We start from the raw sequence: 57,671 nt of genomic DNA on the forward strand, positions 1-57,671 counted from the left end.
TAGGCAAGGTGTGTAAGCGTTGTGAGGCGTTGAGCTAACTTGTACTAATGACTCGTAAGGCTTAACCATACAACCCTGATGGGTTTTATGAGATTGATGTTTTTTACATCATCAAAATTAGAATAAACACTTAATGTGTGTTTGAACTCAATAATAATTTCAGTATTTAGACGATAAATCGTCTGAAAACACAGCTTTCTAAAATTTTTTACCTTTAGTTTTTTTAAAACTGAAAGTAATACAGAATTTGTCTGGAAACCATAGAGTTGTGGCACCACCTGAATCCATTCCGAACTCAGAAGTGAAACGCAATATCGCCGATGGTAGTGTGGGGTCTCCCCATGTGAGAGTAGGTCATTTCCAGGCGCCAAATACACGAAAAAGCCCTAGCAGAAAACGCTAGGGCTTTTTTCGTATATACACTGCGTGAAAAGAGCTACTCCCGATGTCGACCCGCCGCTAAGCGGGATCCCCAGCTTGCAGCAAAGCTGCTACGCGCTACAAGATTGCAATGTACTTCGTACATAAAACGCAACCTCTCCGCCCCCATGTGTTCGCTGCGCGAACTACGAGAGTAGGTCATTTCCAGGCGCCACTTTTATTTCACTTTCGTAAAAGTGAAGACAAAACAGTATTCTCGAAAGAGAAGCGATAAAGCCCGTTGCTAACGCAACGGGCTTTTTTCGTATAGTCACTGACCTAAATTGTTCCTGACAATTTTAGGCACTTCCTATATCCATATAGGTCGCGTGAAAAGAGCGACTCCCGATGTCGAGTAGATTATTGCTCCTGCATAATCGACATTTCCGCCATCTGATATTTAGGATTAACAAATGCCTTGGTGGCATGGATGCCCAGGAAAGGCCTTGGCGGTCACCACTGCTACGCGCTACAAGATTGCAATGTACTTCGTACATAAAGCGCAACCTCTCCGCCCCCATGTGTTCGCTGCGCGAACCGATTCGGCCATTTCCAGGCGCCACTTTTATTTTCACTTTTGTAAAAGTGAAGACAAAACCGTATTCTCGTAAGAGAAGCGATAAAGCCCGTTGCTCACGCAACGGGCTTTTTTACGTCTGTAATTTGTTGAAATTACGGACTTATCAAATGAATAATGCCTTGTGTGAGATGATATGCCACTAAGTCAGCAGGTATTTTAAAGCGCTATTTTAGGACTAGGCAATGTGCTATCCCTACTGCACAAGGCAGTCGATGGCAGCGAATCTCTTTATTCATCTTGAAAGTGAAAATAATCTCTAATGATATTGCTATTACTGCTTAGCTTTCATAGTTTAGCTGTAGTGAAGTCGCTAATAGCTCAACTATAGAGCTCTGGCTATAGGATACGTAAAGGATTATCGAATGAAGCTGGAAATGATTTGTACTGGTGAAGAGGTGTTGGCAGGGCAGATAGTCGATACTAATGCTGCATGGTTTGCTAGTGCTATGATGGAACATGGGATTGAATGTCAGCGTCGAGTAACCGTTGGTGATCGTTTAGAAGATTTAGTCTCTGTATTTAGAGAGCGTAGCTTGGAAGCCGATATTATTCTGGTCAATGGTGGCTTAGGCCCTACTAGTGATGATCTATCAACTCAGGCGATGGCTTTAGCAAAAGGTGAGCCGCTGTGTGAGAATAGTATTTGGCGTGAACGTCTAGAAGGTTGGTTTACTCGAAGCGGTCGTGTGATGGCTGAGAGTAACCTTAAGCAAGCATTGCTGCCAGAGTCGGCCATTATGATAGATAACCCTGTGGGAACTGCTTGTGGCTTTGCTATAAAACTTAATCGAGCATGGCTTTTTTTCACACCTGGCGTGCCATTCGAGTTTAAACAGATGGTTAATGAGCAATTTATTCCGTTTATTAAGCAGCGTTTCGATATCGGCGGAGCTGTTGCTTTAAGAAAATACCTTACTCTTGGTCAGGGGGAGTCTTCGCTTGCGGATGCGTTAGAGAAGATAGAGTTACCTGATGGCATTACTATCGGCTATCGCTCTTTTATGCCGCATATTGAAATTAAGCTTTTTGCTCGAGGGATTAGTGCTATTGAGCAGCTAGATAAAATAGAAGCGCAAATCCGATTTTTGTTAGGTAATGCAATTGTTGCTGATGACAAGAAGAGTTTAGCTGAAGAGATCCATAGATTGTTAGTCGACTCAGGAAAAAGCCTAAGTGTGGCGGAATCTTGTACTGGCGGTATGATCGCCAGTCAGTTAATCAGCTTTTCTGGTAGTTCCTCTTATTTTGACCAAGGTCTAGTGACGTATAGCAATGAATCTAAAGTGAAAATTTTGGGTGTTAAACCTGAAACTTTAGATGACTACGGTGCAGTTTCTATCGCGACGGTAGAGGAGATGGCGATAGGAGTCAGGGCGATATTGGATAGTGATTTTGCATTAGCGACTAGCGGTATTGCAGGCCCTACTGGGGGCACTGATGACAAACCTGTTGGCACTGTTGCCATTGCGCTAGCAACAAAAGGCGGCGTTTATAGTCAGATGATTAAATTACCAAGACGTTCTCGAGATTTAGTGCGTAGCTTAAGTACTGCGGTGGCGTTTGATATGTTACGCAGAGAGTTATTGGGTGAAGCGGTGATTATTGATTACGGCTCGATAGGCCGCTTTAAAAAATAGATACTTCTTATACTGATTGGTATTAGTATCTGCCAAAGAATAAAAAGCAGTATCAAATGATACTGCTTTTTGCTTTTAACTACCCAGTTAGAGGCGTTAGCTACTCATCGAATACAAGCACAAGTTTACCGGGTTTGACTTCAATTCGTTTAGTCATATCGGCAATGAGTGCTTGGCTGGATTCTTTGGTATCTAACACGTATACCGGTTGGGTTTCTAAAAACTGAGTTAAAAATCCCATTAGCTGCGGAGCGATAGAGCCTATAGCTTTTTCAATATCCTTCGGCTTAGATTCCACTTTAATCAGCTGCAGGTTACGCAAGTAAACACTGTGGTTACTTGCGTCATACCATGGCTCAGCTTCAAACTGTGTCACTAGGTTTGCCCTTATTGGCATCAAAGGGTTGCGAACGTTAACTATCGTCGTCGCAGATACGGCCATAGTGTCAGGTTTATTGCCTAGGCTGACATTAATGTCATTTACCCGCAGATCAATACCAAAAATCTGATTGCCCTGTTTTATCTCAAAGTGCATCTCATCGTTGAGATAACCTTCCAGCTCTTTCTCTGTGATGTTGTATTGACTGACACAGCCAGTTAATAGCAAAACAGCACTAGCTAACGCTACTTTTAATAACTTCATTAACCTGTATTTCTCATCCCAGCTGCAACGCCCGCAATGGTTAACATCAAGGCGAGTTCTACATTTTGAGAAGATTGTTCCTCTCTACGTGTTCTCGCAAGCAGTTCGGCTTGTAAGAAGTTTAATGGGTCGATGTAAGGGTTTCTTAGTTCTACCGACTGTCGGTTCCATGGAGTATGTGCCATTAATGTTTCTGCTTGTGTTAGCTCGAGAACCGCATCGACTCCAATTGCTAAACGTTCCCTCAGTTGCACCCCAAGGTGATGTAGCTCTTTTGGCACCAAGCTTGTTTCATAGAACTTAGACAAGTTAGGCTCCGCTTTAGCGTAGACCATTTCTAGCATAGAGATCCTCGTCTTGAAGAATGGCCAATGCTTTTCCATCTCTTGTAAAAGCGGTAAATCACCTCGCTCTGACGCAGCCTTTAAAGCCTCTCCTGCACCTAACCATGCTGGAAGCATTAAACGGTTCTGCGACCAAGCAAAGATCCAAGGGATAGCGCGTAAGCTTTCAATACCACCATCAACACGACGTTTAGCTGGTCGACTACCTAATGGTAGCTTTCCTAGCTCTACCTCCGGGGTCGCTGCACGGAAGTAAGATACAAAGTCAGGCTCTTCTCGTACGATAGCGCGATAGGCAAGTACCGATTCATTAGCGAGTTGCTGCATACACTGACGCCACTCTGGCTTAGGCTCTGGCGGTGGTAGTAATGTCGCTTCCATTACCGCAGAGGTATATAGCGCCAGACTTTGTACCGCAAGTTTAGGCAGGCCAAACTTGAAGCGGATCATCTCACCTTGTTCTGTCACTCGAATACGACCGTCTACCGAACCTGGTGGTTGCGACAGAATGGCTTCATGTGCCGGTCCGCCGCCACGGCCAATAGTGCCGCCACGACCATGGAACAGGGTTAGTTTGATATTGGCTTCTTGGCTTATGGCAACGAGCTTTTCTTGAGCGCTATATTGTGCCCAAGCAGCGGCCATAACACCGGCATCTTTAGCTGAGTCAGAATAACCAATCATGACTTCTTGAATGCCTTTGGTGTAACCTCGGTACCAATCGATACTAAACAGTGCTGACATACAAGCCGATGCATTATTTAAGTCATCTAAGGTCTCAAATAGTGGTACAACCCGCATAGGGTGCGGACAGCCTGTTTCTTTTAGCAGTAATAATACTGCTAAAACATCTGATGGCTTACTTGCCATTGAAATAACGTAGGAACCCATGGCTCTAGCCGGTTGGCTGGCGATAAGTCGGCAGGTCTTTACGACTTCCTCCACGTCTGGCGATGCTTGCCAATTTGCAGGGATCAAAGGTCGTTTGCTGCTTAGCTCACGTAGTAAGAAAGATTGCTTTTCACTTTCGTCCCAATGACTGTAGTCGCCCATACCAAGGTAACGTGTCAGCTCGGCAATGACATCGGCATGGCGCTCAGCATCTTGGCGTACATCGAGTCTTAGCATATGAATGCCAAAACAGGCGATACGACGTAGCATATCGAGTAGCAAACCATTGGCGATTAGGCTCATGCCTTGATCGCAAAGGCTGTGATATAGCATCATTAAAGGATCTTTGAGATCGCTTTCATGCCAAATGATATCACTTGGATTAACATCTGGATGATGGCCTTCTAGTTTGCCATTTAGATAATCAATAGTGTTTCTAAGTTTTTGCCGCAGTGTTCTAAGCACATCTCTATAAGGCTCGTTGCTGTTATTGGTGTAAGCCTGCAACGCTTCGTTTGCGCCTTCCATCGATAGTTCGTTTACCAATAACACTACATCTTTGAGATATAACCGCGCCGCGGTATGACGATTGCGATCAAGTACCTCTTGGGTCACGATAGAGGTGACAAAAGGATTACCGTCACGGTCTCCACCCATCCAACTTGAGAATCTTACTGGCGCGATATCGATAGGTAGCTGGGTATTAGTGCGTTCTTCGACTTGCTGATTTAACTGTCTAAGAAAATCTGGAATGGCTTGCCATAAAGAGGCTTCAATAGTGCTTAGCCCCCAGCGTGCTTCATCGACGGGCGTTGGGCGTTCGTTGCGAATTTCGTTAGTATGCCAGATCTGTGCAATCAGTTGACGCAAACGAAGATGGTGCTGTTTTTTTTCTTGTTCAGTGAGTTGAGTATTTTCTAGCGCCGCGAGTGAATCAATAACCGAAGAATACTTCTGGATCAGTGTGCGACGAGATATTTCTGTCGGATGCGCGGTAAGTACCAGATCGATATCGAGTGTTTTTAAGCAGGCTAAAACTTTTTCTTGATCGATCTTACCGCCAAGCATACGCCCTAGCAGTTGCTCTACCGGGTCCGGTACGCAGACTAGTTCGTCACAATTACGACTAATGGTGTGGAACTGCTCAGCGATATTCGCGAGATTTAAAAATTGGTTAAAAGCTTTAGCAAAAGGAACGAGCTCATCATCGCTTAGAGAAGAGAGTAATGTCAGCATCTCTTCGCGAGCGGCGTCATCACCTTGGCGTGAGCTTTTTGCTAGATGACGGATTTGTTCAATTTTATCTAAGAAAGCGTCATCCAGATCGGTGCGGATTGTGTCACCTAAAATCTGCCCTAAGGTCCCAACGTTAGACCTTAGCGAGGCATACATGTCTACCATACGTGCTCCATATCGGTAAGCTAATCGATCACAATACCTAGCAGTGCAGTGCTAGGCAATGATCCAGATTAAAATATCGTGCTTGAATGTGTTTTGCATCACTTTTCAGGTGTAGCCTTGTAAGGCTTGGTTATACTTTGAGCTGTAAAGTGGGTGAATAATTGAAATTACTTTATACATGCATGATAAATCAGTTTTTTTAATAGCTCTTTCGTGCGCTCAATATAGGTAAGATCTAAAAATTCATCCGGTTGATGCGCTTGCTCGATACTGCCTGGGCCGAGTACTAAAGTTTGGCAACCTAGCTTGCTGATGTAAGGCGCTTCAGTTGCGTAGTTCACCACTTCAGGCTGACTTGCACTGAGCTGGGCGACCAGTTGCGTCCAACTGCCATCTTTTTTATCTGCAAACGGCTCAGAGCCGGGGTATAAAGGAGCAACCCTAATACAGCCAGGATATTGACTGCATACTGGCTCAAGATAGTTAGCGACCATTAATTCTAAATCTTCTAGAGCAAGGCCAGGAATGGGCCGGAGATCGATATGTAGATCGCAGCAGCCACAGATCCTATTCGCCGCGTCTCCGCCATGGATATGGCCAAAGTTCATGGTTGGGTAAGGCACGCTAAAGGCATCTTCTCGATAGTTATCGGCTAAATGTTGTTTTAGCTTGAGTAATTGCCCGGTAACGAGATACATCACTTCGATAGCATTGAGTCCTTTAGCGGGATCGGACGAGTGACCGCTTCGACCCGTTACTCGTATGCCTTGGGTAAAATGTCCTTTATGCATATACACCGGCTTTAAGCTGGTGGGCTCACCGATAATTGCATAATCAGGTGAAATTGATTTAGCTGCTGCGAATGCCTTAGCTCCGTTCATGGTTGTTTCTTCGTCGGCACTGGCTAAGATGTGTAACGGCCGCTTAAATTTATCCATAGGTAGTTCTTGTAAGGCAGCAAGCACTAGTGCAAAAAAACCTTTCATGTCGCAAGTCCCTAAGCCATACCAGCGATCGTTCTTTTCGACTAAAGAAAAAGGGTTCTGGCTCCAACGTCCTTCATCAAAAGGTACTGTGTCAGTATGACCTGCCAAGAGTAATCCCCCCTGACCTTGGCCAAAAGATGCGACTAAATTGTGTTTATTACGTGTATTGGCAACGGGAACTGACTGGCATTGCATACCGAGTTCACTAAACCAAGTATGCAATAGTTCTATGACAGCTATATTGCTTATATCTTGCTCTGCTTCTAGAGCACTGATTGACGGCGCTGCAATCAATTGACTAAAACTACTTTTAATATTAGGCAGTGTTTTCATTAAAAAGTACTCAAATATATATTCAAATATATTGCATAATTAATTTCTCGTGTTAGTCTATCAAACAGCTGAGGTAACTACCACAATTCGATGGTCTGTTTAATGAGAGTATATATGTTCAATCTGGTTAAATTAATAGTAGTTAAGGTTAATCATACCCACTTCCTGCGACGATAATCTTGTCATTAATGGTGTTCAGCCAGGGCTTAAGTTGTGCCCATTCTTTTTTTTGTTTTGTCATCTAAAGTAAAGATTAAGGTTTTAAAGTCATAGACTATGAAAAATATAGCCATTATTGGCGCTAGTGGTTACACCGGCGCACAGATTACTACTCTTATAAATGCCGAATCTATGATGTCGATTCAAGGCCTTTATGTATCTGAAAACAGCCTAGATAAGGGTAAGTCTTTATCTGAACTTTACCCTGTCTATAGTCATATCTCATTATGTTTAAATCCACTCACAGAGAATGCTAAACAGGCTATCGTTGCGACCGCTGATGCCGTGGTTCTTGCGACAGATCATGCTGTCAGTTTGCACTTGGCCGCTTGGTTTTATAATCAAGGATTAGTTGTATTTGATTTAAGTGGAGCATATCGTTTTGCGGATGTAGCGCAATATCCTAAGTGGTATGGTTTTACTCATGAATACCCGCAAGTACTTGCAGATGCTGTGTATGGATTAGCTGAGTGGAATGCACAGCAAATCGTGACAAGTAAGATTATTGCTGTGCCCGGTTGTTATCCTACAGCCTCACTTACCGCGCTTAAGCCCATTGCGCATTTACTTACCGATATGTTGCCTGTGATTAATGCGGTAAGTGGCGTGACGGGTGCAGGCAGAAAAGCGCAGCTACAGACCAGCTTTTGTGAAGTAAGTTTGACCCCTTATGGGGTGCTTGGCCATAGGCATCAACCTGAGATTGCAACTCAACTAGGGCAAGAAGTCATCTTCACCCCCCACCTAGGTAACTTTAAACGCGGCATACTTGCAACCATCACGGTTCAATTAGCTGCAGGCACAACTATCAGTGATATTGAAAAAGCCTACCAATGTTACGACTCAGCCGATCTTGTCACAGTAAAACAGAATCAATTCCCTAAGGTCGATGATGTGGTGCAAACCCCTAATTGTCATTTAGGTTGGAAGTTTGATGAGGGTAGCGGTTATCTCGTGGTTGTTAGCGCCATTGATAACTTAATGAAGGGGGCTGCGAGTCAAGCCCTTCAGTGCATAAAGATTCATTTTGATGCACCGGTAACGACGTAGGTTGGGAGAATTAAAATGAATACGAGTAAATTGACAACGACACCAACTAAGCCGGTTATGGTACTCAAAGTTGGCGGTGCATTACTGCAGTGTGAAATGGGCATGGCTCGGTTAATGGAAGCCGCTGCAAGCATGATTGCTAATGGGCAAGCTTTGATTATGGTACACGGCGGTGGATGTCTAGTTGATGAACAACTTAAAGCCAATGGTATGACAACGACAAAGTTAGATGGATTAAGAGTGACACCACAAGAGCAGATCCCTGTTGTAGTCGGTGCCTTAGCTGGCACGTCTAATAAAACCCTGCAAGCAGCAGCGATTAAAGCGGGTGTTACCAGTTTGGGTATGAGCCTTGCCGATGCAGGCATGATGACTGCAAGCATTAAAGATCCACGGTTAGGGCTGGTGGGTGAGGTTGAGCCAAAAGATGCCTGCTACCTTGAGTTTGTATTATCCAAGGGGTGGATGCCAATAGTGAGCTCAATCGCGATTAGTGAAGGCGGCGAGATGCTTAATGTCAATGCTGATCAGGCGGCAACGGCTTTAGCAAAGTTGGTTTCGGGCTCATTGGTTTTGCTATCTGACGTTTCAGGTGTACTCGATGGCAAAGGCCAGTTAATTAGTAGTTTAAATAGAGCTCAAGTGAATGAGTTAACCAAGATTGGCGTTATCGAGAAAGGAATGAAGGTCAAGGTAGAAGCTGCGTTAGATGTTGCTGAGTCCATGGGCCAAACCGTACAGATCGCTTCTTGGCGTCATGCAAAGCAATTAATCGCATTAAGTAAGGGCGAGACCGTTGGCACACAGATCCAGCCACAAATTCAGTAATAGGAGAGTAGTTCTATGCAACATTTACTATCAATTAAAGATTTAAGCCAGCAAGAGTTACTCGACCTATTAGCATTGGCAAAAACAATTAAGGCTAATCCTGCTGAATATAAGCATGCCCTAGAGGGTAAAAGCGTCGTCATGCTATTTGAAAAGCCATCACTGAGAACGCGGGTAAGCTTTGATATTGGCATTAATAAGTTAGGTGGCCATTGTTTGTATCTCGACCAGCAAAATGGTGCACTGGGTAAACGTGAGCCAGTATCTGATTTTGCCGCCAATATCTCTTGCTGGGCTGATGCAATTGTAGCGAGGACTTTCTTGCACTCGACAATTGAACAACTTGCTGAACATGGCACAGTGCCTGTGATTAATGCCTTGTCTGACCTTTACCACCCTTGTCAGGGCTTAGCAGACTTTCTTACCTTAACTGAGCAATATGGCGATGTGAGTAAGGTGAAGCTGGCTTATGTAGGTGATGGAAACAATGTGACTCATTCATTAATGTTTGGTGCGGCCATTTTAGGGGCGCAGCTAACCGTAATTTGTCCGCCTGGCCACTTTCCTGATGGCAAGGTCGTGTGTGAAGCACAAGAACTCGCGGCTAAACACGGCGGTAAATTGGTTTTGAGCTCAGACATTGCGGCAATCGAAGATCATGACGCCATCTATACCGATACTTGGATCTCTATGGGCGACTCAGCATCGATGCAAGAGATTGAAGCTAAATTTAAGCCCTACCAAGTGAATGCACAGCTAATGCAAAAGGCTGGTGCCAAACACTTTATGCATTGTTTACCCGCGTACCGCGAAGTCGAAGTGACTGCTGAAGTTGTCGATGGTGAAGGTTCACTTATTTTACACCAAGCTGAAAACCGCATGCATGCGCAAAATGCCGTGTTAGTGACTCTTTTAAGCTAATTCTTTTAAAAATAATCAGTCTCAATTGGCATTAGCGAATTGGATATAAAAATTAAGCAGTAGGAAATAACAATGTCTAATAAAAACTCAGTGGTTGCTCAGCAAGCGGATATTAAGAAAGTGGTTCTGGCTTATTCTGGCGGCTTAGATACATCAGCGATTATTCCGTGGCTAAAAGAAACCTATAACGACTGTGAGATTGTGGCTTTTTGTGCCGATGTCGGTCAAGGCGAGGCAGAGCTAGAGGGCTTGTACGAGAAGGCAATCGCCTCAGGTGCTTCAGAGTGTTACATCGTCGATTTGAAAGAAGAGCTGGTGGCTGATTATATCTACCCAACAATTGCGACGGGTGCCATTTATGAGGGAACTTATTTATTGGGTACTTCTATGGCGAGACCGATTATTGCAAAGGCGCAGGTTGAAATCGCACGTAAAGTGGGCGCAGATGCGGTATGCCATGGCTGTACGGGTAAAGGTAATGATCAGGTACGTTTCGAAGGTTGCTTTGCCGCATTAGCACCAGATTTAACCGTAATTGCGCCTTGGCGTGAGTGGGAAATGGTGAGCCGTGAAGACCTGCTTGATTACCTAGCAGAGCGTAATATTACTACGTCTGCTTCAGCCACTAAGATCTATAGCCGTGATGCTAATGCTTGGCATATTTCTCATGAAGGCGGCGAGTTAGAAGATCCATGGAACGAGCCATCAAATGGCGTGTGGACCATGACAGTTGCTCCAGAAGATGCGCCTAATGAACCTGAATATGTGGCGCTAGAGCTTGAACAAGGCAAGATCACTAAAGTAAATGGTGAAGCGTTTACACCCTATAAAGCGTTAATGGTATTAAACGAAGTTGCTGGCGCTCACGGTGTTGGCAGAATCGATATTACCGAGAATAGACTCGTTGGCATGAAGTCTCGTGGTTGCTACGAAACTCCAGGTGGCACGGTAATGTTTGCAGCACTGCGTGCGATTGAGGAGCTAGTGCTGGATAAAACCAGCCGTGAGTGGCGTGAACAAGTGGGCGCACAGATGGCACACCTAGTGTATGACGGTCGTTGGTTTACCCCATTATGTGAGTCACTGCTTGGCGCATCCAAGCCACTAGCCGATTTAGTGAATGGTGAAGTGGTGGTTAAGCTTTATAAGGGTCAAGCCAGCGTTGTGAAAAAGCGTTCACCGAATAGCTTGTATTCGGAAGAATTTGCGACTTTTGGCGCCGATGACGTTTATAACCAAAAAGATGCCGAAGGCTTTATCCGTTTATATTCGTTATCAAGCCGGATCAGAGCGCTGCATAACCAAAAGTAAGCAGTTATTTAGCTGAAGTTAGTGAGCGCTAACAAAACTAGGTTAGCGCAAAATAAACAATAAGATAAAAGACGGGTATTGTCCCGTCTAGCATTAAAGAGGAAGTCAAAATGGCATTATGGGGCGGCAGATTTAGCCAAGAGAGCAGCGCACTGTTTAAACTTTTTAACGACTCATTACCGGTAGACTTCCGCCTTATTGAGCAAGACATAGCGGGCTCGATTGCTTGGGCTAGCGCGATAACTCAAGTGGGTATTCTTACCGAGCAAGAGTGCGTCGAGTTACATCAAGCACTGAATGAATTGCTTGCGGAAACGATCGATAATCCACAACGTATCATCGAATCAGCTGCCGAAGATATTCACAGCTTTGTCGAGCAATCGCTGATCGCTAAGGTCGGAGATTTAGGCAAAAAACTGCATACGGGTCGGTCGCGTAACGATCAAGTGGCTACGGATCTCAAACTTTGGTGTAAGCAAGAGGGTGAGCAACTATTAGCTTTACTGGCAAACTTAAGAGCGGCACTGATTGAGCTTGCTGAGCGTGAACTCGATGCCGTTATGCCAGGTTATACTCATCTTCAAAGAGCGCAACCAGTCTTATTTGGCCATTGGTGCCTTGCTTATGTTGAGATGTTTGAGCGTGACATTAGCCGTCTTCAAGATGCATTAAAGCGTGCCGATACTTGCCCGTTAGGTACTGGGGCGCTCGCAGGCACGGCTTATCCGATGGATAGAGTAAAGCTTGCGCAGTCTCTGGGTTTTGCATCGCCGACGCTTAATAGCTTAGACACAGTATCGGACAGAGATCATGTGATTGAAATTTGCAGTGATGCCTCTATTAGCATGATGCATTTAAGCCGTATGGCAGAAGATTTAATCTTCTTTAATAGTGGTGAGGCGGGCTTTATCGATCTCGATGATGAAGTGACTTCTGGCTCTTCTTTAATGCCACAAAAGAAAAACCCAGATGCACTTGAGCTAATCAGAGGTAAGACGGGTCGTGTATATGGCAGTTTGATGGGCATTTTAACCACTATGAAGGCGCTGCCGCTTGCGTATAACAAAGATATGCAAGAAGACAAAGAAGGTTTATTCGATGTGATGGATAGCTGGTCTATTTGCCTAGAGATGGCAGCATTAGTCTTGAGTGGTTTAACGGTAAATCGTGAGAAAACCCTAAGTGCTGCTAAGCAAGGTTATGCTAATTCAACCGAACTTGCCGATTATCTTGTATCTAAAGGTATTCCTTTTAGAGAGGCGCATCATGTAGTGGGCGAAGCGGTTGTCAGTGCCATTACCAAGCAAATGCCATTAGAAGATTTAACGTTAGAAGAGTTGCAAGCATTCAGCGGTGTGATTGAAGCTGATGTGTACGAATGCTTAACCATTGAGTCGTGTTTAGCTAAACGTGAGGCTTTAGGTGGTACGTCATTACCACAGGTAAAGAGTGCGCTAGCAATAAAGCAAGCTGGCTAGCCATACCATTGCGGGCATAAAAAATGCGGGAATTGTTAAAACAATACCCGCATTTTTGTATCGGTAAGTTGAGCTAGCGATAGCTTCTTATTGGAATAAATCTTCTTCAGATTTATCGATAAAGATATCAGTATTATCTTCTTGATCTGTCACATATTCAGTTGGTTCAGTGCCAGCAATAAAGTACTCAAACTTACTGGTGTAGTCTGTTTTACGAGTGAGTTTACCCGTAGCCAAATCAATTCTTGCAGAGACAATGCCTTCAGGAGGAGACATAGGTACCTCTGGTGTGCCAGTGAGTGCATCCTTCATAAACTCATTCCAGCCTGGACCTGCGGTTTTTGCGCCTGCTTCTGCAAGTGAAATTTGATCTTTAGCACCGTTGGCATTCCAGCTAGTACGGCCTAGCTCTTGGCTGTGGTCGTCGAAACCTACCCATACGGTTGTAGCCAGTTTTGGATTAAATCCACTAAACCAAGTATCGCGAGATTCGTTAGTTGTACCTGTCTTACCTGCAATATCACGACGATTAACCACTCTCGAGGCGCGCCATGCAGTACCGTTCCAGCCTGTACCTTTACTCCAATTACCACCACCCCAAATAACGCTCTTTAGTGCTTCAGTAATTAAGAACGCAGTTTGCTCAGAAATAATCTGCGGAGCATATCGAGAACCAGGGCCACCACATTGTAATGTTTCATCTACTGGAGGCAGGTTTTCTAGCGGCGTAGTGCTTGCTTGAAGCTCGTGGGCCATCGCAGCGAACGGATCTTCAGCAATAGCTTGCTCTGCGATAGGGGGTTTGCACGCAAGAGTCGGGTTTGCTTGCTCAACAATATCACCATTTGCGGTTTCGACTCGCTCAATAAAGTAGGGCTCAACTAAGAAACCGCCATTAGCAAACACCGAGAATGCAGTAACGACTTGTAGCGGCGTCACAGAAGGTGAACCCAAAGCTATCGATTCATTACGAGGTAGATCTGCCGGATTAAAACCAAACTTAACTAATTCAGCAATAGTGGCGTCAAGCCCTGCATGACGCATGGCTCTTACTGACATAACGTTAATAGATTGTGCTAAACCAACGCGTAAACGGGTAGGACCGCCGTAAACATCGGGTGAGTTCTTAGGGCGCCAAGCTGTACCTTGTCGAGTATCTGGCTCATTAATGGGTGCATTATTAATAAGGGTGGCGAGTGTGTAGCCTTTTTCGAGTGCCGCACTGTAAATAAATGGCTTAATGTTAGAGCCTAACTGACGTTTAGCTTGAGTCACACGGTTATATTGGCTGGTGTAAAAACTAAAGCCACCAACAAGAGTACGAACTGCACCATCATGTGGATCGAGGGACACTAGCGCGCTCGCAACCAAAGGAACCTGACTTAACTGCCAGAAATTACCATTGTTGCGGATCCAAACCTGCTCGCCGGGCTTGAGTACATCAGATGCTAGCTTCGGCGCCTTACCTTGACGGCTGTTGGTGATAAACTTACGCGCCCATTTAATACCATCCCAAGGTAGTTCAATGATCTCGCCTTTAGTATTCATCACGCTGGCTGTTTGTTCATTAACAGACAGTACCGCAGCTGGGAGCATACCTTGGAAGGCGCCTGTTTGCTTAAGCTTAGCGGTTATTTCTTCAGGCTCTAATGGGGTTGTTGTCCATAGATCTTTGACTCGGCCGCGATAGCCATGACGTTCATCATAAGAGTATACGTTGTTACGTAATGCTTTTTGCGCGTCCAACTGCAGCTTAGAATCTACGGTTGTATAGATATCATAGCCACCGGTATAGGCTTCTTCTTCGCCATACTGTTCAACTAAGTAATCGCGAGCCATTTCTGAAATATAAGGTGCATATAGATCAATGACAGCGCCATGATATTTTGCAGTAATAGGGCTATCTAAGGCTGCTTGATATTCAGCGCTATTGATGTAGCCGACTTGGTTCATTCGCATTAGCACTATATTACGACGCGCTTTTGCTCGGGTTTTTGAGGTAATAGGGTTTAGTGTTGATGGCGCTTTAGGTAAGCCGGCAATGACAGCCATTTCTGGCAAGGTTAACTCGCCGATCTCTTTGCCATAATAAACCTGTGCTGCTGCACCGACACCGTAGGCGCGTTGGCCTAAGTAGATACGGTTTACATATAGCTCAAGTATTTCATCTTTAGTGAGTAGTTGTTCGATATGAATCGAGATAAAAATTTCTTTTACTTTACGGATAATGGTTTTATCGCGAGTCAAAAAGAAGTTACGTGCCACCTGCATGGTAATTGTACTGGCACCCTGTTTCTTTTCACCCGTAGCCAACATTACCGAGGCTGCACGTAATATGCCTATGGGGTCGATACCTTTATGTTCGTAAAAACGGGCATCTTCGGTGGCGATAAAAGCCTGTAACAGCGGTTTAGGTATCTGCTCCAACTTTAATGGAATACGGCGCTTCTCACCAAACTGAGAGATCAGTTTTCCGTCACTACTATAAATACGAAGTGGTGTTTGTAGTTTAACTGTCTTTAGTGTCGTAACGTCAGGTAGATCTGGCAACACATAAAAATAAGCTGCAACAATTGCAGCGATGCCAAGTAAACCTAGGCTAAAGAAAGCTATAAAAAGTCGTTTTAACCACTTCACCGCAATATTCCAAGAATTAAAAATAAGAACAACAGTATATAAGCCATGGCCGAAATGGTGAAGTCTTGTCACCCGATTAGCTTGAGCTTTTTTCTTGAACATCTATTTTCGGAAGCATTTTCTGTAGGTATTTTATCGAAAAAATATAGCATCCAAAAATTTAATCTAAACATTTTTAAAGAATTGGCACAGTTTTTATGACTAATGCTCGATATTTTTTTAGTTTATATCTCTACCTTAGAGAGTAAAGTAGCGATTATGTTGAAAATGTAATCAAGATCTGAGTGCCACGCGCCCGAGTTACATGTAAGTGAGTGTTTAGGGTCAAAAAAATAGCAATTGTAAAGTTGAGAAACATTTTGTACAAATAGCTATAACGAGTTGATTTTGTGCTAATCTACTTTGGATACAATAACTATAAAAGTGACCTTGGACTATGCTTTCTAATTTTTGGAAGCGTCAGGCTCCGCAGATGGTTGGGATAGATGTGGGATCCCATGAAGTAAAAGCGATTCTGCTGGGTAAGACTGCTGATGGGTATAAAATATTAAGTCATGCTGCTGTTCCTTTAAAAAAAGGAGCCGTTAATGATCATGAGATCCGTGATAGCGAAGCCGTTGTTGACGCATTAAAACAAATAAAGCGAGTATTACCCAAGTCCACTAAGTTTGCTGCTGTCGCTGTTTCTGGTTCTGCAGTTATGACTAAAGTTATTTATATGGATTCGGCTTTAAGCGAAGAGGAGATGGAAGCTCAAATTGAAATTGAAGCTGACAACCTTATTCCTTATTCGCTCGATGAAGTGAATATTGATTTTGAAACCTTAAGTACTAACCGTACCGATCCCAGCAAAGTTGATGTGCTACTCAGTGCTTGTCGCTCAGAAAATATCGATAGTTTAAGCGATTCACTCGATGCGGTGAATCTAGAAGCCAAAGTGGTTGATGTTGAAGGTTATGCGTTAGGTCGCTCTTTTGACATTATTGCGGGTCAATTACCTGATGACGTTAGCGACAAAGTCGTCGCGCTGGTGGACATTGGTGCCAACATCACTACATTCTCCGTCGTTGAACATGGTGAGACGACATTTGTACGAGAGCAAGCCTTCGGTGGTGAACAGTTTACCCAGTCCATTTTATCTTTTTATGGCATGACCTATGAGCAAGCTGAAAAAGCCAAGATTGAAGGCGACTTGCCACGCAATTATGTATTTGAGGTTTTATCTCCCTTTCAGACCCAGTTATTGCAACAGATCAAGAGAACGCTACAAATTTACTGTACTTCAAGTGGGCGCGATAAAATCGACCATATTGTTCTGTGTGGCGGAACATCAACGCTTGAAGGTATGGCTAACTTAATGGTTAATGAGTTAGGTGTTCATACGATAATTGCCGATCCGTTCCAAGGTTGCTTACATGCTGATGAGGCAATAAAGAACCATCTACAGCCCCAAATTAGCAAATATATGTTGGCCTGTGGATTGGCACTAAGGAGCTACTCAGAATGGCGAACATAAACTTATTACCTTGGCGTGAAGAAGCCAGAGAAAAGCAGAAGCGTGATTTCACTGGCATCTTAGCGTTGGTGTTTTTAGTTTCTGGTTTAGTGGTTTATTTGTCGCTGATGACAATCGATATGTTTATTGATGACCAAAAAAGTCGTAATGCCTATCTAAAGTCTGAGATCCAACTTCTTGAGTCTCAGATTTCTGAAATTACTAAGATCCGCACTCGTAAAAAAGATATCGAAAGACGCACTGAAATTATTCTGGGATTGCAGCAATCGAGAAACTTACCGACTCATGTACTAGATGAATTAGTGCGGGTTCTCCCCCCTGGGATTTATCTTTCTAGCATTGAAAAGAAAGGCAGCATGTTATGGATTGAAGGGCGCAGTGAGTCTAATAATAACGTCGCCAATATGATGCGAAAAATTGAAGCATCGGCCTGGTTGCAAGATCCTAATATGCAATCGATAGTCGCCCAAAATGAAGAATTAAGACTGTTGCAGCGTTTCACATTAAGAGTGACCATAGTTAATGGTGAACTGCTATCTGCAAGCACTGTGCAGGGAGCGAGTAAATGAACTTAGACTTAGACCAATTTAAAGATATTGATTTTGAAAATATCGGCGCTTGGCCGCAACTGGTAAAAATGGTATTTGCTGCAATGCTGGCTGTATGTGTGTTTGTCGGTGGCTATTTTCTCTTTGTTTCAGATGCTCTGGATACGTTAAATGCCGAAGAAACGAAAGAGCAGCAATTGAAAACAGACTTTAAGTCTAAATATCAATTAGCGGCGAATTTAAAGTTATACCGTGAACAGTTAGCCATTATGGAAGTGCAGTTTGCTGAATTACTAAAGATGCTGCCTTCGAAGAATGAAATGCCGGGTTTGCTTGACGATATAACCTTTGTTGCCACAGATTCAGGACTCAGTATTAAGAGCTTGGATTGGGAGTCTGAAATAGCGCGTGATTTCTATATTGAGTTTCCAATCAAGATTGTTGTTGGTGGTGATTACCATGAATTAGGTCATTTAGTGGGGGGAGTTGCAAAATTACCGCGTATTGTCAGCCTACATGATTTTGTGATTAAGCGTAATGATAGCGGTGAACTAGGCATGGATATCTTGGCTAAAACATACCGCTTTAAAGAGGGCGCGGAATTACCTTCGAAGGGCAAGAAGGGGGCGGCAAAATGATGAAAGTGCTACCGCTTTTAATTGTGAGTGCCTTGCTGACAGCTTGTATCGGTGACTCGAGCGATCTCGAGCTATTTGTTACAACGACTAAAGCTCAGCATGTAGCCCATATTCCACCATTAAAAGAAACACCAAAATTTGAGCATTTTACCTATCAAGCAGATTTAATGAGAAGCCCTTACGTGCCGCCTTCAAGGGAGTTAACTGAAGAGATTATCGACACGACTAAGGACTGTTTACAACCCGACCTTAAACGACGTAAAGGGCGATTAGAAACCTACGCATTAGACAATTTAAGAATGCGAGGTACCTTGAGTGAGCAAGATGAAATTTGGGCTCTACTTGAGACCACCGATGGTAGTGTTTACCGTTTAGGTGTAGGCCAATATTTAGGTCTTTATCATGGTCAAATTGCTCAAGTAACGTCGCAAACGGTCGAAATAATAGAATTAATACCAGATGGATCTGGCTGCTGGACGGAACGTAACAGTAGTATGGAATTGACTGGAGAATAATAAGAGATGACTGAGGGAATAATGAGATCTTCAACCACGCCAAAAGCCAGTTTTAAGTTAGTGCCTTTATTTAAGGCCGTTATTGGTTTCGCATTAATTCTTGGTATGACTCAGCATTCATATGCCGTTAACCGACTGATTGATGTTAAATATCATGCCGTAGTGGATCACCAGCTCGAACTACAATTAATTTTCGAGAATGATATTCAAGAACCCGATATCGATTTAAAGGCATCTCCTGCGCAGATTATATTGGGATTCGATGACAGTATTTCCGCACTAGAAAAACAAACATTACCGATTAAAACTGTTGGTGTGGAAACCGTAAGCACTGTACCAAATGGTAATAATCTTCAAGTCTTTATTGGTTTAACGCAAGTAAAGCCGTATCAGGGAAAAGTAGTTGGTAATACCTATCGTTTAACCATTAACGATGAAGTGGCAAGTCAAAATACAGCGGGGGAAAGCCCGTTCGTTAATAACATTGAGAATATTGATTTTCGCCGTACAGCTGATGGTGGTGGAGAGTTATTAGTTAAGCTAAATAATAGCTCTGTGGCGGCTAACGTTGAACAAGTTGGCGCTAAGCTTGAATTAAAACTTTATAACACTGATATTAGTAGTGATTTCTTGTATGTCATGGACGTGTATGACTTTGCTACTCCAGTTAAAAGCTTTGAAACCTTTAAAGAAGAGTTGACTGCGCGTTTTCTTATTGATGTTGATGGTGATTATGAATACAACTACCAGCAGGATGGTAGCTTGTTCAAGTTAACGATGAAGAAAACAGAGCGCATGAATATCGTTAAGGAAGAGATAAAATATGATGGACGCTCACTGTCATTAAACTTCCAGAATATTTCAGTTAGAACTGTGCTGCAGATTATTGCCGATTACAATAACTTTAACTTGGTAACAAGTGACACGGTTGAGGGGGATATCACTTTACGCTTAGACGATGTGCCTTGGGATCAAGCACTAGACTTGATTTTGCAAGCTAAAGGATTAGATAAGCGTATTGAAGGCAATATCTTGATGGTTGCACCTATTGAAGAGATAGCCATTCGCGAAAGCCAAGAATTAAAGAATCGTCAAGAAGTTAAAGAGTTAGCACCACTATATTCTGAGTATTTGCAGATTAATTATGCCAAGGCTAAAGATATCGCGGCATTGTTAAAAGGTGATGATTCTAGTTTATTAACATCTCGTGGCAGTGTTGCCGTCGACGAACGTACTAACACCCTGCTAGTTAAAGATACTGAAGAGACACTAGAAAGCATACATCGCCTGATAGAAGTGCTGGATATTCCAATCAAGCAGGTGTTGATTGAAGCCCGTATGGTAACGGTAAAAGACGATGTTTCAGAAGATCTTGGTGTACGTTGGGGAGTAACCGATCAGCAAGGTAATAAAGGCACATCAGGTAGTCTTGAAGGGGCGGGGGATATCGCAAACGGTGTGGTTCCAAGCTTAAGTGATCGCTTAAACGTTAACCTTCCTGCCGCTGTGGCTAATCCAACAAGTATTGCTTTCCATGTGGCAAAGCTTGCTGATGGAACGGTTCTTGATCTTGAACTCAGTGCGCTTGAGCAGGAAAATAAGGGTGAGATTATCGCCAGCCCACGTATTACAACCTCTAACCAGAAAGCTGCCTATATCGAGCAAGGTGTGGAGATCCCATACGTAGAGGCAAGTTCTAGTGGTGCAACAACGGTAACCTTTAAAAAGGCAGTTCTATCACTACGTGTGACACCGCAAATTACGCCAGATAACCGGGTGATTTTAGATCTTGAAATTACGCAAGACTCGCAAGGTAAAACAGTCGATACTCCGACAGGGCAGGCAGTGTCGATCGATACTCAACGTATAGGTACTCAAGTGCTGGTGGACCATGGCGAGACGATTGTACTGGGCGGAATCTATCAACAACAGCTGATTAGCCGAGTGAGTAAAGTGCCAATATTGGGCGATATCCCTTATTTAGGCTTTATGTTCAGAAATAGCTCAGATAAAAATGAACGCCAAGAATTGCTGATCTTCGTTACACCGAAGATTGTTTCCGAAGCGCTATAAATTGTTTAGCCATATAAAGCCAGCGTAATATGCTGGCTTTGACATGTTGGTCGATACATTTTCGATAGAAATGCATTCCACGCTTGCCATAGATAGCACTTAGCTGAGATAATCAGCGGTCAAGTCTCAATAGAGCAAGGTAAGATTAAAGGTCAACTCCGTTTATTTGAGTTGATGTAGGCAAACTTAAATAAGATTCAGACGTATAAATCAATGGCCGAAAAACGTAATATTTTCCTAGTAGGCCCTATGGGGGCTGGTAAAAGCACTATAGGCCGTCATCTGGCACAGATGCTGCACTTAGAGTTCCACGATTCAGATCAAGAAATTGAAAGCCGCACTGGTGCGGATATCGCTTGGGTTTTTGATGTTGAAGGTGAAGAGGGCTTCCGTATCCGCGAAACGCAGGTTGTCGCTGATCTAACCGAAAAGCAAGGTATTGTCTTAGCAACCGGCGGTGGCTCGATTCAAAGCAAAGAGATCCGAAATAATCTTTCTGCGCGCGGCATCGTTGTTTACTTAGAAACAACTATCGACAAGCAAGTTGCACGTACGCAAAGAGACAAGCGTCGTCCATTACTTCAAGTTGATGACCCAAGAGAAGTGCTAGAAAACCTAGCTGAGGTACGTAATCCTCTATATGAAGAGATTGCTGACGTCATCGTAAAAACTGACGAACAAAGTGCCAAAGTTGTTGCAAACCAAATTATTGAACAGTTAGGTTTTTAAAGTATGGCTAAACAAGTTCTGGTACAGCTCGGAGAGCGCAGTTATCCAATTGAAATTGGCCAGAATTTGTTTAGTAGTAGCGAGCTTTTGGCTCGCTATCTTCAACATAAAAACGTTCTAATCGTTACTAACGAAACGATAGCGCCTCTCTATCTTCAACAGGTAGAAGCGATGCTGTCGGATTTCGCGTGCGTCACGCCCGTGATTTTGCCAGATGGTGAGCAATATAAAACCCTCGAGCAGATGAATGCGATATTCACTTCATTACTGGAGCAAAACTTAGGCCGTGATACGGTTTTAGTGGCGTTAGGTGGTGGTGTGATTGGCGATATGACGGGTTTTGCTGCTGCGAGTTATCAACGAGGTGTGGATTTTATTCAAATCCCTACAACGCTGTTATCTCAGGTGGACTCATCTGTTGGTGGCAAAACAGCAGTTAATCACCCGTTAGGCAAAAATATGATAGGAGCCTTCTATCAGCCTAAGTGTGTATTAATTGACACCGATTGTTTAAGCACTCTACCTAAACGTGAATTTGCAGCGGGTATGGCAGAAGTCATTAAGTATGGTGTGATTTGGGATGCAGAGTTTTTCCAATGGCTTGAGGACAACGTTGAAGCGTTGAAATCATTGGATACACCAGCGCTTGAGTATGCAATTTGTCGCTGCTGTGAGATTAAAGCCGAAGTGGTTGAGAAGGATGAAACTGAACAAGCTGTGCGTGCGCTGCTTAATCTAGGTCATACTTTTGGTCACGCTATCGAAGCTGAAATGGGCTACGGTGTTTGGTTGCATGGTGAGGCAGTTTCAGCTGGCACAGTCCTTGCTGCAATCACTGCAAATAAGCTCGGGTTAGTTGATGAGTCAATTGTTTGTCGTATAACTGCGTTATTAGCGGCATTCGATTTACCGGTAACGGCACCCGAATCAATGGATTTCGAACAATTCATTAAGCATATGCGCCGAGACAAGAAGGTGCTCAAAGGTCAGTTACGACTCATTTTACCTGAAGGCATTGGTCAAGCAGGTATCTATAGTGATGTTACTGATGAGCTACTGGAAGAGGTTATCAACTGCGCATAGATGATGTTGCAGGTGATCGGTGAACGCTAAATTCAGTTTTAATAAACATAACTTTGGTTATTTTTCCCAAGCTATAGAACTTCGCTATAGTTTTGGCTTTGTGCTGCTTAACATTCCCGTTAAGGCTTTATGGGCACCGCTGTATTGGAGGCGGATGTAGATGGCATTTTCTGAATCAACTTTGCTGCCAAGTCAGGATGCGTTACTGCATCGCCTATTGCATATTAGCTTGTATGGCGAGCAATTAATGGTGTTGACTGGTGAAGATGGCGCGGGGAAAACCACCTTGGCCACAGCATTGCTAAATGAGTTAGAGCACCATAGTTCTGCATGGGTGATTTGTCCAAAGCATTGCGATAGCGCCGAAATTAGACGCAAAATATTGGTTCAGCTACTAAGCGATCCCGTATTCGATGATGAAACCCCTTTACCGGAATGCCTTCTTAGCGTCGTAGACTCTTTGCCTGCCAAGAGTTGTATTGTGTTAGATGATGCTCACCTTTTACCCCTCGATATTTGGGCCGAGTGTATCGTGCTTAGTCAGATATCATTGCCTGGAAAGTCGATTAAGATCTTAATGACTGCACCGGTTGCGTTTTTTAACGAAGTTGCAGCTCAGCTTCCAGAGTCACTGCTAGATCAAGTACTCCCTATCTATATTGAGCCATTAGAACAAGCAGAGCGAGAAGGACTTTATTACACACTGCTAAGCCGCAGTGAACAGCAACCGTTCACCCCAAGGGATATCGTTAAAAATCGTTTGGAGATGCAACTTGGTACGCCAAAAGAAGTGGTCGGTCTGCTTGAACTTGCGCTTAATGGGGAACAAGAGGTACCACAGCAAAAGTCGAGACTTACACTGATCATAGCCGTCTCACTCGTGTGCATTATTGCATTACTAGCAAGTTGGTTGCTGATTGATGGTAATGAAGACACTCCCAATGTGAAGGCCAATAGAGTCGAGTTTGCGATAAATACAGCCGAGCGATTTGGCTTAGATGACCGCTTTCTGATTGAGTATGCCGAGCGTGTACTGCTGGACTATTGCCCCTATTCTTGCTCAAGCATATCGAGTTCATTCGCATCTAGCTTGCAGGTCGAAAATCAGGCTTCTGTTGATATCGCAAAATCTGGTGCGCTTAACTTGACAGACGTTACAGCATTAACCGAGTTAAATAGTGCAACGCCAGAATCTGTGACTACTTATAAAGCCAAGCAAATATCTACATTTGTTACTGAGCAGCAAGAGCAAACACAGGCTATCGAGCAATTACAAGAAACCTCAGCTAAATCGATTGAAGGGGTAGGTAAGGCTACAGATAAGCTGCCAGAATCTAGAGCTGAGTCCTCAGAATCAATCGGGCAATCAGCTAAAATCGGTAAGCCTATCGAAGGTTATACTTTGCAGTTAGCAAGTGTAAAACGTTTAGATTCTTTACATAATACACTGTCAAAGCTCAACGATATTCCTCAAGTGAAAGTGGCGCGTTATCAGCAGCGCTGGGTCGTATTGTTAGGAGAGTACAGCAGCCGAAAAGTTGCCCAGCAGCAATCGGCATTATTAATGGCAAAAACGGGGATTTCAGCCCCCTGGATCCGTGCTTGGCAAAATCTTAATGAATATGAGCTACAAGATGTACTTCCAACTCGTGAAATTCAATAATAAACAGAGTACAATCATCAGCTCTCTTTTTTCACAGTGTTCAATCAATTTAAATGATTAAAAAACAAAGAGCCTTTTTAAAGTGGGCTGGCGGAAAATTTAAACTGATTGAAGCCTTGTCAAAACATCTACCTGAAGGTGACCGCTTGGTCGAACCTTTTGTCGGTGCAGGCTCAGTATTCCTCAATACCAATTATAGTCACTATCTATTGTGCGATATTAATCATGATCTGATTAACTTGTACAAGATTGTGCAAAAAGAGCCTGAAAGATATATCGAAGCTGCGAAGGCGCTTTTCGTTCCAGAAATGAATGAGAAGGAAGCCTACTATACAATTCGTACGGCTTTTAATGCGACGAATGACCCTTTTAAGCGCTCAGTCTATTTTCTTTATATGAACCGCCACGGCTTTAATGGCTTATGCCGTTATAACCGAAAAGGTGGCTTTAACGTGCCATTTGGTTCATATAAAAAGCCATATTTTCCTGAAAAGGAGATTTGGGCCTTTTCAGAAAAGGCTCAAAATGCCGAATTCCAGTGCATCGGTTATGAGCAAGCGATCGATATGACTCAAACAGGGGATGTGGTGTATTGCGATCCGCCTTATGCGCCCTTGTCATCGACAGCGAGCTTTACCACTTATGTGGGGAGTGGCTTTTCATTGGATGATCAGGCACTACTGGCTAGGCAGGCGCGCCATACCGCAATTGAACGTGGCATTCCTGTGCTTATTAGCAATCATGACATTCCGTTAACGCGTGAGTTATACCATGGTGCTCGTTTCGACACGATTCAAGTTCAGCGTAATATAAGTCAAAAGGGCAGTGGTCGTAAGAAGGTCGATGAACTGATGGCGCTGTACGATGATTCATACCATAGCGACAACGATTAAGCCTCTATTCTCGTTAGACTAGAGGCTGTCAGTATTATGCTAATACCTGCCTAACAATAAACAGCAGCGCAGACACAAACATAATCGCTAATATTATCCCCATGATAATAAAGGGTATTGGTGAGGATGTTTGGAAGTCTCTAACGCGATTTTGCTCGGTTTGCACCCCAAAAAATGCCGCTATGGTACTAGAGAATATTTGCCAGAAGCGGCGTAGCATGTCGTTGATTACTTGCTACTAAGTGGAGAATTCTTGCTGATAGGGGCACTTTCATGGCCATATAGCAGTTCAAACAGATCAATAAAATGCAGTTGGTTGGTTTGGCTCTTGCCAGATAACCAGCTTTTCCAACTAAGATTATCTGTTTGATTTGCGCAGCGGTTACTCGGATGACTAGCAGGTAAGCTTGGATTGTACTGACTTGCTGTATCACAAACACAGGCTGCATTAGCCGCTGTTTCAGTTCGATTTGAAGACAGGGTAAAACTGGTCAAAGTTGTACAGGCAAGCGCAAGAATTGCAGCGGATTTTATCATTGCTGTATTCTGGATAAGTCCTTTCATCATGCCTCCTTCTTCAACTCAGTTGCAATAGTATAACAAGTTCGCTCATATTTTAAACATATTTTGTGTGTAAATTCTATTTAGCTGATTAAGTGAATTATTTTATCTGGCAATTTAACTTAAATGGGCGCTCAGGTGTAGAGGGCTATGGCTACAGCAGGTAGAATAGCGTACTTCTTAAACATTAAAGTGAGTTCGTTATGCGTCCATTTTTGATTGCTCCTTCTATTTTATCTGCCGATTTTGCGCGTCTAGGTGAAGATGTCGATGCCGTATTAAACGCGGGGGCTGATGTAGTTCATTTTGATGTCATGGATAATCATTATGTGCCAAATTTAACCATTGGCCCTATGGTGTGTGAGGCTCTACGTAAATATGGTGTGACAGCGGACATTGACGTGCATCTCATGGTGAAGCCTGTTGATCGCATCATCCCTGACTTTGCTAAAGCAGGTGCTTCGATTATTACTTTTCACCCAGAAGCCTCTGAGCATGTGGACCGTACCCTGCAGTTAATCAAAGAATCTGGCTGTAAAGCCGGTCTAGTATTTAATCCTGCAACGCCACTGCATTATCTAGATCACGTGATGGACAGGCTTGATGTCATTCTATTGATGTCGGTTAACCCAGGCTTTGGTGGCCAATCATTTATTCCATCGACTTTAGATAAGTTGCGTCAAGTGCGTAAGTTGATTGATGACAGCGGTTATGATATTCGCTTGCAAGTCGATGGCGGCGTTAAAGTCGACAACATTGCTGAAATCGCAGCGGCAGGTGCAGACATGTTTGTGGCGGGTTCTGCCATTTTCAATAAGCCTGACTATAAAGCGGTAATCGATGAGATGCGTGCAGAATTGGCTAGCGTTGAGGCCTAAGCAATGAATACCTTTAGTCAAATTAAGGCGATAGCATTTGACTTAGATGGAACGCTAATCGATAGCGTTCCAGATCTCGCTGCCGCTACCCGTGCAACCCTTGCTGAGTTGAACCTGCCGCTGTGTAGTGATGACTTAGTGCGTAGTTGGGTTGGTAATGGCGCCGAAATGCTGATGCGCAGAGCGCTGTCTTTCGCGCTTGATAGCGCGGTAAGTGAGCAGCAGTTACAAAATACCATGCCACGCTTTATGCATTTTTATAAGCTTAACTTGCAGCAGCATAGCGTGTTATACCCTGGGGTTGAATCTGCTCTAGAGCAGTTGCAACAAGCGGGCTATCCCATGGCTATTGTCACCAATAAGCCGTACGAGTTTACCATCCCGTTACTTAAAGCATTTAATATCGATAAGTACTTTAGTATTGTGCTCGGTGGCGACTCTTTAGCTAAGATGAAACCCGATCCATTGCCACTGCAGCACATTTTGCACGAGTGGCAACTGCAAACTGAGCAATTATTGATGGTCGGCGACTCAAAGAACGATATATTAGCGGCAAAAGCGGCTAAGCTTGCCTCTGTAGGCTTGACCTACGGCTACAACTACGGTGAAGATATTGGGCTAAGCGGCCCAGACGCCGTATGTGAACAATTTAGTGAAATAACCGCGCTACTTAAACTGCGCGATAAAGCAACGGAGCAATAAACAAAATGACGAACCCTCTAACGAAACCCGTAGTTCTAAGCGGAGCGCAGCCATCAGGCGAGCTGACCATCGGCAACTATATGGGCGCGTTACGTCAGTGGGTTGCCATGCAAGATAGTCATGATTGCCTTTATTGCGTCGTTGACTTGCATGCGATTACTGTTAGACAAGATCCCGCTAAATTGCGTGAAGCGTGTCTCGATACGCTAGCACTGTATTTGGCTTGTGGTGTCGACCCTAAAAAGAGCACGGTATTTATTCAGTCTCAGGTTCCACAGCACACACAGCTTGGCTGGGCGCTAAACTGCTACACCCAGATGGGTGAGCTAAACCGCATGACGCAGTTTAAAGATAAGTCGCAGAAGCATGCTAATAACATTAACGTAGGCCTCTTTGCTTACCCAGTGTTAATGGCGGCAGATATCTTGCTTTATCAGGCAAACGAAATTCCAGTAGGTCAAGATCAGAAGCAGCACTTAGAGTTAACGCGTGATATTGCCACACGCTTTAACAATGCTTATGGTGAGACTTTCGTGATCCCTGAACCATTCATCCCTGAGCATGGCGCTAAGGTGATGTCGCTGCAAGATCCGCTTAAGAAGATGTCTAAGTCTGATGATAACCGTAATAACGTTATTGGCTTGCTTGAAGATCCTAAGGCGATCATGAAGAAGATCAAAAAGGCGATGACCGATGGTCAAGAGCCACCAGTAGTCCGTTTTGATGTTGCCGAAAAGCCGGGTGTTTCTAACTTGCTAAGCTTAATGTCAGGTTGTACTGGTCAGTCGATTGCTAGCCTTGAAGCCGAGTTCGAAGGCAAGATGTATGGTCATTTGAAAGTGGCAACCGGTGACGCGGTGGTTGGTATGCTTGAACCGCTGCAGCAGCGCTTTAAAGAATACCGTGCAGACCAAGACTTCTTGAATCAAGTCATGAGAGACGGTGCTGAAAAGGCGCAGGCTCGCGCTGAAGTGACCATTAAGAAGGTTTACGAAAAGATCGGTCTTATCGTTTAATTCGATACGATTAATGAAAAGCCAGCGATCGTCGCTGGCTTTTTTATTGCTTACGCTTTTTTGCTTCAGTTTACTCGCATTATTGTTGGTTTAACCAAGTTGCAAACGCTGCTATAGCAGGCTCTTTCAAGCGGCGCTGCTTACAGCTGAAATAGAACTCAAATCCAGTCAAAATATCAGGCAACTCAAGCTCGACCAATAATCCTTTTTCAATATCAGCCTGCACCATAAAGTCCGATGCGAGCGCAATTCCTTGGCCTGCTATGGCAGCCTCAATAGCCATTAACACATGACTAAAAATATGCTGTTGTTGCTCTGGGGGCAGAGTTAAGTTGTTAGCCACAAACCATCTATCCCAATCTAGTCCCAGTGGGCCTTCGTCAACCGTCAGCAGTGGCTGTTTAGCCAATTCATCCAGTGCAATGCTATCGGGATCCAGTAAGCTTGGACTTATAACCGGAATTAAGCGCTCTTTATGTAATAAGTGATGATGGTAGCCTAATTGGCCACTTTGGCCCGTGATAAACATATCAGCCACGCTGTCACTTAGCTCTGGATCATCAGCAATCATATCAAGGCGGATTTTTATCTGTGGATGTTGGCGTCTAAAGCCACTGAGTCTGGGGATCAACCACTTGATCGCAAATGAGCTATAAACCGCAAGGCGCAGTTGATCATTACTGTCGCCACTTATCTGCATACTTAAATCACTCAGTTCATTAAAGATCCGCTCTAACTCTTTATATAGCAACTCACCCTTGCTCGTAAGCCGTAGCTGTCGCCCCTCTCGTTTAAATAAACGTTCGCCGTAATACTCTTCAAGTAGCTTAACCTGATGCGATACCGCACTTTGCGTGATGCACAACTCGGTTGCAGCGCGGGAGAAGTGAGACTGCCTGGCAGCAGCTTCAAAAACCTGCAAGGCTCTTAATGGCGGGAGTTTACGCATAGTGATTCGCTCAAAGTATGAATTTAATAGGTGATCTCCATCATGGTATTAATTTAATTCATGATTGAAGAAAAAACATCATTTTAGTTTGCCTTTTGCGGGCTATATCATGCGCGCATATTCAGTTGTACTGTGGAAAAGCAGATGAAATCCAATGTCATGATTGCCATGGCAATCCTCGTTTTTGGCAACCTTTTTAGCGCACTTTATGATGTCTCCATTAAATGGATGCCAGAGGGGAGTAACGCCGCGACTTTTTTGTTGATACGACAAATACTATCGGTATTGATGTTGCTGCCTTTGTGGTTTTACGCCAAGAGGCCGACGACTCAGCACCTAAAAGTTCATTTCTTTCGCTCTAACACCGGCGCATTAGGCGCGGTATGCTTGATCATGGGTTTGATGTCTTTACCTATCGCGACGGTGAGCTCGTTATTCTTTTCTGCCCCCTTGATGATCGTGCTGATGGGGTCGATTTTTCTCAAAGAGAAAGTGACATCGACTCAGTGGTTAGCCACCATTTTGGGTTTTATTGGTATTTTAATCTTACTGCGTCCAAGTGAGATTAACTGGTTTGGTGTCGCGGTACTGATCTCGGCCTTTACCTTTGCCATTAATCAATTGGCCCTACGTAAACTACCTGATAGCGAGGATCCAAGTGTGACACTGATGCTATATAACATGCTCAGTATCCCGCTCACATTGGTGATGGTGTCAGTACAGGGCTTCGAAGGCGTAAGCTGGGGGCTTATCGGCATAGCAGCGCTCAGTAATAGCTTCTTACTCGCGTATCACTGGTTATGCGTATTGGCTTACCGTAAAGCTCAGGCGAGCCAAATAGCCATTGCCGAGTATACGGGCTTACTATTTTGCGTATTTTTTGGCTGGTTGCTGTTTGACGAATGGTTAGACGGTTTAAGTTGGGTTGGCGCAGGCTTTATTGTGCTGCCATCGCTCGTTATTCCTTGGGTCGCGGCGCGTATGGCTTTAAAACCAAAAAAAATCATCGAGCAAAAAGCTGGATGATTCTTCTAGGCGTTGGGCATGGTGATTAAGAGTCAGTGTATTCAAACACCTTAATCACTTTACGCACGCCAGCAGTATTGCGGGCCACTTCCACGGCTAAGTCGGCTTGAGCACGCTCAACATAACCGATTAAGAACACTTCGCCATTTTCGGTGACGACCTTAATATTGGTTACATCTAAGCCTTTCTCATTGAGCATACGACCCTTTACCTTGGTGGTGATCCAGGTGTCATTGCTACGGGTGGTAAAAGAGGTTGGGTTACCAATACGAATTTGGTTATGGATCTTGCCGCCAATCTTTAACTCTTTAACAGTACGAATCGCTTTATCTCGCAGCATTGAGTTTGGCGCTTGGCCAATCATCAATACATTAGCGTTCATGACAATGCCGCTAATATTCGCCTGATTCTTTAAGTCATCATGAGAAGCCAACGCGCTGGAGATATTAAAGTCGGCGTTGGTATCATCAATTTGAGTCTTAAAGCTGCGCTCGTCATTAACCATCATTGCGCCGCCAACTGCGCCGACCATAACGGCACCGGCACAGCCTTGTAGCATTAACACAATAGCAATTAATGGGAGCAGGGCTCTCATGCTGGTTCGTCCTGCGGAAATAGTGTGTGGTCGATGTTGTCACACAAGCAATGAATCGCTAGCAGGTGAACTTCTTGAATACGGGCGGTGACATTAGACGGTACACGGATCTCTACGTCGTTAACGCTAAGTAGTCCTGCCATTGCGCCGCCATCTTTGCCGGTTAACGAGACAATCGTCATATCACGGCTTAGTGCAGCTTCCATCGCCTTGATAACGTTACCTGAGTTACCGCTGGTTGAAATCGCTAACAAAATATCGCCAGGCTGGCCTAGTGCCATAATCTGCTTAGAGAAGATTTCATCGTAGCTGTAATCGTTAGCAATGGCGGTGATGGTAGACGTATCACAGCTCAATGCAATTGCAGGTAGTGGTGGACGCTCAATTTCATAGCGGTTTAACAGCTCAGCAGAAAAGTGCTGCGCATCGCCCGCGCTACCGCCGTTACCACAGGCCAAGATTTTGTTGCCACTAAGTAGGCAGTGCACCATCATCTCAGCGGCTTTTGCAATTGATTCTGGCAGTGCTTCAGAGGCATCAATTTTAGTTTGGATTGATTCGGTAAAGCTGTCTTTTATGCGTTCTAACATGGATAAACCTTATGTTTATTTATGCACCATATTGCGGCATCTTACCGCATTGAGCATATGAAAATTAAACTATTTAAAAGGCATCGCGGATCCACTGGATCCCTTGAGGGGTGGCCGCGATAACATCGAAGCGACAGATAGCGTCGATTCGATTTAACTGTATGTAATGGCTTGCTGCTTTTCTAATGCGCTTTGCTTGCGCAATGCTCAACGCATTGACCGCTCCACCGTATTGAGATGGAGAACGGTATTTTACCTCAACAAACACCCAATCGCCGCCGTCTTTCATCACAATGTCTATTTCGCCAAAACGGTATCGCACGTTTTGTTCGACAAAGGTTAGCCCGCGTTGCTGCAAATATTGTCGCGCTGCATGTTCAGCAATCTGACCTTGGTTTGGGTTATCTTTCATCAAATTCGCTCATCCTTGTCGCGTCAATTTGAATATATCTTAAAGCGTTCGCCGAGACTATTTGTCTCGGCGTCTAAAACGGTAAAGTGTATTAAAATAGGCTTGAATCCGGCTTCTATAGCGGACGTAAGTTACCTCTTTGATAGCGGCCCCAGCTGAGTTGGCGGTTCAAGGTTCCGTCTGGCTGCACCGATAGCATCCCACTACGTCCAGCAAACTGGTAGCCAGGTAAGGCGCGCATTTGCGCCAGTTTACCGACTAAATCGAGCGCATCATAGCCCATAATAAATAGGCGCTTACGGCTGTTGCTCCAGTTAGGCCATAATTCATTGACCATACGGGTTTCTGTATTGGGGGTGATCAGCCAAGGAATGTCGCTGATCGTGAGGTTATTCAGCTCATTAGCGGTTTCACGATCGTTGCCTTCAACACGGCTACGGCTGGTGGTATAGAGTGGTACTGGCTCAGCAAAGACGCTGAAATTAACGTCGATAAAGGGTTTGAGCAGTACTAAATCTTGGCTGGCTGAGATCATATAGATGGCATCGATATCGCGACGAGAACGAAAATCCGCTTCAATTTTAGGCGTTAATATCGCCTTAATACGCGCAATACGTTCTTTACTATCAATAACGCCTAAGGCTTTTTGTACGGTGACCTTCATCTTATCGCCGCCGTCATAGTAATGAATTTCGGCAGGATGGTTAGTCAGCGTCTGCCACGCTTTATTAAAGCTTTCGGCCATACGGTGGCCTACAGCATCGTTGCTGACTAATAGTAATGGCTGCTCAATACCGTCGTTGTATAGGCGTTGCGCCGCATCAATTGCTTCATCGGTCGGCGATAAGGCAAAGAAAAACTTATCAGGGTTGGGCGTAAAGCTATCGATATGGTTCAAGTAAAGCTGCGGAATGGTCTTGCTCGCCACAGGGCTTACAGCGCCCGGCTCTCCAATAGTGCTAACGGCTTCGCCTACAGCAGTCATATTCTGTAACTGCTCGACTTCAGTTTGCAGTAGTGGACCAATGATGAATTCGGCGCCCGATGCCACGGCTTGCTGGTAAGCGGCCTGTGCACCGGTTGCCGTATCGAAAAAGTTTAGCGTAATGCTGTCGTCAGCCGTCGCCATATAGTTAGCTATAATACCTTGCTTAACCGTGCTGGCAACGCTTGCGCGTGAGCCTGTTAACGGCAGTAATACAGCAATGTTTTTGGGCTGATAAGGCTGAGTATTGAGTGCCTTTTCCAAGTCAGTTGGCAGTTTTGCCGCTGCTGGGTGGTACGGGTTGAGTTGCTGCCAGCTGCCTAAGTGCCGAACTAAGTCATTAGGGTCAACGGCATAGTGCTTAGCGATGTACGCTAGCTGTACCCAACCTGCAAAAATAGGGTTAGAGGTGTCGTTGCTAAAGCTTAATAGGGTTTGTTCGTTAATCGGCTGTAGTGATCGCCAAATCGTGTCGTTGACTTCCTGAGCTTGTGAAGCGGGTAAGTACTGGCCCAGTAAGCTCAACTGTCTCACTTGATCGATTGGCTGATTCATTAATTGATACAGGTGAGCCTTAAATTGATAATAGCTGACCCATTGCCAGTCTGGCAGTGTCCAGTCGCTTGGATAATTAAGCACCTGCAGAGCATGATCATAGGTCGACGTCATCTCTAATACGCGAGCGGAAAGGTAAATATGCTCCGCCAGTAGCTCTGGTTTTTGGCTGATATCTTGCGCAATCGATTTCAGCGCTTTATCTGCAGCGCTGGCATTACCTTCGTTGATAAAGGCATGCGCGGCGAGTAAAACATATTTATCGCGGGTTTGTTTATTTTTTTCTTTGGCAGCAAGGGCCAAATATTGCGATGACGTCTCGGTCACTGCGGATAAAGAAACTTGTGTCTTTTCAGTCTGTACCGGCGCAGAAGTCGTGCCGCAACCGAACAAAACCGCAGATAAAATTGCGATAGAAATAAATTTTGTTGTATTCAGTCTTTTTAACACGGGTCTTCACTCTGGTAAGATGCTGCTAATAGTTTAACCTGCTCTTCCGCTTGGCGAAAGTATTGTTAGAAACTCTTGCCAACACTCAATACAGAGGTAGTTATGGACCTGTCGGTCGCGCTTTACATTGTTCCCACACCAATTGGGAACCTAGGGGACATCAGTAGCCGTGCAATAGAGGTACTTAATCAAGTATCACTTATTGCCTGTGAAGATACCCGTCATAGTGGAAAATTACTGAGTCACTTCGGTATTGAAACTCGAAAAACTGCGCTACACGATCATAATGAACGTGACAGAGCACAGTGGATTATTCAAAAACTGGGGAATGGCGAAGCCGTTGCTTTGATCTCTGATGCGGGCACACCGCTAATCTCTGATCCTGGCTACCACTTAGTTAAGCAGGTGCGTGAAGCAGGCTTTAATGTGGTTCCTTTGCCGGGGCCGTGCGCTGCAATTACGGCGTTAAGTGCTTCAGGTTTACCTTCTGATCGTTTCACATTTGAAGGCTTCTTGCCATCAAAAGAGAAAGCTCGATTTGATAAGCTGACGGCACTGAAAGATGATCCTCGTACGTTAATCTTTTATGAGTCACCGCATCGTATCGTTCACAGCCTAGAGTCACTCGTTGAAGCGTTAGGTAGTGACCGTGAAATTGTGATGGCTCGAGAAGTGACTAAAACCTTTGAGACCTTCTTATCTGGTCCCGCTGGTGAAGTACTGCAAACCGTTAAAGATGATCCTAATCAGCAGCGCGGTGAAATCGTGTTGATGTGTCATGGTCATCGCAGCGATGAAGAGTTAGAGTTCTCTCCGACAGTGATAAACACGCTTAAATTGTTGTGTGAAGAGCTGCCTTTGAAAAAAGCCGCCGCGGTAGCGGGACAGATTTACGATATTAAAAAGAACGCACTTTATAAGCACGGTCTTTCTATCGGTTTATAAGTATTGTGGCTTAATGATCGCTCTTAATTGAACGGTCATTCTCTAATACTTGCGCTTGGAGTTAAGTTGTTCGATGAAAGTCCTTGGTTTGTTAGTCTCGCTTAGGCTATAATCCGCGCCGAGTTGGCTAGACAGTTGCCGCGTTCGCAAGAACGGGGAGGAAAGTCCGGGCTTCAAAGAGCAGGGTACCAGGTAACGCCTGGGCGGTGTGAACCGACGACAAGTGCAACAGAGAGGAAACCGCCTGCTTGATTTATCAAGTCGGTAAGGGTGAAAGGGTGCGGTAAGAGCGCACCGTGCGGCTAGCAATAGTTCGTAGCAAGGTAAACTCTACCCGAAGCAAGACCAAATAGGGTCCCGTATGGCGCTGCTCGCGTTGGGACCGGGTAGGTCGCTTGAGCCTGTGAGCGATTGCAGGCCTAGATGAATAACTGTCCACGACAGGACCCGGCTTATCGGCCAACTCACCTATTAGTAACGAAAAGCCCGCTTATCGACAGATAAGCGGGCTTTTTGCTTTCTGCTTATCCAAATAACAGCAGCTTATCGGGCGTCAATGTCACCTATTCGTAAGAAAAGGCCTCACAGCAATGTGAGGCCTTTTTGCTTTCTGTCAGATGCAAAGCTACTACTCTTGAGCTAGGAACTGCGGCTTATCGGGCATCAATGTCACCGATTCAAACAAAAGCCCGCATATCAAAATGGATGCGGCTTTTTGCTATCTTTCAGCTGAATAAGCTTATCGGGCGTCAATATCATCTATTCAAACAAAAGCCCGCTTATCGGAAAATAAGCGGGCTTTTTGTTAGCAGTATTTACACTAAGCTGGCGTTATAGATAGCAAGATTAGAAATAGTAACCGAAGTTAATATTAAAGCGGGTGTTAGTGCCGCCATCTCCCACCATAGTGCCGCCGATAAAGGGTTGGTTCTCTGCAACAACAAAGTCGACATAGGTATAGAGTCCACCTGCAGCAATAGCCATACCAGTGACGTTCATAAAGGTATCCGCGAGTGCTGCAGATTTATCGGTAACCAGCGAATAATCGTTATAGAAGGTTAGGTTGGATATCGGGCCTATCTCTACAGGTAAGCTGTATGCCACGTTGGCGATATAAGTCGTCGCTTCTGCTGGAATAGAGTCGTAAAAATGATATGCGGCTACCACAATACGTTCTACATCCATGCCATCGACATCGTATTTGTAGTCGGTCAGCTGTAATTTAACGTTCCAGCGATCGTAGTTAACCACGCTGTGAATGGCTGCTGCGACATTATCGCCATCGGTGCCATTGGCAATATCAAGCTGTCCGGCTTGGATTGACGCGCCCAGTTCAACTTCGAGCTCATCGAATATTAAATTGTGAGCATAACGACCATTGAAGGTATTCACCTCAGCTGCAGCGTAACCGTCACTGGGGGCATCATAGACACCTTCTCCAGGTAAACGGATACCAACAACATCGTAGGCATAACGATCGGTTCGGTCTGAGACAAAGCCATCAAGGCCGCCCTGTTCGTCATTCTTATAGAAGGCAAAATCAATTTGGTTGTTATCGCCTTTATAGGTGTAGTTCAAGCCCATATCATGGTCATCTTCAAGTCCGAGATAGAAGTTAGAGCTGAAGAAGTAGTTGTTTGATGCGTAAGTTAACATACCAAAAGGCACTTGAGTGACACCAATTTTACCTTGTTGTTTGTCATCAAAGTTGTAACCAATCCAAGCGTGCTGAATCACATTCATGTACTCAAACCAGCGGTACTGGGCAGAAAAGATTAGGTCTTGATAATTGCCTGACACATCGATACGGAACAGGTCAAAATCAAAATCGCCACCACGGTCAGCATTGTCGTCATCATAGTCTTCATAGGTGTAATTGACACGCACGGCGCCGCCAAAATTGACGCTGCTCTCTGGTTCCTTTTGCTGCTCTTCGACGACGAGCAGTTCAGGTTCAAGCTGTTGAGATTCAAGTTGTTGAGACTGAAGCTGTTGAGCCTCAAGTTGCTCGATGCGGGCTTTTAACGCTTCTAGCTCTTCATCAATTGGGGTGGCGCTTGCATTCGCGGATAATGCAAGGGCGATACATGAAGCTGCAAGTGTGTAGCGGATCATCATTTATCCTTATGAGTTAAGTTTGATTTTTGTAGGTCTGTATTGGCTGTGCTGTCGGCGTCGCTATAGAAATCCGATAGCACGTCGGCTAAGTGAGTCCGCGAAAGTTCGCCTTGTAGGTCGCCATCGGCATCGACAACGGGGAGGGGGTAATCAGACTCCATTGTCGCGGGAATAATGCTTTCAAGCAGTGCATCTTGTGAAATAGGGGTTAGCTCTTCTACCTTGAAGTCTTCCATTAGCGCTGCTTCATCAGCTTTGACGGCATCTTCGAGCGCTGCTTGGCACACCACCCCTTGAAAGCCTTCATCGGTAACGTAATAGGCATAGTTGGCAGGAATGCGCTTCATCTGTTTGAGGGCTTCGCCTATCGTGTCGGCGGTTAGGCGAAATGCGGGGGGCTTCATAACAGTTTCAACTGTTAGGGCTCGCGGACGGTTTACGTCTTTGACAAAAGCTTCAACATAATCATCAGCAGGGTTGAGTAAGATATCGACTGGCTCACCGACTTGAACCAGTTCGCCGTCTTTGAGAATGGCGATACGATCGCCAATGCGGAGCGCTTCATCGAGATCATGAGTAATAAAGATAATGGTTTTATGTAGCTCTTTTTGCAGCTCTATCAACTGGTCCTGCATCTCACTGCGTATAAGTGGATCGAGTGCGGAGAAAGCTTCATCCATCAGCAGGATTTCGGCATCGGTACACAGGGCTCTTGCTAGACCGACACGCTGCTGTTGGCCACCTGAAAGTTGAGAAGGATACTGCTCTTCATATCCGCTCAAACCGACAGTTTCCAGCCATTGTTTGGCTTTGGTATTTCTAGTGGTTTTGTCTACCCCTTGCACACTGAGACCGTAGGCCGTATTTTCCAGCACACTTTTGTGGGGCATTAAGCCAAAGCGTTGGAACACCATGGCCATTTTACTACGCCGAAACTGTTCTAGCTGCTTGGTATTGAGCTTCATCACATCCAAGCCTTCAACCAGTATTTGGCCTTCGGTAGGATCGATTAATCGATTGAAGTGACGAATTAAGGTTGATTTACCGGAGCCCGATAGTCCCATAATCACAAAAATCTCGCCTTTTTTAATGTCGAGGTTAATGGCTTTAAGGCCGACGGTATGGCCGGTTTGTGCGAGAATGTCATCCTTAGATAAACCTTCTTTTACTAGCGGAATAACCTTGTTTGGTTTTTTGCCAAAGACCTTATAAAGATCTCTAATTTGAATGAGTGGCTCTTTAGATGAGTTGTTATTCATGATGGCCACTTCGCGTATGTTTTTGTGACCGTTTGGCGTAGGCCTGCGAGGTGCGATCAAAAATGATAGCGAGTGCGACAATAGCCAAACCGTTAAACAGCCCAAGAGTGAAATATTGGTTAGTGATCGACTTGAGTACTGGCTGGCCCAAGCCCTTAACGCCAATCATCGATGCGATAACCACCATTCCGAGTGCCATCATTATCGTCTGGTTAATACCGGCCATAATGGTGGGAGAGGCCAGTGGTAATTGACCTCCCAGCAGACGCTGCATCGGGTTGGCACCGTAAGCCGTCGCCGCTTCTAGTACTTCTTTGTCTACTAGGCGGATCCCTAGGTTAGTTAGGCGAATCACCGGTGGAATGGCGTATATGACCACGGCAATAACGCCGGGGACTTTGCCAATACCCAGTAGCATGACCACTGGGATCAAGTAGACAAAGGCAGGCATGGTTTGCATCACATCCAGAATGGGAGTCACCACCGCCTGAGTACGATTACTGCGAGACATTAAGATGCCAATGGGCACACCCAATGTGATGGCCAATAGGGTGCAGACTGTAATGATGCTAAGGGTGCGCATGGTATCTTGCCACATACCAAAATAGCCAATCAGTAAGAATGAAATGACAACGCCTAAAGATAATTTCCATGAGCGGCTAGCAAAGTAAACCAAAGCGGTAATGCACAGCAGTACAGCCCACCATGGCGACTGCACTAGCAGCTTTTCAAACCAGATAAGAAAGTCGAGCAGCGGATCGAAGAAAGACTCGATAAGCTCGCCGTACTCGCGTGAAAAGTCCCGAAAGGCACCGTCTAAATATTTACGGATCTCTAGCAAAGTGGAGCGATCCATTTTTGGGAATTTGCTGAGCCAAGAAAAGTCAGCCATTACTACCTCTATTATTTTTATAAGGGATATCTGGATGAGAATAAAAAAAGCGAGGCTTAGCAGGCCTCGCATTGATAGTGACTTTTAGAGATCGGCTATGGCCAATTTCACTTTAGTGGCCACCTCTTCGGGGACCCATTCAAGCCAAATATCTTGATGATTGATTAAGAAGTGCTCGGCAGCGATAGTGCCATCAGCCTGATTATCTTCCATCCAGGCCAGTAAGCTATTCATCTGCGCATTGGTTAAGGCGCGTTTGCCAAGGTATTCAAATGCAGACGTTGATTTTTTAGCAAATGCCGCAGTGGTAATCGTTTGTACCAAGGCCGCTGGGTACATAGTGACTTTAGGGGCGGCACACTCTGCTTGAGAGATACAATCACTAAACTCTTTTGCATCGACGCCACTACCAAAGTCCACTTTTACCATCTTGTACTTACCCAATACTGCCGTGGGGGCCCAATAGTAGCCAAACCAAGGTTGTTGGCGCTCATAAGCCCGGGCAATCGAACCCGCTAGACCAGCTCCTGAACCCGGATCGATAAGATCAAACCCAGCATCGCTGAGCTTGAGTGCGCGAAATAGATTCTCAGCAGAGAGTTGGCAGCCCCAGCCTGCGGGGCAGCCATAAAAGGCACCACGGTCAGGATCTTCTGGGTGCTCAAAGGCTTTTACATTGGCTATCACCCCCTGAATGGTTTTCAGGCTAGGGTCTTTGTCGACCATGTACTGCGGAACCCAGAAGCCTTCTTCACCACCATCCGACAGCGACTTGCCTGCGATAACCAAACGCTTGTCCGTGACCGCTTGTTCGATAAGCTCTTTGACGCTGTTACTCCAGATTTCAGGCGCGATGTCTGGCTCGCCTTTTTCAACCATCGAGGTGCTGGTGGGCATGGTATCGCCAGGGGTTAACTCAGCTTCACAGCCATAGCCATGCTCTAAAATAAAGCGATCTACGTTAGCGATTAATGAAGCTGAGCTCCAATTCATATCGGCGATAGTCACCTTGCCACATTGTTCATCGGCAAAGGCTTGGTGAGTTACGCTGCTAAGAAGTAGGCCACCAATCAAAAGTATACGTTTCATAAGAACTCCGTGCTCGAGGTTAGCTATCCTTTGTGCACGTGCCTTCTCTACAATAGTTAGAGTTCAAACTAGGGCTGTGCTTTGATTCTTTCTGGTAGCAGCCTTGTTGCAGCCTGGTAAATTAGTTTGCAGCAGGTTCAAGGCTGGTATCGATCAAAATTAACACAGTTGCTTGATGGTTAACAGTTAAGCAATCTTGCTTTGTGGTGTAGGGCAAAAATATACCTGCTAGATATGTTTAGAGTTCGAACTACTTTCTACAAATAGTGCTATTCACTTCCAGGGTTACTCTATTGGCTTTCGTGCTCTCGCTATTTGGTACCACTATGATTGGCACCATGATTAAAGTTGGTCCGCGGTATGAGATTAGAAATGAATGGCTTATATCAAAAAAGCCCGTTTATCGAAAGATAAGCGGGCTTTTTATGTCTGCAATTTAGACTAAATAATAGTTACAGATAGTCGTTAAGCGGGTTTAAACAAACACTTTAAGCGTTTGAAAATAATCAAACGCGACATGGTTAAGTAACCACTAACCGTTTTTTGATGTAAACGGAAAATCGTATCGTAGAGGCGGCGCACTAAGCGGCCTTTTAAGATTAACCTGTCGTTCATCATGGTGCTAATGGCAAAGTTATGCCCGATAGCGACCACCATTCCGCCGTCGTTGTAGACAAAAGGTTTGAGTGGCTTCCCCTCTAATAGGGCGACTAAGTTTTTAGCTAAATGCACAGCAGCGCGATTAGCCGCCTGAGCTTTAGGTGGTACTTGGCTACCATCTGCTTGTGGAATTGCGGCGCAGTCACCGAGTGCAAAGATTGATGAATCAAAGGTTGTAACAAGCGTTTGCTCAACAACCAGTTGGTTAAGCGAGTTACTTTGCAAACCGCCAATCTCTTTTAGCCAGTCTGGGGCTTTAATACCTGCTGCCCAAAACTGCACATCGGCATTGAGCACTTGGCTGTCGCTGGTGGTCATGCGATCGGCTTCAACGCTAGCGATGCGAGTATTAAGCATCACATTAATCTGATATTTCTCAAGTCTCAGTAGCGCTTGTTCAGACATTTTAACTGGGCCGTTTGGTAATACTCTATCGGCGGCTTCAATCAAGTTGATATTAAGCCATGCTGCATAAGGATTTTCGCTCAGTTCTGCACTTACTTTGGCAAGCTCTGCTGCGAGCTCTAGACCCGTTGCGCCAGCACCGACAATGTTGATGCTGCAATCTTTACCTGATCGCAGCAAACTGCTGATTTTGTGCCAGCTATCACGGGCTTGTTCTGGTGTGTCTAAGAACAAGCAGTGCTCTTTTGCACCTTGGGTCGCAAAATCATTACTGATCGCGCCAATGGCGATGATTAGGTAGTCGTAATCGAGTGTATCTGTTTCACCATTAGGCTTACGTACGGTGAGTTTCTTTGCTGCTCGATTAACGTCAGTCATCCAAGCTTGGTAGTGCATGTAACCATTTTTAGCACCATGGCTAAAGTAACAAAGACTATCAAGATCGGTATCAAAGGTACCAGCGGCTATTTCATGAAACCGCGGCTTCCAATAATGGTGGGTTTCGCCTTCAACCAAAATCACTTCATCTTGGCTATTCACACTGCGACCTAGCATACTCGCGATTTCAAGGCCTGCTGCGCCGCCACCAACAATAACAATACGAGACATAATAATTCCTCTAAGCATCAACAGATGCCGATGTAATTTGATAAGAGCCTTGGGACTAAAAGGGGATACGAAAGGTATGACCGAGTGCAGGGCTTTAGATGGCGCTCATTATAGTTACCGTTCTTTTTGGAACAATTAGCTCAAAAGGTAAATTACTTTTGCACACAGGTAACAATTGCTGGGTGGGGGATTATTGTTTATTGATTTTTAAGCGTTTTACTTGAATTTTGTCATATGCATTTTGACCCACGCTCTGGGGTGTAGGTCAAAATAGTGGGAGTGCTAGGCTTGTTTAAGGCCGTGGCTTAAGTGATCAAGCAGCATACGTACCTTTGGTGAGAGGTGGCGATTTTGCGGATAAAGCGCCCAAATCCCCTCTTCTGGTTGGCGGTTTTGCTCAAGCAAAGGCGTTAGCTCGCCTGACTCAATAAACGGCAATACGTAATAATCGGGCAGTTGCACTATGCCGATGCCTTTAATGGCTGCATCGACTAAGGCGTGGCCACTATTACAACTTAAACTGCCTTTGACGCGTACATTGCGAGTTTTGCTGTTTTCTTGAAATCGCCAATAATCCATGGTGCCGATTAGGCAGTTGTGCTGATCAAGCTCAGACAGCGAATGTGGAATACCGTAAGTTGAGATATAGCTAGGCGACGCGCACACATATTGGGTACGACTGCTTAGCTTCTTGGCCATCATGCTTGAATCTTCCAAGTGTCCAAGTCGAATCGCCAGATCGTAACCTTCATCAACTAAGTCTAACTTTTGGTTGGTTAGATTGAGTTTGACTTCCAGCTCTGGGTAGAGCGATGCAAAGTCATTAATTAATGGCGCCATGGTCATTTCGCCATAGGTGACTGGCGCGGTGATTTTGAGTAACCCGCGTGGGCTTGTCTGCAAATTAGTAATTGCACGCTCGGCTTCTTCTAAGCCATCTAATACTTGGCGACAATGTTGATAATAGATGCGACCGACTTCGGTTACCGACACCTTGCGGGTGGTGCGGTGAAACAGCTTAGAGGCCAGTCTGGTTTCAAGTGCACTAATTTGGCGGCTGACTTGTGCGGTTGATATCCCCAATCTTTGTGATGCCTTGGTAAAGCTTTCTGCTTCAGCAACGGCGACAAACTCACTCACACCTTCCCAATTAAACATGATGACTCCTTATGCGACAAGCTGACTCAGCCTTTATTACTGTATGGTAAAAGAGATTTGTATTAAGAGCTAATTATCATTCTATTTGAAATAAATATAATGAGCCTCATCAAAAGGTGAGTCATTGTCGCTAATCAGGTTAGCTAACCTGCAGCCGAGTGATGCGGACTGATTATATCCAGGGTAGTGCATACCTAGGCTACTTTATCTAAGTTCGCGCTGGTCACTCAAGGGCAAAATACAGTGGATTGTTAGACGCAATCCCAGCCTTCGACTATAGATTAATGGGCAGCTAAATCGACTTATGCTCGGTAACCGCTAATTGTCATAGAGAGGTACTAACATGGCTGGTGGATGGTCAAAAGATGGTGCGGTGCAAGATCAAATCGACAGCAGTGTCGACGATGCCGTGGCAACCGCTAGAAGTAAACTGGTTGGCGGGGTTAGCCTGCAACATTGTGAAGAGTGTGGCGAGCAGATCCCTGAGGCTCGACGTATGGCGGTGCCAGGTGTACGACTCTGTGTTCATTGTCAAAATGAACTCGATAGTGCTCAGGCAAAGCAACAGCTGTTTAATCGCCGAGGCAGTAAAGATAGCCAGCTACGTTAAATTTGCTGTGGCAAAAACCAGTAGAGATTAATTTATAACATGGCTTTGAATTAGCTCAAGCCCTAGAAAGCACTTCAGTAAATAATGAAGCCACTTTCCTAAAGATTATTACCATATGGTAAAGGTAAATTACCTATTGATGGGATTATCAATATTGAACAGGTCGTTATAATCTTTGCCATACCCACAGCGGTGACACGCCGTATATAAAAGTTTATTAAGAGTAGGAATACAAGATGACAGCACAAACAATCAAATCAAAAGCCGCAGTAGCTTGGGCCGTTGGCCAGCCACTATCGATGGAAATCGTAGATGTAATGCCACCACAAAAAGGTGAAGTGCGCGTTAAGATGATCGCCACTGGCGTATGTCACACCGACGCATTTACGCTTTCAGGTGACGATCCAGAAGGCATCTTCCCTTGTATTCTTGGCCACGAAGGCGGCGGTATTGTTGAGTCTATCGGTGAAGGCGTCACTAGCGTTAAAGTAGGCGACCACGTTATCCCACTTTACACTCCTGAATGTGGCGAATGTAAATTCTGTAAGTCTGGCAAGACTAACCTTTGTCAGAAGATCCGTGAAACTCAAGGTAAAGGTTTGATGCCAGATGGTACTAGCCGTTTCTCTAAAGATGGCCAGATAATCTATCACTACATGGGCACTTCAACGTTCTCTGAGTACACAGTATTACCTGAAATTTCGTTAGCGAAAGTCAACCCTGAAGCGCCGCTTGAAGAAGTTTGTCTTCTAGGTTGTGGTGTCACAACCGGTATGGGCGCGGTAATGAACACCGCTAAAGTTGAGGAAGGCGCAACCGTTGCTATCTTCGGTATGGGTGGTATTGGTCTGTCAGCGGTTATCGGCGCGGCAATGGCAAAAGCATCACGCATCATTGCTATCGATATCAACGAAAGCAAGTTCGACCTAGCCCGTCAATTGGGTGCAACTGACTGCATTACCCCTAAAGACTATGACAAGCCAATCCAAGATGTGATTGTTGAGCTGACTGATGGCGGCGTTGATTACTCATTTGAGTGTATTGGTAACGTTAACGTCATGCGCAGCGCACTTGAGTGTTGCCATAAAGGTTGGGGCGAGTCAGTGATTATTGGTGTTGCAGGTGCAGGCCAAGAGATCTCAACGCGTCCATTCCAGTTAGTGACGGGTCGTGTTTGGAAAGGTAGTGCATTTGGTGGCGTTAAAGGCCGCTCTGAATTACCAGAGTACGTTGAGCGTTACCTTGCAGGTGAGTTCAAGTTAAGTGACTTTATTACTCATACAATGGCGCTTGAGCAAGTTAACGAAGCATTTGATCTTATGCACGAAGGTAAGAGTATTCGTACTGTTATCCACTTCGACAAGTAATTAAGTCATATAAAATAACAAGCGCTTTCGGGCGCTTGTTGTTTTTAAGAGGCTTGATAGCTCTCGATGTAAAAATTTATAGGAGTCGGCATTAAATGACCGTTGAAAATATCAGTGTCAATAAGAGCTTTGGCGGCTGGCATAAGCAATATAGCCACCAGTCTACAACCCTAAATTGCGCCATGCGATTTGCGGTTTATCTGCCGCCTCAAGCGTCAAATGGTAAGAAAGTTCCCGTGCTTTATTGGTTGTCAGGGCTAACCTGCACCGATGAAAACTTTATGCAAAAAGCCGGCGCACAGCGAATGGCTGCAGAGCTGGGTATTGCGATTGTTGCGCCAGATACCAGCCCACGAGGCGATGATGTTGCCGATGATGCGGGTTACGACTTAGGTAAAGGCGCGGGCTTTTATGTCAATGCTACCCAAGCACCTTGGAATCGCCATTACCGCATGTACGATTATGTGGTTAATGAATTGCCTGCGCTTATTGAGTCTATGTTCCCGGTGAGTGATAAGCGCTCTATTGCGGGTCACTCTATGGGTGGCCACGGTGCGTTGGTGATTGCCATGCGTAACCCACAGGCTTATCAATCTGTGTCGGCATTTAGCCCGATTGCAAATCCAGTAAATTGCCCTTGGGGCAAAAAGGCACTAACAGCCTATCTAGGCCGTGATACCACAACTTGGGTTGATTACGATGCCAGCCTATTGATGCGTAAAGCGACTGAATTTGTACCAGCTTTAGTTGATCAAGGTGAGGCTGATGACTTTCTTATCGAGCAGTTAAAGCCAGAAATACTAGAGGCCGCAGCTAAAATGAGCGGCTACCCGCTAACGCTAAATATGCAAGAAGGTTATGATCATAGCTATTACTTCATCTCTAGCTTCATTGAAAACCACTTACGTTTTCATGCCGAGCATTTAGCGAAGTAAAATGCAATTTTCACCCGAAATACCGACGCTATAAGCCGCCAATAGGGCGGCTTTTCTATTACCTTTAAAAAGATTATTACCCAAGAGTAAAAGTGATTTGTATTGAAGGGGGATTATCATTATTTATCAGGAAAATATAATACGGATATTGATTTTAAACGCCTTTGCAAACAATTGCGGAGCACAATTAAGGTAATAAAATGAGCTGGATGTTTCTTTTTCTGGGTGTGGTGGCAGAAGCCTTGTCTCATGTGGCGTTAAAAGCCACCGATGGTTTTAGTAAGCCGTTACCTGCCGCTTTAGTGCTTCTAGGCCACCTAACGGCATTTATCTTTTTAGGCCAAGCGATGAAGGGCATGCCTGTTGGTGTAGTACACGCGCTTTGGGCGGGGTTGGCCATTGTTACTGTGACTTTATTGTCGGCGCTATTTTATCGCGAGCATTTAGATATGACGGCGTGGATTGGTATGGTGCTGGTGGCGGCTGGCGTGATGATGATTAATGTTTCACAAGGACACAGCCACTAATAGAGATTCTTTAGGGGGCACAATAGCGGCAGACAGATGCGAGCCCGCCTAGCTACCGCTAGTCGGGCTTTGTTTTTAGTGCAGGCTGTACAACATAGAGGCTACCCTTTTATGAGATAGGCGCCTTTGGTCGATAGTGTCACCGTAATTGGGTTATCAGTTTTGTTTTTCCAGTACCATCCATGAGCACCTGAAAACGGTGTTGTCAGTGTTCCTTTCATCTTGCTGGCTGTCGTGATAGCAAAGCTCTCATAAAAACCTGTTGAGTCTCCTTGTGGTTCGCCATGGAAGTCAAAATACAGTTCGCCGCCATCGGTTTGCCAGTCGTATTCTAAATGCTTCCCTTCATTCATCAATAGCTTGTATTCCAGCCCTTTACCTGCGGCAACAACAATATCAATACTATCTTGGCGCATGCCGGGTTCAGCAGCTCTTACTTGCTTAATTTCAGCGACGGTTGGTGCGATAGTAATACTGAGTATGCTTGCAGTGCTAGGCTCTGTAGCATTAGCGACGGAGAACAACGTGATTTTCTCCGTTTGAGGTGATGTCGCTTGGGCGATTTTAGTCAATCCCATTGCTTGGCCGATGCCCGTTGGATCGATGTTGTATTCAGCAGGTAAAATAGCGGTGACTAATAGCACCGCTGCGATAACCGTTGCACAAACACTTGCCTTAAAGAGGGTGGCATTTGAGTGCACTGGGATCGGATTCTGTATTTGGGAGTTGGCGTCATTATTATGCTTCATTTTTAATTCCTACAATTGTTATTATATCTGTGTTGGAGGTCTGGTTGATTACCATATTAACGAGTGAAATAGCCGGTTAACTGGAAACCAACTAACATTAAGCCGCAGCTCATCAATAGGGTATTGGTCGTTGCCGAAAACTCCAGATAGCTTTTATGGCGTCGCCAAAGATTCATTAAAATGAGTACTAACCCTAAGGCTAAAAACTGGCCGATCTCAACTCCCACGTTAAAGGCCAAGATGTTAGCAATAAGCCCGTCTTTAGGTAGTTGAAACTCTTGAATTTTGGTTGCTAAACCAAAGCCGTGGAATAGACCAAATATCATCACCGCAACTTTGGTATTGGGCTGAAAGCCAAATACGCGTTGAAACCCACCTAAGTTATCAAACCCTTTGTACACGATAGATAAACCGATGATGGCATCAATAAGGTGAGCATTTACTTGGATATCATAAAAAACGCCAATTAATAGTGTAATGCTATGACCTATGGTGAATAAGGTGACATAGAGCAAAACGTCTTTACTGCGATAAAGAAAAAATACGACTCCTACCAAAAACAATAGATGGTCATATCCGGTGACCATGTGTTTAGCACCGATATAGATAAAGGGCAGAATTGATACCCCTTGATTAAGGGTTAAAAACTGCTTGGTATCTTCATCGACACCATGAGCGAGTAGTGAAAAAGAGGCGAAAAGCCCGCATAGGATCACCATAAACTTAATGGCTATCACCAAAGGTTGGCTCATTGCTAAGTACTCCAATTATTTATTTTTATTAAGCACATCTAGATATATTCAAATACACCGTATTGTGTGCTCGAGCTTGAGTGTCGACACAGTCGCTCTCGAAATAAATTATTGGCCGTGCGGAGGCGGGATGGGGGGGGCGTAATGGTTATTTAGATAATGAAATTCATCATCTTTGACGGTATCAGAATGAATAAATTGACTCGAAAAATGGGATTCTGCAGGTAAGTCAGATGGCGTGTGACCATGATTTGCATGTTCATGATCCGCTATGAGGTTGGACTCTGTATGGCTCAGGCTGTTATCACCGACAGTATCATCAATAACAAAGTAAGCTGTAATGCTTTCGGTCGCATTAAATACGCTTGGCGCGTGGGAGTGGGCATTTAAGGATTGAATCACATCATGGTTATGGTGGTGATAAATAGCTTGTCCAAACGGATGTTCACCGTTGGGATACTGTACTGAAAATGTTGAGCTTGCTGCAAAAAATTGACATATAAAAAGTACCAGCATGATAGCCAGTGTTATTTTTGAGTTCTGCTTAGGCTTGATTAACCTTGGCACGTTGTGCAGTCGAAATTAAAGATATGGACTCCAAGCAGAGTGGCTCTATTTGTAGAACATTAAATCAGATTGATTTAAAAACTACCAGACTTAAAGTGGATTATCACTTAGCTGACAATGGGGTTTAATGCGACTAAACTTTATTTCTCGCTTACTTTTATCTGTTTAGTTTTCGCCGTTTCTTTGTATAAACACTATAGTTAATGCTGTTATTAAGGAGATGAATTTATGCGTTTATTTAAAGTCGTTGTACTATTGTGTGTCGCCATTTTTGCGGGCTGCGCTTCAAGTGAAGCAAGTAAAGAGCGCGCGGCAATGTACACCTTCCCTCAGCTTGAGCAGGTCAATTCAATAGACAACTTTCGTATGGATGGCTGGGAGAGCATCGATAGATACTCAATTATTGTTAATTCTCGACCTAGACAGAGCTATTTATTGATATTAAACAGTGGTCTGAACGATCTTAATTTTGCTCAAGGCTTATTAGTCAGCTCGACAATGGGTCAAGTTTCAGTTGGATTTGACTCAGTATCAACACTCGATGAACCTATGATGAAGGCACAGATTAAACGGATCTATAGGCTGGAAAATCAAGAGCAGAAAGATGCGGTTATCGCAAAAATTAAGTCTTTCGATGATAAGTAGTAATGTCTAATTGTTGGATTAACAGGGCGCTTAAAAGCGATTTTTCACCTGAAAGCGCCATTCCCAACTATTCACTTCAACCCCGGAGGTGAATGGCATACTTATATCAATATGAGCGACATTACCGTAGCTTGATTTTGATGAGTAAATCCTCGCACCAATGCCTACGCTACCAATTGGCGAAGTCACATCGTTATTTTCATCCCCGCCGCCAAATGCATGACCCACATCGGTAAATACGGCCCAACCGAGTTCCGCTAATTGGTATAAATTAATATTAGGATAGTTTCTTATCTCTGCGGTAAAGGCCCATTGATTGTCACCATATTGGTAATCATTGGGGTAGCCACGAACCCCAGTGTCATCACCAAGAGCAAAGGGTTCGTCCAAGTAGTTATTTTGTGAGGTGCTTAATCTGAGCTTCGAATAGGCAGTCCACTTGGGGCTGATATGATAAAAATACTCGGCAGCGACATTGAGTTTATAGAAATCTTTTTGGCTGGTGGCAAATACGCCTTCACCATCCATCTCAAATAAAATCAGTTGATCCTTACCTTGGTAACCGCGACTCGATTGCCAGTTAACGTGGTAGCCAATCGGTGAACTGTCGTTTAGGTCTCGGGTTTCAATACCCAGCTTAAAGTAATGTTGCCAACCAAAGTTAAAGTCCTCGTTATAATTAATTAAATGCACATTCTTGAGGACTTTAAAATCATCTTCTAAGTACTGATAAGCAAGCCATGGATAGAGAAAGTCCCTATCTTGCGGTAGCTCAGAGGTGGGGTAGCTATCGATATGGTTAAACTCGTTCCTATCTTGAGTTATCCCGGTAATAAACCGAGAAACTTCCTCGCTATTGTGGTTTATCAGCCAGCCAAAACGGGCATTGTTGTAGAAAACGGAGTGCTGAAACTCATTAATATCCATCCCGTTTTGTTTAAGGGTATCGACACGGAGATCATCTAGGTATTCGGCGGAATACATATGGCTGCCATCTAAGGTATAAAATGGTTTATTAAAATAAACATGTTTAGCCTGACCATCACTATTATCGTAAAACTCTGCGGCAATAGTGGCGTATTTTATGTAGTTAAATGGTGCCTCAACCCCAAATTTGTAACCCGTTCTGTCGGCATTTGACTGATATTTGATACGAGTACGAATACCGTAGCCGAGCAAGTTATCCTCTTTGATACCGATGGAAAACTTATTTTCACCGCCGCTACGACTGGCACTAAAGGTGGGTAACAGTGACCAGTTATCCCAAGTTTCGACTAAGATATTTTCGCCTTCATCTGCAAGGTCTGCATCGGGAGCGGGCTTCGAGTAACTAATTTTAGCGTCACGAATATAGGCCTGTGAGCGCAATATACGTTGTGCTTCGTCTAGGTCCTTTTGGCTGACTTCATTTCCTTCTGAAAAGCTAAGTTTGTCGCGGATCACTGAGTCTCGGGTGTTAATATGTAGGTAGTTAGCCCAACGATGAATGAAAAAAGTATCGGGGTCGGAGAGATCAAAAATATCGTTACTCTTGATCACAATATTCTTGGTCGGTTTTTTTTGCTCGTAATCTTCAGCGTGGTTGTTATCAGGAACTGCAGTTTTATTTTCAGCCGAAGCAACATCCATCTGGATGCTAAAAAAGAACACTAAGGTGATGCTGAAAACCCGCTTCATTATGTCACTCTACTCCTTGGCGAGAATTAATAACGGCTAAGGTGTAACAAAACAATAACACAGCGTAAGTGTAGATTAGTCAAGTCATAACAGGCAGTTTTACTTAATCAGAAAATGATTTCGCGCAATAAAAAAGAGCGCTAATAGCACTCTTTTTACTCTGTTAATGAAAACTGGCTACAAGTTACGTCTTGGTGGCACGGCCACGTTGGCGAAGATTAAACCGGCGACAATGGACATAAAGATTAAGAAGATTTGAATACCTAAATGAGATTGATTAAAAATGGTCTCGCCTAGGATTAGAGTGTTGAGGCCAATATAGGTCTTGCTACCAGGGACCAAGATCACAATACCCTGGAGGAGGGCGATAGATGCAGGAGCTTTCATCCAACGTGCAAATAAATTCGAATAAATACCCACGGCTAAAGCGCCAAAGAAAATGCCGATAGATTCGCCAAAATAGATCCCACCCAACATGGCAGAGAAAAATGCCACAATCCCCGCCATAATGCCCCAAGGTGAGTCTTTCAATCGGGCTTTAAAGATAATCACTAGCGCCGTCGACAATATTGGTACCGCGGCCCAAATCCCCCACTGCGGTAATGACTCGGGTGGAATATACGTTGTTTCACCAAACAAGGCTTTACCTATTGCCATACCTAAAATGACCCCAAAATACAGCTTAAACAGCAGCATAAAGGCATCCATGACTCTAGCGGTACCGGAGATAAGATCGCGTGCGGCCAGTTCAGCTAAGCCAAGGGTGAGCGCTAAACCTGGGATAAAGATAATAATGCCTGACAATATCACCACTGGAATATTAACCGAGGGATCGACTTTGGCAATCGCGTAGGCTGCAATGGCACATAAAATCGCGGCGAGGGGTTCAAGCATTTCAGCCATGCGCTTAGAGCGTTCGGCGCGATACACTAAGCCATAAACCATTAGGCCTAACATGCCTGACCAAAAGACATCGTTCCAACTGGTGCCCATCAACATTGCAAACGCTCCGGCTGAGGTACCAAAAGCAAGCAGGGTTAATTTAGTGCCATATGGATTAGGCTTATTGGAAATCTCTTCTAAGCGTTCGAGTGCTTCACTGAGTGTGCGCTGACCTGACATTAGCTCTTCGACTAGTTCATCTGTTCTAGCGAGGGAGCCTAAATCTAATTCACCTGGGTTAACCCGAGCAACGTGGTTATATTCTTGGTCTTCATCGTGTTGCAGTACAAAGGTCATCGCCGTTGGCGATATCAAAAAATAGCCTTCGATCCCAAGTACATTAGAGACACCCTGTAGGTGGGTCTCTAAACGGTAGGCTGGAGTGCCAAATTTATGCAGTGCTTTACCGAGTCTAATAATAAAACGGCGCTTTTCTAAGAACTCTTGATTATCCACTATGATATTCGCTATAGGTGACTTCAGGATTGTTTTATTAAACAGCTGCTTATGTTGTTTTTATTGGTTGTTAGTCGCAGCTATTTATTTGCCATAATTTGACGAGCGCATCTTACCTTATTTGAGCGAAAAAAGTTGCCATTTATTTACATAATGTTCCGCAATTGTAATGCTATGGTTTTATCTGCAAAATTTAACAGGATATAAAATGCCACTTGCCATATCAGGGCTGTATATCAGCCTTACCGCGTTACTCGCTATTGTGTTGACTTATAGGGTGATAACACTAAGACGAACTCATAAGATTGGCATAGGTAGTGCGGGCAATGAAGCGCTAACCTTAGCTCAACGAGTACATGCCAATTTGCTTGAAAATGCACCCATGGTTCTGCTGTTATTGGTGGTTGCAGAGATGAATGGTACAAGTGCTCTGTTATTACATCTGTTTGGCGCCGTGTGGATTGTTGCGCGCTTGCTGCATGCAATTGGCTTAACTCAAGGTCAAGGTGGATATCATTTCGGTCGCTTCTGGGGGATGCTACTGACTTGGGTCGTGATGTTAGCTTTGGTGGTTGTGAATTTACTGGCCTTCGGCTCAAGTTTATAGCGCTAAAGTCATACCAGCTCAAAGCCAATTAGTCTTGTGCTATCGACGAAAATATACTGAGAGTCAGGCAGGGTAATACCCACAGCCAAATTATGGGATAAGCGGCTATACTAAAAAAAGCATCAACTTGATGCTTTTTTAGTCACACCTTGCAGGCGTAGCCTGTTATACTCCGCGTCCCCATAGTGAGAGTGACATGGGGTGCGATATCCGCGTAATTTTTGTATTTCAGTTAGGCTGCCAAATCCATGCAAGTAGAATCCACGTTATTTACCTTTCCAAAATATCGCCCAGAGTTAACAAAGCCAGCGCCATTTTTGCCAATGTCTCGCAAAGAGATGGCAAAGCTCGGCTGGGATAGTTGCGACATTATTATCGTCACCGGCGATGCGTATGTGGATCATCCAAGCTTTGGTATGGCGGTTATTGGCCGTATGCTTGAAGCGCAAGGTTTTAGAGTTGGTATTCTTTCGCAGCCCGATTGGTCAAACAAAGAAGACTTTATGAAGTTAGGTAAGCCTAACCTCTACTTTGGCGTGACCGCGGGTAACATGGATTCGATGATTAACCGTTATACGGCTGAGCGTCGTATGCGTCATGATGATGCCTATACTGCGGGTAACATAGGTGGTAAACGCCCCGATCGCGCCGTGACAGTTTATACCCAGCGCTGCAAAGAAGCCTTTAAGAATGTGCCAGTGGTGATTGGCGGTATTGAAGCTAGCTTGCGCCGTATTGCTCACTATGATTACTGGTCAGATAAAGTGCGCCGCAGTGTGATTTTAGACGCCAAGGCTGACATCTTAGTTTACGGTAATGCTGAGCGACCTTTAGTGGAGCTATCACATCGTTTAGCATCTGGTGAGCCTATCAGTGAGCTGCACGATATTCGTGGCACCACGGTTATTCGTAAAGAGCCGTTGCCTGAATGGAAGGGCATGGATTCACGCAAGATCGATCAGTTACATAAGATTGACCCTATTCCAAATCCCTATGGCGCCGACGATGTGGGTTGTAAGAACCTATCGGGCCCTACGGATGAAAAAATATTCGACAATGATGCGCCCAAAGCCGTCAGTGTTCAGCCCGCTAGACCTAAGCCTTGGGAGAAGACCTACGTATTGCTGCCAAGCTATGAGAAGGTCTCAGAAGATAAATATTTGTATGCCCATGCGTCGCGTATTTTGCACCAAGAGCAGAATCCAGGTTGTGCGCGCGCATTATTTCAAAAGCACGCCGAACGCGCTATTTGGGTGAATCCGCCTGCGTGGCCGCTTAATACCGATGAGATGGATGGCGTATTTGATTTAGCTTATCAGCGCGTACCGCACCCATCGTATGGTAAAGAGAAAATTCCTGCCTACGACATGATTAAGACGTCAATCAATATCATGCGTGGTTGCTTTGGTGGTTGCTCTTTCTGTTCGATCACCGAGCATGAAGGACGAATTATTCAAAGTCGTTCTCAGGATTCGATCGTTAAAGAAATTAAAGATATTCAAGATAAAGTGCCCGGATTTACAGGGGTGATATCCGATCTGGGTGGCCCAACGGCTAACATGTATCGTTTAGGTTGTTCTAGTGTTAAAGCTGAAAGTACTTGTCGTCGTTTATCCTGTGTATTCCCTGCTATTTGCGGCCATTTAAATACCGACCATCAAGCGACGATAGATTTGTACCGTGCAGCCCGTGAAGTGCCAGGCATTAAAAAAGTCTTGATTGCCTCTGGCGTACGTTATGACCTTGCAACGGAAGATCCGCGCTACGTTAAAGAGCTGGCTACCCATCACGTGGGTGGCTACCTGAAGATTGCTCCAGAGCATACCGAAGAGGGACCGCTCAATAAGATGATGAAGCCGGGAATGGGCACTTACGATAAGTTTAAAGAACTTTTCGATAAGTACTCGAAAGAAGCGGGTAAGAAACAATACCTTATCCCTTACTTTATCTCGGCGCATCCAGGCACCACCAATGAAGACATGGTGAACTTGGCATTGTGGTTGAAAGGCGAAAAGTTCAAGCTAGATCAAGTGCAAAATTTCTATCCATCGCCGATGGCCAATGCGACCACCATTTACCATACTGGGCTGAATTCGCTTAAGAATGTAAAGCACAGCAGTGAAGAGGTGTCGGTGCCTAAAAAAGGCCGTCAGCGTAAGTTACATAAAGCTTTGTTGCGTTATCATGACCCTGCAGGTTGGCCGATTATCCGCGAAGCGCTTATTGATATGGGCAAAGAGAAGTTGATTGGTAATGGTCCATCTTGCCTAGTACCAGTAGAGACGCGCCAAGAGCGAGAAGCGATTCGCAACAATAAGAAGCTAAACAGCAAAGATGACGGCACAGCTAAGAAAGCCTTTACTCGCTTCTCTGGCGATCAATTTGATGATCGCAAAGCGGGTCAGAATAAGTCGGATGGCAATGCATCGGGCCAAAACAAAGCGGGTCAGAATAAAGCTGCTCATGGCAAGCCTGGACAAGCTAAACCTGGACAGAGTAAACCTAGTCAAGCAGGTAAACGCCCAGCGAAGAAGAACGCTTGGGGTACAACGCCAAAGCACCAAAGGTAAGCTTTGCGTGTATGTTCAAGCTAGCTAAATAAACTAAAATAAGGGAATATCTTGGATATTCCCTTTTTGATATTGGAGCTAATGATGGCTGACAATTCAGATAACCTTATTTCAAATAATCAAGATACAGAATATAGCGACGAAAGTTTTTGGCAAAAGGTGAAGCTGTTTGCTAAGAAAGCCGGACGTGAAGTGATAGATAATGCGCTGTGTTTATATTATGCCGCCAAGCGACCAGATACGCCTAAATGGGCGAAGACGGTGATTTTTGGTGCCTTGGCTTACTTTATCTCGCCGATTGATGCAATTCCAGACTTAACCCCTATACTGGGATTTTCCGATGATCTTGGTGCTTTGGCTGCCGCGCTTGCCATGGTGTCTATGTATGTCGATGACAAGGTGAAAAACCAAGCCGCTGAAAAAACCTCAGCTTGGTTTGATTAGCATTAATATAGAGACGCTTCGCCATCAGGGCGATTCTTAAAGCGTCTATGTAGCCACATATATTGGCTAGGCGCGTCCATAATCGAGGCTTCAACAATCTTATTGATAAAACGCGCACCCGCGTTTTCATCTCCTTTCGGAAACTCATCAATCATCGGCTCTTTAATGGTTAAGGTGTAATGGCCATTATCGTCATTACGCACTAATACCACAGGTACAATCACACAATTTGAGTTATCAGCAAGTAAACTGGTACCTGTAGTGGTGCAAGCATTCTCTACCGCAAATAATGGTGCAAAAGTCGAGCGACGGCGACCATAGTCATGATCCGGGGCGTACCACATGAAGGCACCATCATTGAGCGCTTCGAGCATAAACTTGACGTTCTTGCGATGAATTAACGTATGCCCACCTTGCGAACGTCCTTTAAACTGGAAGTAATCAAAACATGGATTGTTGTTAGGGCGGTATACTGCCATGCCTTTGTGAAATTGGCCAAAAGCACGCCCCCCAAGCTCAAGGTTCAGTGAGTGCACGGCAATCAATAGTGCGCCGCGTCCTTCGGCTTTCAGCTTGTCGATATGTTCCATGCCGACGACAGTCATGTGGCGTGCAATACGTGCATCTGACCAAAACCAGGCCATGCCAGTTTCAAAAAGTGCTAATCCGGTGTTTTCAATATTCAGTTTGATTAAGTTATCGCGCTCAGCGTCACCCATATCTGGAAAGCACAGTTCAAGATTGCGCTTAATGGTGTGCTGGCGGCGCTTCATAAAGCCTAGCACTATACGACCTGTCAGCTTGCCTAAGCGTATTTGAATCGCATACGGCAGCAAGCTACAAAGGTAGCTGATGCTAACAATGAGTAATACGCCCCAATATTTAGGATGAACTAATGAAATTGAAAAGGTGGGAGCTGTGTACTTACTCATAGCGAGATCGTGCTTTTAATCGATAGTGGAAAATGTCGCGCGATTATACGCCATGTTTATCGATTGAGCGCTGTCTTATATTCGTTAATCGCGCCAAAACCAAGGCGCAGCTTGATTTATAAAGGCTTTAAACTTTCAGTTAAAATTTATCTCTTTGTGATAGGTTAGTCACAAATCCTCGGAGATAATAATGAAAACAATAAAATACTCACAAATCGCCCTGTTGGTGACGTCTAGCTTTACACTACCCGCTATGGCAGTGACTTCAGAACAGACTGCTTTTTTCGATAATCTCGCCGCTCATTGTGGCAAAGCGTTTGAAGGAACGGTTACTGAAGGCAATAGCGCTGACTCGGCATTTAGTGGCAAGAAGCTTGTTATGCACGTGCGTGAATGCAGCGATACAGTACTTAAGGTGCCATTTCATGTGGGTGATGACCACTCTCGTACTTGGGTGATAACGAAAACGCCTTATGGCCTGCATTTAGCTCATGATCACCGTCATAAAGATGGATCTGAAGACAAGGTGACTATGTATGGTGGTATGACCGCAGATATGGGCACCGCTACTGAGCAGTCATTCCCCGTCGATGCTTACTCGATTAACAACTTTAGAGAAAATGGTTTAGATGTGTCGGTGACTAACGTGTGGCACATGTACGTTAAGCCGCAAGAATTTACTTACCGTTTAACTCGTGAA

At 44.6% G+C, this 57,671-nt stretch carries 52 protein-coding genes, 1 rRNA gene and 1 other RNA gene (1 of these 54 running past the window's edge); 31 read left to right on the plus strand and 23 right to left on the minus strand.

What is annotated here, in order from left to right:
- Nucleotides 1-250 precede the first annotated feature (250 nt).
- Both rrf and ACVBIL_RS11210 read left to right on the plus strand, forming a co-directional pair.
- Nucleotides 251-366, plus strand: a 5S ribosomal RNA gene (rrf, locus tag ACVBIL_RS11205).
- 996 nt (nt 367-1,362) lie between these two features.
- Nucleotides 1,363-2,637, plus strand: a complete 1,275-nt coding sequence (locus tag ACVBIL_RS11210) for a CinA family nicotinamide mononucleotide deamidase-related protein (RefSeq protein ID WP_447167067.1) — start codon at nt 1,363-1,365, stop codon at nt 2,635-2,637.
- Nucleotides 2,638-2,737: 100 nt separating this feature from the next.
- Here the strand turns inward: ACVBIL_RS11210 and ACVBIL_RS11215 are convergent, their stop codons facing one another.
- The 3 genes from ACVBIL_RS11215 to argE form a co-directional block, all read right to left on the minus strand.
- On the minus strand, nt 2,738-3,280 hold the full coding sequence (locus tag ACVBIL_RS11215) for a DUF1439 domain-containing protein (protein ID WP_447167068.1): 543 nt from the start codon (nt 3,278-3,280) through the stop codon (nt 2,738-2,740).
- Nucleotides 3,280-5,916 carry a phosphoenolpyruvate carboxylase gene (gene ppc, locus ACVBIL_RS11220; protein ID WP_447167069.1) on the minus strand — a complete coding sequence of 879 codons (2,637 nt, stop codon included), beginning with the start codon at nt 5,914-5,916 and terminating at the stop codon, nt 3,280-3,282. The genes ACVBIL_RS11215 and ppc overlap by 1 nt, the downstream gene beginning before the upstream one ends.
- A 167-nt stretch (nt 5,917-6,083) precedes the next feature.
- Nucleotides 6,084-7,235: an acetylornithine deacetylase gene (argE, locus tag ACVBIL_RS11225; RefSeq protein ID WP_447167070.1), complete on the minus strand. Its 1,152-nt coding sequence runs from the start codon at nt 7,233-7,235 to the stop codon at nt 6,084-6,086.
- A 276-nt stretch (nt 7,236-7,511) separates the two neighbouring features.
- Here argE and argC point away from each other — a divergent pair, with 276 nt between their 5' ends.
- The 5 genes from argC (at nt 7,512) to argH (ending at nt 13,042) form a co-directional block, all read left to right on the plus strand.
- A complete protein-coding gene (argC, locus tag ACVBIL_RS11230) occupies nt 7,512-8,504 on the plus strand; it encodes an N-acetyl-gamma-glutamyl-phosphate reductase (RefSeq protein ID WP_447167071.1) in 993 nt (330 codons plus the stop codon).
- A gap of 15 nt (nt 8,505-8,519) precedes the next feature.
- The gene (argB, locus tag ACVBIL_RS11235) at nt 8,520-9,332 is read left to right on the plus strand and encodes an acetylglutamate kinase (RefSeq protein ID WP_447167072.1); all 813 of its coding nucleotides are present in this window, start codon (nt 8,520-8,522) and stop codon (nt 9,330-9,332) included.
- A 15-nt stretch (nt 9,333-9,347) separates the two neighbouring features.
- Nucleotides 9,348-10,253, plus strand: coding sequence for an ornithine carbamoyltransferase (locus ACVBIL_RS11240; RefSeq protein WP_447167073.1), 906 nt, complete (start codon nt 9,348-9,350; stop codon nt 10,251-10,253).
- A 72-nt stretch (nt 10,254-10,325) separates the two neighbouring features.
- On the plus strand, nt 10,326-11,564 hold the full coding sequence (locus ACVBIL_RS11245; protein WP_447167074.1) for an argininosuccinate synthase: 1,239 nt from the start codon (nt 10,326-10,328) through the stop codon (nt 11,562-11,564).
- Nucleotides 11,565-11,674: 110 nt separating this feature from the next.
- Nucleotides 11,675-13,042 (plus strand): argininosuccinate lyase, encoded by a 1,368-nt coding sequence (gene argH / locus ACVBIL_RS11250; RefSeq protein ID WP_447167075.1) that lies wholly within the window; start codon nt 11,675-11,677, stop codon nt 13,040-13,042.
- Between the two features lie 87 nt (nt 13,043-13,129).
- On the opposite strand, the gene ACVBIL_RS11255 is transcribed toward argH, so the two are convergent.
- Complete coding sequence (locus tag ACVBIL_RS11255; RefSeq protein WP_447167076.1) at nt 13,130-15,679, minus strand: penicillin-binding protein 1A; 2,550 nt, start codon at nt 15,677-15,679, stop codon at nt 13,130-13,132.
- Nucleotides 15,680-16,115: 436 nt separating this feature from the next.
- Between ACVBIL_RS11255 and ACVBIL_RS11260 the strand changes: the two genes are divergently transcribed.
- From ACVBIL_RS11260 to ACVBIL_RS11300, 9 genes are all read left to right on the plus strand, one after another.
- Entirely contained in the window at nt 16,116-17,195 is a 1,080-nt protein-coding gene (locus ACVBIL_RS11260) for a pilus assembly protein PilM (protein WP_447167077.1), read from the plus strand.
- Entirely contained in the window at nt 17,183-17,764 is a 582-nt protein-coding gene (locus ACVBIL_RS11265) for a PilN domain-containing protein (RefSeq protein WP_447167078.1), read from the plus strand. Before ACVBIL_RS11260 ends, ACVBIL_RS11265 begins: the two co-directional genes overlap by 13 nt.
- Nucleotides 17,761-18,381 carry a type 4a pilus biogenesis protein PilO gene (locus ACVBIL_RS11270; RefSeq protein WP_447167079.1) on the plus strand — a complete coding sequence of 207 codons (621 nt, stop codon included), beginning with the start codon at nt 17,761-17,763 and terminating at the stop codon, nt 18,379-18,381. Before ACVBIL_RS11265 ends, ACVBIL_RS11270 begins: the two co-directional genes overlap by 4 nt.
- Entirely contained in the window at nt 18,381-18,896 is a 516-nt protein-coding gene (locus ACVBIL_RS11275) for a pilus assembly protein PilP (RefSeq protein ID WP_447167131.1), read from the plus strand. Before ACVBIL_RS11270 ends, ACVBIL_RS11275 begins: the two co-directional genes overlap by 1 nt.
- Before the next feature lie 6 nt (nt 18,897-18,902).
- Nucleotides 18,903-20,969 carry a type IV pilus secretin PilQ gene (locus tag ACVBIL_RS11280; RefSeq protein WP_447167080.1) on the plus strand — a complete coding sequence of 689 codons (2,067 nt, stop codon included), beginning with the start codon at nt 18,903-18,905 and terminating at the stop codon, nt 20,967-20,969.
- 213 nt (nt 20,970-21,182) lie between these two features.
- Nucleotides 21,183-21,698, plus strand: a complete 516-nt coding sequence (gene aroK, locus ACVBIL_RS11285; protein ID WP_447167081.1) for a shikimate kinase AroK — start codon at nt 21,183-21,185, stop codon at nt 21,696-21,698.
- 3 nt (nt 21,699-21,701) lie between these two features.
- Entirely contained in the window at nt 21,702-22,781 is a 1,080-nt protein-coding gene (gene aroB / locus ACVBIL_RS11290; protein WP_447167082.1) for a 3-dehydroquinate synthase, read from the plus strand.
- A gap of 160 nt (nt 22,782-22,941) precedes the next feature.
- Nucleotides 22,942-24,444: an AAA family ATPase gene (locus ACVBIL_RS11295; protein ID WP_447167083.1), complete on the plus strand. Its 1,503-nt coding sequence runs from the start codon at nt 22,942-22,944 to the stop codon at nt 24,442-24,444.
- A gap of 53 nt (nt 24,445-24,497) precedes the next feature.
- A complete protein-coding gene (locus ACVBIL_RS11300) occupies nt 24,498-25,337 on the plus strand; it encodes a Dam family site-specific DNA-(adenine-N6)-methyltransferase (protein WP_447167084.1) in 840 nt (279 codons plus the stop codon).
- 34 nt (nt 25,338-25,371) lie between these two features.
- On the opposite strand, the gene ACVBIL_RS11305 is transcribed toward ACVBIL_RS11300, so the two are convergent.
- Both ACVBIL_RS11305 and ACVBIL_RS11310 read right to left on the minus strand, forming a co-directional pair.
- Nucleotides 25,372-25,557 carry a DUF2970 domain-containing protein gene (locus tag ACVBIL_RS11305; RefSeq protein WP_447167085.1) on the minus strand — a complete coding sequence of 62 codons (186 nt, stop codon included), beginning with the start codon at nt 25,555-25,557 and terminating at the stop codon, nt 25,372-25,374.
- 8 nt (nt 25,558-25,565) lie between these two features.
- A complete protein-coding gene (locus ACVBIL_RS11310) occupies nt 25,566-25,901 on the minus strand; it encodes a hypothetical protein (protein WP_447167086.1) in 336 nt (111 codons plus the stop codon).
- Between the two features lie 200 nt (nt 25,902-26,101).
- On the opposite strand from ACVBIL_RS11310, the gene rpe reads away from it, so the two are divergent.
- From rpe to trpS, 3 genes are read left to right on the plus strand one after another with little or no spacing between them, the layout of a single operon-like run.
- On the plus strand, nt 26,102-26,776 hold the full coding sequence (gene rpe, locus ACVBIL_RS11315) for a ribulose-phosphate 3-epimerase (protein ID WP_447167087.1): 675 nt from the start codon (nt 26,102-26,104) through the stop codon (nt 26,774-26,776).
- Nucleotides 26,777-26,779: 3 nt separating this feature from the next.
- The gene (locus tag ACVBIL_RS11320) at nt 26,780-27,478 is read left to right on the plus strand and encodes a phosphoglycolate phosphatase (protein ID WP_447167088.1); all 699 of its coding nucleotides are present in this window, start codon (nt 26,780-26,782) and stop codon (nt 27,476-27,478) included.
- 5 nt (nt 27,479-27,483) lie between these two features.
- Nucleotides 27,484-28,494: a tryptophan--tRNA ligase gene (gene trpS / locus ACVBIL_RS11325; protein ID WP_447167089.1), complete on the plus strand. Its 1,011-nt coding sequence runs from the start codon at nt 27,484-27,486 to the stop codon at nt 28,492-28,494.
- Nucleotides 28,495-28,573: 79 nt separating this feature from the next.
- Here trpS and ACVBIL_RS11330 read toward each other — a convergent pair whose 3' ends face one another.
- On the minus strand, nt 28,574-29,443 hold the full coding sequence (locus ACVBIL_RS11330) for a LysR substrate-binding domain-containing protein (protein ID WP_447167090.1): 870 nt from the start codon (nt 29,441-29,443) through the stop codon (nt 28,574-28,576).
- A gap of 144 nt (nt 29,444-29,587) precedes the next feature.
- Here ACVBIL_RS11330 and ACVBIL_RS11335 point away from each other — a divergent pair, with 144 nt between their 5' ends.
- Nucleotides 29,588-30,469 (plus strand): DMT family transporter, encoded by an 882-nt coding sequence (locus ACVBIL_RS11335; RefSeq protein WP_447167091.1) that lies wholly within the window; start codon nt 29,588-29,590, stop codon nt 30,467-30,469.
- A 25-nt stretch (nt 30,470-30,494) separates the two neighbouring features.
- Here the strand turns inward: ACVBIL_RS11335 and ACVBIL_RS11340 are convergent, their stop codons facing one another.
- The 4 genes from ACVBIL_RS11340 to ACVBIL_RS11355 form a co-directional block, all read right to left on the minus strand.
- On the minus strand, nt 30,495-31,064 hold the full coding sequence (locus tag ACVBIL_RS11340) for a BON domain-containing protein (protein ID WP_447167092.1): 570 nt from the start codon (nt 31,062-31,064) through the stop codon (nt 30,495-30,497).
- Nucleotides 31,061-31,654: a phosphoheptose isomerase gene (locus ACVBIL_RS11345; protein ID WP_447167093.1), complete on the minus strand. Its 594-nt coding sequence runs from the start codon at nt 31,652-31,654 to the stop codon at nt 31,061-31,063. The genes ACVBIL_RS11340 and ACVBIL_RS11345 overlap by 4 nt, the downstream gene beginning before the upstream one ends.
- A 73-nt stretch (nt 31,655-31,727) precedes the next feature.
- Nucleotides 31,728-32,066 (minus strand): YraN family protein, encoded by a 339-nt coding sequence (locus ACVBIL_RS11350; RefSeq protein WP_447167094.1) that lies wholly within the window; start codon nt 32,064-32,066, stop codon nt 31,728-31,730.
- A gap of 115 nt (nt 32,067-32,181) precedes the next feature.
- Entirely contained in the window at nt 32,182-34,056 is a 1,875-nt protein-coding gene (locus ACVBIL_RS11355) for a penicillin-binding protein activator (RefSeq protein WP_447167095.1), read from the minus strand.
- Between the two features lie 102 nt (nt 34,057-34,158).
- Between ACVBIL_RS11355 and rsmI the strand changes: the two genes are divergently transcribed.
- Both rsmI and rnpB read left to right on the plus strand, forming a co-directional pair.
- Complete coding sequence (gene rsmI / locus ACVBIL_RS11360; protein WP_447167096.1) at nt 34,159-35,001, plus strand: 16S rRNA (cytidine(1402)-2'-O)-methyltransferase; 843 nt, start codon at nt 34,159-34,161, stop codon at nt 34,999-35,001.
- A 119-nt stretch (nt 35,002-35,120) separates the two neighbouring features.
- Nucleotides 35,121-35,472, plus strand: an RNA gene (gene rnpB / locus ACVBIL_RS11365) — RNase P RNA component class A.
- Nucleotides 35,473-35,847: 375 nt separating this feature from the next.
- On the opposite strand, the gene ACVBIL_RS11370 is transcribed toward rnpB, so the two are convergent.
- The 6 genes from ACVBIL_RS11370 to ACVBIL_RS11395 all read right to left on the minus strand — a co-directional run bounded on the left by ACVBIL_RS11370 (nt 35,848) and on the right by ACVBIL_RS11395 (nt 43,191).
- On the minus strand, nt 35,848-37,116 hold the full coding sequence (locus ACVBIL_RS11370; RefSeq protein WP_447167097.1) for a carbohydrate porin: 1,269 nt from the start codon (nt 37,114-37,116) through the stop codon (nt 35,848-35,850).
- Complete coding sequence (locus ACVBIL_RS11375; protein ID WP_447167098.1) at nt 37,116-38,378, minus strand: quaternary amine ABC transporter ATP-binding protein; 1,263 nt, start codon at nt 38,376-38,378, stop codon at nt 37,116-37,118. Before ACVBIL_RS11375 ends, ACVBIL_RS11370 begins: the two co-directional genes overlap by 1 nt.
- The gene (locus ACVBIL_RS11380; RefSeq protein ID WP_447167099.1) at nt 38,371-39,270 is read right to left on the minus strand and encodes an ABC transporter permease; all 900 of its coding nucleotides are present in this window, start codon (nt 39,268-39,270) and stop codon (nt 38,371-38,373) included. The genes ACVBIL_RS11375 and ACVBIL_RS11380 overlap by 8 nt, the downstream gene beginning before the upstream one ends.
- A gap of 84 nt (nt 39,271-39,354) precedes the next feature.
- Entirely contained in the window at nt 39,355-40,359 is a 1,005-nt protein-coding gene (locus ACVBIL_RS11385; RefSeq protein ID WP_447167100.1) for an ABC transporter substrate-binding protein, read from the minus strand.
- A gap of 465 nt (nt 40,360-40,824) precedes the next feature.
- A complete protein-coding gene (locus tag ACVBIL_RS11390) occupies nt 40,825-42,033 on the minus strand; it encodes an NAD(P)/FAD-dependent oxidoreductase (RefSeq protein ID WP_447167101.1) in 1,209 nt (402 codons plus the stop codon).
- A gap of 282 nt (nt 42,034-42,315) precedes the next feature.
- A complete protein-coding gene (locus ACVBIL_RS11395; RefSeq protein WP_447167102.1) occupies nt 42,316-43,191 on the minus strand; it encodes a LysR substrate-binding domain-containing protein in 876 nt (291 codons plus the stop codon).
- Between the two features lie 343 nt (nt 43,192-43,534).
- Between ACVBIL_RS11395 and ACVBIL_RS11400 the strand changes: the two genes are divergently transcribed.
- From ACVBIL_RS11400 to ACVBIL_RS11415, 4 genes are all read left to right on the plus strand, one after another.
- Complete coding sequence (locus tag ACVBIL_RS11400; protein ID WP_447167103.1) at nt 43,535-43,801, plus strand: DksA/TraR family C4-type zinc finger protein; 267 nt, start codon at nt 43,535-43,537, stop codon at nt 43,799-43,801.
- A gap of 236 nt (nt 43,802-44,037) precedes the next feature.
- On the plus strand, nt 44,038-45,168 hold the full coding sequence (locus ACVBIL_RS11405) for an S-(hydroxymethyl)glutathione dehydrogenase/class III alcohol dehydrogenase (protein ID WP_447167104.1): 1,131 nt from the start codon (nt 44,038-44,040) through the stop codon (nt 45,166-45,168).
- Between the two features lie 95 nt (nt 45,169-45,263).
- Nucleotides 45,264-46,103, plus strand: a complete 840-nt coding sequence (fghA, locus tag ACVBIL_RS11410; RefSeq protein WP_447167105.1) for an S-formylglutathione hydrolase — start codon at nt 45,264-45,266, stop codon at nt 46,101-46,103.
- Nucleotides 46,104-46,303: 200 nt separating this feature from the next.
- Nucleotides 46,304-46,630: a DMT family transporter gene (locus tag ACVBIL_RS11415; protein WP_447167106.1), complete on the plus strand. Its 327-nt coding sequence runs from the start codon at nt 46,304-46,306 to the stop codon at nt 46,628-46,630.
- A 101-nt stretch (nt 46,631-46,731) separates the two neighbouring features.
- Here the strand turns inward: ACVBIL_RS11415 and ACVBIL_RS11420 are convergent, their stop codons facing one another.
- The 3 genes from ACVBIL_RS11420 to ACVBIL_RS11430 form a co-directional block, all read right to left on the minus strand.
- Complete coding sequence (locus ACVBIL_RS11420; protein WP_447167107.1) at nt 46,732-47,379, minus strand: hypothetical protein; 648 nt, start codon at nt 47,377-47,379, stop codon at nt 46,732-46,734.
- Nucleotides 47,380-47,435: 56 nt separating this feature from the next.
- Entirely contained in the window at nt 47,436-48,131 is a 696-nt protein-coding gene (locus tag ACVBIL_RS11425; RefSeq protein WP_447167108.1) for a HupE/UreJ family protein, read from the minus strand.
- A 108-nt stretch (nt 48,132-48,239) separates the two neighbouring features.
- Nucleotides 48,240-48,698, minus strand: coding sequence for a hypothetical protein (locus tag ACVBIL_RS11430; protein ID WP_447167109.1), 459 nt, complete (start codon nt 48,696-48,698; stop codon nt 48,240-48,242).
- A gap of 228 nt (nt 48,699-48,926) precedes the next feature.
- On the opposite strand from ACVBIL_RS11430, the gene ACVBIL_RS11435 reads away from it, so the two are divergent.
- Nucleotides 48,927-49,343: a DUF6491 family protein gene (locus ACVBIL_RS11435; protein WP_447167110.1), complete on the plus strand. Its 417-nt coding sequence runs from the start codon at nt 48,927-48,929 to the stop codon at nt 49,341-49,343.
- Nucleotides 49,344-49,373: 30 nt separating this feature from the next.
- On the opposite strand, the gene ACVBIL_RS11440 is transcribed toward ACVBIL_RS11435, so the two are convergent.
- Entirely contained in the window at nt 49,374-50,972 is a 1,599-nt protein-coding gene (locus ACVBIL_RS11440) for a ShlB/FhaC/HecB family hemolysin secretion/activation protein (protein ID WP_447167132.1), read from the minus strand.
- 225 nt (nt 50,973-51,197) lie between these two features.
- Entirely contained in the window at nt 51,198-52,418 is a 1,221-nt protein-coding gene (locus ACVBIL_RS11445; RefSeq protein ID WP_447167111.1) for a threonine/serine ThrE exporter family protein, read from the minus strand.
- Between the two features lie 208 nt (nt 52,419-52,626).
- Here ACVBIL_RS11445 and ACVBIL_RS11450 point away from each other — a divergent pair, with 208 nt between their 5' ends.
- The 3 genes from ACVBIL_RS11450 to ACVBIL_RS11460 all read left to right on the plus strand — a co-directional run bounded on the left by ACVBIL_RS11450 (nt 52,627) and on the right by ACVBIL_RS11460 (nt 56,039).
- On the plus strand, nt 52,627-53,025 hold the full coding sequence (locus ACVBIL_RS11450) for an MAPEG family protein (RefSeq protein WP_447167112.1): 399 nt from the start codon (nt 52,627-52,629) through the stop codon (nt 53,023-53,025).
- A 248-nt stretch (nt 53,026-53,273) separates the two neighbouring features.
- Nucleotides 53,274-55,595, plus strand: coding sequence for a YgiQ family radical SAM protein (locus tag ACVBIL_RS11455; RefSeq protein ID WP_447167113.1), 2,322 nt, complete (start codon nt 53,274-53,276; stop codon nt 55,593-55,595).
- Between the two features lie 84 nt (nt 55,596-55,679).
- Nucleotides 55,680-56,039, plus strand: coding sequence for a YkvA family protein (locus tag ACVBIL_RS11460; RefSeq protein WP_447167114.1), 360 nt, complete (start codon nt 55,680-55,682; stop codon nt 56,037-56,039).
- 2 nt (nt 56,040-56,041) lie between these two features.
- Here the strand turns inward: ACVBIL_RS11460 and lpxL are convergent, their stop codons facing one another.
- Nucleotides 56,042-56,971, minus strand: a complete 930-nt coding sequence (gene lpxL, locus ACVBIL_RS11465) for an LpxL/LpxP family Kdo(2)-lipid IV(A) lauroyl/palmitoleoyl acyltransferase (protein ID WP_447167115.1) — start codon at nt 56,969-56,971, stop codon at nt 56,042-56,044.
- Between the two features lie 190 nt (nt 56,972-57,161).
- Between lpxL and ACVBIL_RS11470 the strand changes: the two genes are divergently transcribed.
- Nucleotides 57,162-57,671: the 5' portion of a hypothetical protein gene (locus ACVBIL_RS11470; RefSeq protein ID WP_447167116.1), read on the plus strand. Its footprint extends 75 nt past the window's final position; 510 of the gene's 585 nt are visible here — the first part of the coding sequence; the start codon lies at nt 57,162-57,164; its stop codon lies beyond the right edge, outside the window.

The sequence above is a fragment of the Shewanella sp. 125m-7 genome, assembly GCF_052977045.1.

What these genes read in the sequence shown, in the direction of transcription:
- ACVBIL_RS11210 (WP_447167067.1), top strand. Translation starts at nt 1,363, where the DNA reads ATGAAGCTGGAAATGATTTGTACTGGTGAAGAGGTGTTGGCAGGGCAG.
- ACVBIL_RS11215 (WP_447167068.1), bottom strand. Translation starts at nt 3,280, where the DNA reads ATGAAGTTATTAAAAGTAGCGTTAGCTAGTGCTGTTTTGCTATTAACT.
- ppc (WP_447167069.1), bottom strand. Translation starts at nt 5,916, where the DNA reads ATGGTAGACATGTATGCCTCGCTAAGGTCTAACGTTGGGACCTTAGGG.
- argE (WP_447167070.1), bottom strand. Translation starts at nt 7,235, where the DNA reads ATGAAAACACTGCCTAATATTAAAAGTAGTTTTAGTCAATTGATTGCA.
- argC (WP_447167071.1), top strand. Translation starts at nt 7,512, where the DNA reads ATGAAAAATATAGCCATTATTGGCGCTAGTGGTTACACCGGCGCACAG.
- argB (WP_447167072.1), top strand. Translation starts at nt 8,520, where the DNA reads ATGAATACGAGTAAATTGACAACGACACCAACTAAGCCGGTTATGGTA.
- ACVBIL_RS11240 (WP_447167073.1), top strand. Translation starts at nt 9,348, where the DNA reads ATGCAACATTTACTATCAATTAAAGATTTAAGCCAGCAAGAGTTACTC.
- ACVBIL_RS11245 (WP_447167074.1), top strand. Translation starts at nt 10,326, where the DNA reads ATGTCTAATAAAAACTCAGTGGTTGCTCAGCAAGCGGATATTAAGAAA.
- argH (WP_447167075.1), top strand. Translation starts at nt 11,675, where the DNA reads ATGGCATTATGGGGCGGCAGATTTAGCCAAGAGAGCAGCGCACTGTTT.
- ACVBIL_RS11260 (WP_447167077.1), top strand. Translation starts at nt 16,116, where the DNA reads ATGCTTTCTAATTTTTGGAAGCGTCAGGCTCCGCAGATGGTTGGGATA.
- ACVBIL_RS11265 (WP_447167078.1), top strand. Translation starts at nt 17,183, where the DNA reads ATGGCGAACATAAACTTATTACCTTGGCGTGAAGAAGCCAGAGAAAAG.
- ACVBIL_RS11270 (WP_447167079.1), top strand. Translation starts at nt 17,761, where the DNA reads ATGAACTTAGACTTAGACCAATTTAAAGATATTGATTTTGAAAATATC.
- ACVBIL_RS11275 (WP_447167131.1), top strand. Translation starts at nt 18,381, where the DNA reads ATGAAAGTGCTACCGCTTTTAATTGTGAGTGCCTTGCTGACAGCTTGT.
- ACVBIL_RS11280 (WP_447167080.1), top strand. Translation starts at nt 18,903, where the DNA reads ATGACTGAGGGAATAATGAGATCTTCAACCACGCCAAAAGCCAGTTTT.
- aroK (WP_447167081.1), top strand. Translation starts at nt 21,183, where the DNA reads ATGGCCGAAAAACGTAATATTTTCCTAGTAGGCCCTATGGGGGCTGGT.
- aroB (WP_447167082.1), top strand. Translation starts at nt 21,702, where the DNA reads ATGGCTAAACAAGTTCTGGTACAGCTCGGAGAGCGCAGTTATCCAATT.
- ACVBIL_RS11295 (WP_447167083.1), top strand. Translation starts at nt 22,942, where the DNA reads ATGGCATTTTCTGAATCAACTTTGCTGCCAAGTCAGGATGCGTTACTG.
- ACVBIL_RS11300 (WP_447167084.1), top strand. Translation starts at nt 24,498, where the DNA reads ATGATTAAAAAACAAAGAGCCTTTTTAAAGTGGGCTGGCGGAAAATTT.
- ACVBIL_RS11305 (WP_447167085.1), bottom strand. Translation starts at nt 25,557, where the DNA reads ATGCTACGCCGCTTCTGGCAAATATTCTCTAGTACCATAGCGGCATTT.
- ACVBIL_RS11310 (WP_447167086.1), bottom strand. Translation starts at nt 25,901, where the DNA reads ATGAAAGGACTTATCCAGAATACAGCAATGATAAAATCCGCTGCAATT.
- rpe (WP_447167087.1), top strand. Translation starts at nt 26,102, where the DNA reads ATGCGTCCATTTTTGATTGCTCCTTCTATTTTATCTGCCGATTTTGCG.
- ACVBIL_RS11320 (WP_447167088.1), top strand. Translation starts at nt 26,780, where the DNA reads ATGAATACCTTTAGTCAAATTAAGGCGATAGCATTTGACTTAGATGGA.
- trpS (WP_447167089.1), top strand. Translation starts at nt 27,484, where the DNA reads ATGACGAACCCTCTAACGAAACCCGTAGTTCTAAGCGGAGCGCAGCCA.
- ACVBIL_RS11330 (WP_447167090.1), bottom strand. Translation starts at nt 29,443, where the DNA reads ATGCGTAAACTCCCGCCATTAAGAGCCTTGCAGGTTTTTGAAGCTGCT.
- ACVBIL_RS11335 (WP_447167091.1), top strand. Translation starts at nt 29,588, where the DNA reads ATGAAATCCAATGTCATGATTGCCATGGCAATCCTCGTTTTTGGCAAC.
- ACVBIL_RS11340 (WP_447167092.1), bottom strand. Translation starts at nt 31,064, where the DNA reads ATGAGAGCCCTGCTCCCATTAATTGCTATTGTGTTAATGCTACAAGGC.
- ACVBIL_RS11345 (WP_447167093.1), bottom strand. Translation starts at nt 31,654, where the DNA reads ATGTTAGAACGCATAAAAGACAGCTTTACCGAATCAATCCAAACTAAA.
- ACVBIL_RS11350 (WP_447167094.1), bottom strand. Translation starts at nt 32,066, where the DNA reads ATGAAAGATAACCCAAACCAAGGTCAGATTGCTGAACATGCAGCGCGA.
- rsmI (WP_447167096.1), top strand. Translation starts at nt 34,159, where the DNA reads ATGGACCTGTCGGTCGCGCTTTACATTGTTCCCACACCAATTGGGAAC.
- ACVBIL_RS11370 (WP_447167097.1), bottom strand. Translation starts at nt 37,116, where the DNA reads ATGATCCGCTACACACTTGCAGCTTCATGTATCGCCCTTGCATTATCC.
- ACVBIL_RS11375 (WP_447167098.1), bottom strand. Translation starts at nt 38,378, where the DNA reads ATGAATAACAACTCATCTAAAGAGCCACTCATTCAAATTAGAGATCTT.
- ACVBIL_RS11380 (WP_447167099.1), bottom strand. Translation starts at nt 39,270, where the DNA reads ATGGCTGACTTTTCTTGGCTCAGCAAATTCCCAAAAATGGATCGCTCC.
- ACVBIL_RS11385 (WP_447167100.1), bottom strand. Translation starts at nt 40,359, where the DNA reads ATGAAACGTATACTTTTGATTGGTGGCCTACTTCTTAGCAGCGTAACT.
- ACVBIL_RS11390 (WP_447167101.1), bottom strand. Translation starts at nt 42,033, where the DNA reads ATGTCTCGTATTGTTATTGTTGGTGGCGGCGCAGCAGGCCTTGAAATC.
- ACVBIL_RS11395 (WP_447167102.1), bottom strand. Translation starts at nt 43,191, where the DNA reads ATGTTTAATTGGGAAGGTGTGAGTGAGTTTGTCGCCGTTGCTGAAGCA.
- ACVBIL_RS11400 (WP_447167103.1), top strand. Translation starts at nt 43,535, where the DNA reads ATGGCTGGTGGATGGTCAAAAGATGGTGCGGTGCAAGATCAAATCGAC.
- ACVBIL_RS11405 (WP_447167104.1), top strand. Translation starts at nt 44,038, where the DNA reads ATGACAGCACAAACAATCAAATCAAAAGCCGCAGTAGCTTGGGCCGTT.
- fghA (WP_447167105.1), top strand. Translation starts at nt 45,264, where the DNA reads ATGACCGTTGAAAATATCAGTGTCAATAAGAGCTTTGGCGGCTGGCAT.
- ACVBIL_RS11415 (WP_447167106.1), top strand. Translation starts at nt 46,304, where the DNA reads ATGAGCTGGATGTTTCTTTTTCTGGGTGTGGTGGCAGAAGCCTTGTCT.
- ACVBIL_RS11420 (WP_447167107.1), bottom strand. Translation starts at nt 47,379, where the DNA reads ATGAAGCATAATAATGACGCCAACTCCCAAATACAGAATCCGATCCCA.
- ACVBIL_RS11425 (WP_447167108.1), bottom strand. Translation starts at nt 48,131, where the DNA reads ATGAGCCAACCTTTGGTGATAGCCATTAAGTTTATGGTGATCCTATGC.
- ACVBIL_RS11435 (WP_447167110.1), top strand. Translation starts at nt 48,927, where the DNA reads ATGCGTTTATTTAAAGTCGTTGTACTATTGTGTGTCGCCATTTTTGCG.
- ACVBIL_RS11440 (WP_447167132.1), bottom strand. Translation starts at nt 50,972, where the DNA reads ATGGATGTTGCTTCGGCTGAAAATAAAACTGCAGTTCCTGATAACAAC.
- ACVBIL_RS11450 (WP_447167112.1), top strand. Translation starts at nt 52,627, where the DNA reads ATGCCACTTGCCATATCAGGGCTGTATATCAGCCTTACCGCGTTACTC.
- ACVBIL_RS11455 (WP_447167113.1), top strand. Translation starts at nt 53,274, where the DNA reads ATGCAAGTAGAATCCACGTTATTTACCTTTCCAAAATATCGCCCAGAG.
- ACVBIL_RS11460 (WP_447167114.1), top strand. Translation starts at nt 55,680, where the DNA reads ATGGCTGACAATTCAGATAACCTTATTTCAAATAATCAAGATACAGAA.
- lpxL (WP_447167115.1), bottom strand. Translation starts at nt 56,971, where the DNA reads ATGAGTAAGTACACAGCTCCCACCTTTTCAATTTCATTAGTTCATCCT.